At 43.6% G+C, this 57671-nt stretch carries 45 protein-coding genes and 3 pseudogenes (1 of these 48 cut by a window edge); 25 read left to right on the top strand and 23 right to left on the bottom strand.

The window, feature by feature from the left end; genetic code table 11:
- The 3 genes in view from parE to QWV57_RS08740 are tightly spaced (at most 59 nt apart) and all read left to right on the top strand, a layout consistent with a single transcriptional unit that may run on beyond the window.
- Nucleotides 1-655: the final stretch of a DNA topoisomerase IV subunit B gene (gene parE, locus QWV57_RS08750; RefSeq protein WP_060788519.1), read on the top strand. The gene continues 1283 nt to the left of window position 1, outside the view; only the last 655 of its 1938 coding nucleotides appear in the window; the start codon falls outside the window, past its left edge; its stop codon occupies nt 653-655.
- A 59-nt stretch (nt 656-714) separates the two neighbouring features.
- Nucleotides 715-3159, top strand: coding sequence for a DNA topoisomerase IV subunit A (parC, locus tag QWV57_RS08745; RefSeq protein WP_301101930.1), 2445 nt, complete (start codon nt 715-717; stop codon nt 3157-3159).
- On the top strand, nt 3156-3500 hold the full coding sequence (locus QWV57_RS08740) for a PilZ domain-containing protein (RefSeq protein ID WP_013145319.1): 345 nt from the start codon (nt 3156-3158) through the stop codon (nt 3498-3500). Before parC ends, QWV57_RS08740 begins: the two co-directional genes overlap by 4 nt.
- Before the next feature lie 104 nt (nt 3501-3604).
- On the opposite strand, the gene QWV57_RS08735 is transcribed toward QWV57_RS08740, so the two are convergent.
- Nucleotides 3605-4336 (bottom strand): MerR family transcriptional regulator, encoded by a 732-nt coding sequence (locus tag QWV57_RS08735; protein WP_301101928.1) that lies wholly within the window; start codon nt 4334-4336, stop codon nt 3605-3607.
- Nucleotides 4337-4632: 296 nt separating this feature from the next.
- On the opposite strand from QWV57_RS08735, the gene treP reads away from it, so the two are divergent.
- The 7 genes from treP to QWV57_RS08700 all read left to right on the top strand — a co-directional run bounded on the left by treP (nt 4633) and on the right by QWV57_RS08700 (nt 13997).
- Nucleotides 4633-6051 carry a PTS system trehalose-specific EIIBC component gene (gene treP, locus QWV57_RS08730; protein WP_060788520.1) on the top strand — a complete coding sequence of 473 codons (1419 nt, stop codon included), beginning with the start codon at nt 4633-4635 and terminating at the stop codon, nt 6049-6051.
- Nucleotides 6052-6163: 112 nt separating this feature from the next.
- Nucleotides 6164-7855: an alpha,alpha-phosphotrehalase gene (treC, locus tag QWV57_RS08725; protein WP_301101917.1), complete on the top strand. Its 1692-nt coding sequence runs from the start codon at nt 6164-6166 to the stop codon at nt 7853-7855.
- A 22-nt stretch (nt 7856-7877) separates the two neighbouring features.
- Nucleotides 7878-8591, top strand: coding sequence for a trehalose operon repressor (treR, locus tag QWV57_RS08720; RefSeq protein ID WP_013523771.1), 714 nt, complete (start codon nt 7878-7880; stop codon nt 8589-8591).
- A 214-nt stretch (nt 8592-8805) separates the two neighbouring features.
- Nucleotides 8806-10218: a Na+/H+ antiporter NhaC family protein gene (locus QWV57_RS08715; protein WP_013523770.1), complete on the top strand. Its 1413-nt coding sequence runs from the start codon at nt 8806-8808 to the stop codon at nt 10216-10218.
- Nucleotides 10219-10647: 429 nt separating this feature from the next.
- The gene (locus QWV57_RS08710) at nt 10648-11097 is read left to right on the top strand and encodes an acyl-CoA thioesterase (RefSeq protein WP_015374873.1); all 450 of its coding nucleotides are present in this window, start codon (nt 10648-10650) and stop codon (nt 11095-11097) included.
- A 117-nt stretch (nt 11098-11214) separates the two neighbouring features.
- Nucleotides 11215-12714, top strand: a complete 1500-nt coding sequence (locus tag QWV57_RS08705) for an aminotransferase class V-fold PLP-dependent enzyme (RefSeq protein ID WP_015374872.1) — start codon at nt 11215-11217, stop codon at nt 12712-12714.
- A 104-nt stretch (nt 12715-12818) separates the two neighbouring features.
- Complete coding sequence (locus QWV57_RS08700; protein WP_015374871.1) at nt 12819-13997, top strand: acyl-CoA dehydrogenase family protein; 1179 nt, start codon at nt 12819-12821, stop codon at nt 13995-13997.
- A gap of 73 nt (nt 13998-14070) precedes the next feature.
- On the opposite strand, the gene speE is transcribed toward QWV57_RS08700, so the two are convergent.
- Nucleotides 14071-14946, bottom strand: a complete 876-nt coding sequence (gene speE, locus QWV57_RS08695) for a polyamine aminopropyltransferase (RefSeq protein WP_015374870.1) — start codon at nt 14944-14946, stop codon at nt 14071-14073.
- A gap of 327 nt (nt 14947-15273) precedes the next feature.
- A complete protein-coding gene (nsrR, locus tag QWV57_RS08690; RefSeq protein WP_011231230.1) occupies nt 15274-15717 on the bottom strand; it encodes a nitric oxide-sensing transcriptional repressor NsrR in 444 nt (147 codons plus the stop codon).
- A 172-nt stretch (nt 15718-15889) separates the two neighbouring features.
- Here nsrR and hmpA point away from each other — a divergent pair, with 172 nt between their 5' ends.
- The 8 genes from hmpA (at nt 15890) to QWV57_RS08650 (ending at nt 24987) form a co-directional block, all read left to right on the top strand.
- Nucleotides 15890-17125, top strand: a complete 1236-nt coding sequence (gene hmpA / locus QWV57_RS08685) for an NO-inducible flavohemoprotein (protein WP_301101911.1) — start codon at nt 15890-15892, stop codon at nt 17123-17125.
- A gap of 225 nt (nt 17126-17350) precedes the next feature.
- Entirely contained in the window at nt 17351-18253 is a 903-nt protein-coding gene (gene purU / locus QWV57_RS08680) for a formyltetrahydrofolate deformylase (RefSeq protein ID WP_013523764.1), read from the top strand.
- Between the two features lie 113 nt (nt 18254-18366).
- The gene (locus QWV57_RS08675; RefSeq protein WP_011231227.1) at nt 18367-18741 is read left to right on the top strand and encodes a replication termination protein; all 375 of its coding nucleotides are present in this window, start codon (nt 18367-18369) and stop codon (nt 18739-18741) included.
- Nucleotides 18742-18867: 126 nt separating this feature from the next.
- Nucleotides 18868-19743 carry an ATP-binding protein gene (locus tag QWV57_RS08670; protein WP_063192619.1) on the top strand — a complete coding sequence of 292 codons (876 nt, stop codon included), beginning with the start codon at nt 18868-18870 and terminating at the stop codon, nt 19741-19743.
- 10 nt (nt 19744-19753) lie between these two features.
- A complete protein-coding gene (locus QWV57_RS08665; protein ID WP_063192618.1) occupies nt 19754-21658 on the top strand; it encodes a nitric oxide reductase activation protein NorD in 1905 nt (634 codons plus the stop codon).
- A 17-nt stretch (nt 21659-21675) separates the two neighbouring features.
- Nucleotides 21676-22914, top strand: a complete 1239-nt coding sequence (locus QWV57_RS08660) for a DHH family phosphoesterase (RefSeq protein ID WP_063192617.1) — start codon at nt 21676-21678, stop codon at nt 22912-22914.
- A 258-nt stretch (nt 22915-23172) separates the two neighbouring features.
- Nucleotides 23173-23367 carry a hypothetical protein gene (locus tag QWV57_RS08655; RefSeq protein WP_063192616.1) on the top strand — a complete coding sequence of 65 codons (195 nt, stop codon included), beginning with the start codon at nt 23173-23175 and terminating at the stop codon, nt 23365-23367.
- A gap of 714 nt (nt 23368-24081) precedes the next feature.
- Entirely contained in the window at nt 24082-24987 is a 906-nt protein-coding gene (locus tag QWV57_RS08650) for a tyrosine-type recombinase/integrase (RefSeq protein ID WP_033005840.1), read from the top strand.
- Between the two features lie 39 nt (nt 24988-25026).
- On the opposite strand, the gene QWV57_RS08645 is transcribed toward QWV57_RS08650, so the two are convergent.
- The 5 genes from QWV57_RS08645 to QWV57_RS08625 all read right to left on the bottom strand — a co-directional run bounded on the left by QWV57_RS08645 (nt 25027) and on the right by QWV57_RS08625 (nt 33189).
- Nucleotides 25027-26481 (bottom strand): tyrosine-type recombinase/integrase, encoded by a 1455-nt coding sequence (locus QWV57_RS08645; RefSeq protein ID WP_020755399.1) that lies wholly within the window; start codon nt 26479-26481, stop codon nt 25027-25029.
- A gap of 411 nt (nt 26482-26892) precedes the next feature.
- Nucleotides 26893-28395 carry an SIR2 family NAD-dependent protein deacylase gene (locus QWV57_RS08640; RefSeq protein ID WP_301101904.1) on the bottom strand — a complete coding sequence of 501 codons (1503 nt, stop codon included), beginning with the start codon at nt 28393-28395 and terminating at the stop codon, nt 26893-26895.
- 91 nt (nt 28396-28486) lie between these two features.
- Complete coding sequence (locus tag QWV57_RS08635; RefSeq protein WP_301101902.1) at nt 28487-29134, bottom strand: hypothetical protein; 648 nt, start codon at nt 29132-29134, stop codon at nt 28487-28489.
- Between the two features lie 358 nt (nt 29135-29492).
- Nucleotides 29493-31340 carry a UvrD-helicase domain-containing protein gene (locus QWV57_RS08630; protein WP_128570089.1) on the bottom strand — a complete coding sequence of 616 codons (1848 nt, stop codon included), beginning with the start codon at nt 31338-31340 and terminating at the stop codon, nt 29493-29495.
- Entirely contained in the window at nt 31315-33189 is a 1875-nt protein-coding gene (locus QWV57_RS08625; RefSeq protein ID WP_033006506.1) for an ATP-dependent nuclease, read from the bottom strand. The genes QWV57_RS08630 and QWV57_RS08625 overlap by 26 nt, the downstream gene beginning before the upstream one ends.
- 1077 nt (nt 33190-34266) lie before the next feature.
- On the opposite strand from QWV57_RS08625, the gene QWV57_RS08620 reads away from it, so the two are divergent.
- From QWV57_RS08620 to QWV57_RS08615, 3 genes are all read left to right on the top strand, one after another.
- Nucleotides 34267-34410, top strand: coding sequence for a hypothetical protein (locus QWV57_RS08620; RefSeq protein WP_164832336.1), 144 nt, complete (start codon nt 34267-34269; stop codon nt 34408-34410).
- Between the two features lie 124 nt (nt 34411-34534).
- Nucleotides 34535-34642 carry a Fic family protein gene (locus tag QWV57_RS17960; protein ID WP_090949102.1) on the top strand — a complete coding sequence of 36 codons (108 nt, stop codon included), beginning with the start codon at nt 34535-34537 and terminating at the stop codon, nt 34640-34642.
- Nucleotides 34643-34670: 28 nt separating this feature from the next.
- Nucleotides 34671-34961, top strand: coding sequence for a hypothetical protein (locus tag QWV57_RS08615; protein WP_033006152.1), 291 nt, complete (start codon nt 34671-34673; stop codon nt 34959-34961).
- A 114-nt stretch (nt 34962-35075) separates the two neighbouring features.
- Here QWV57_RS08615 and QWV57_RS08610 read toward each other — a convergent pair whose 3' ends face one another.
- The 3 genes from QWV57_RS08610 to QWV57_RS08600 form a co-directional block, all read right to left on the bottom strand.
- A complete protein-coding gene (locus QWV57_RS08610) occupies nt 35076-35564 on the bottom strand; it encodes a hypothetical protein (protein WP_020755868.1) in 489 nt (162 codons plus the stop codon).
- Between the two features lie 1268 nt (nt 35565-36832).
- Complete coding sequence (locus QWV57_RS08605) at nt 36833-37162, bottom strand: hypothetical protein (protein WP_020755867.1); 330 nt, start codon at nt 37160-37162, stop codon at nt 36833-36835.
- 87 nt (nt 37163-37249) lie between these two features.
- The gene (locus tag QWV57_RS08600; RefSeq protein WP_223810910.1) at nt 37250-37555 is read right to left on the bottom strand and encodes a hypothetical protein; all 306 of its coding nucleotides are present in this window, start codon (nt 37553-37555) and stop codon (nt 37250-37252) included.
- A gap of 375 nt (nt 37556-37930) precedes the next feature.
- Between QWV57_RS08600 and QWV57_RS08595 the strand changes: the two genes are divergently transcribed.
- Entirely contained in the window at nt 37931-38125 is a 195-nt protein-coding gene (locus QWV57_RS08595; protein ID WP_020755865.1) for a hypothetical protein, read from the top strand.
- Nucleotides 38126-39438: 1313 nt separating this feature from the next.
- Here QWV57_RS08595 and QWV57_RS08590 read toward each other — a convergent pair.
- The 6 genes and pseudogenes from QWV57_RS08590 to QWV57_RS08565 all read right to left on the bottom strand — a co-directional run.
- Nucleotides 39439-42288 (bottom strand): annotated as a pseudogene (locus QWV57_RS08590) (type I restriction endonuclease subunit R); the annotation flags it as partial.
- Between the two features lie 728 nt (nt 42289-43016).
- Nucleotides 43017-45155 (bottom strand): heavy metal translocating P-type ATPase, encoded by a 2139-nt coding sequence (locus QWV57_RS08585; RefSeq protein ID WP_190300104.1) that lies wholly within the window; start codon nt 45153-45155, stop codon nt 43017-43019.
- The gene (locus QWV57_RS08580) at nt 45148-45516 is read right to left on the bottom strand and encodes an ArsR/SmtB family transcription factor (protein ID WP_011230088.1); all 369 of its coding nucleotides are present in this window, start codon (nt 45514-45516) and stop codon (nt 45148-45150) included. Before QWV57_RS08580 ends, QWV57_RS08585 begins: the two co-directional genes overlap by 8 nt.
- Nucleotides 45517-45807: 291 nt before the next feature.
- Nucleotides 45808-46755, bottom strand: coding sequence for a cation diffusion facilitator family transporter (locus QWV57_RS08575; RefSeq protein ID WP_020754456.1), 948 nt, complete (start codon nt 46753-46755; stop codon nt 45808-45810).
- A 14-nt stretch (nt 46756-46769) separates the two neighbouring features.
- On the bottom strand, nt 46770-47078 hold the full coding sequence (locus tag QWV57_RS08570) for an ArsR/SmtB family transcription factor (RefSeq protein WP_011230084.1): 309 nt from the start codon (nt 47076-47078) through the stop codon (nt 46770-46772).
- A gap of 116 nt (nt 47079-47194) precedes the next feature.
- On the bottom strand, nt 47195-47413 hold the full coding sequence (locus QWV57_RS08565) for a hypothetical protein (RefSeq protein ID WP_190300103.1): 219 nt from the start codon (nt 47411-47413) through the stop codon (nt 47195-47197).
- Nucleotides 47414-47898: 485 nt separating this feature from the next.
- Between QWV57_RS08565 and QWV57_RS17955 the strand changes: the two are divergent.
- Nucleotides 47899-48551: pseudogene (locus QWV57_RS17955) on the top strand (insertion element protein); the annotation flags it as partial.
- Nucleotides 48552-48734: 183 nt separating this feature from the next.
- Complete coding sequence (locus QWV57_RS08550; protein WP_079936108.1) at nt 48735-49184, top strand: hypothetical protein; 450 nt, start codon at nt 48735-48737, stop codon at nt 49182-49184.
- Nucleotides 49185-49606: 422 nt separating this feature from the next.
- On the opposite strand, the gene QWV57_RS08545 is transcribed toward QWV57_RS08550, so the two are convergent.
- Nucleotides 49607-49984 (bottom strand): hotdog domain-containing protein, encoded by a 378-nt coding sequence (locus QWV57_RS08545; RefSeq protein ID WP_020756557.1) that lies wholly within the window; start codon nt 49982-49984, stop codon nt 49607-49609.
- Nucleotides 49985-50393: 409 nt separating this feature from the next.
- Between QWV57_RS08545 and QWV57_RS08540 the strand changes: the two genes are divergently transcribed.
- The gene (locus QWV57_RS08540; RefSeq protein WP_033006966.1) at nt 50394-50858 is read left to right on the top strand and encodes a transposase; all 465 of its coding nucleotides are present in this window, start codon (nt 50394-50396) and stop codon (nt 50856-50858) included.
- Nucleotides 50859-52066: 1208 nt separating this feature from the next.
- Here QWV57_RS08540 and QWV57_RS08535 read toward each other — a convergent pair.
- The 5 genes and pseudogenes from QWV57_RS08535 to QWV57_RS08515 form a co-directional block, all read right to left on the bottom strand.
- Nucleotides 52067-52867 carry an aminoglycoside 6-adenylyltransferase gene (locus QWV57_RS08535; RefSeq protein ID WP_020756812.1) on the bottom strand — a complete coding sequence of 267 codons (801 nt, stop codon included), beginning with the start codon at nt 52865-52867 and terminating at the stop codon, nt 52067-52069.
- The gene (locus tag QWV57_RS08530; RefSeq protein WP_081212922.1) at nt 52857-53735 is read right to left on the bottom strand and encodes an IS982 family transposase; all 879 of its coding nucleotides are present in this window, start codon (nt 53733-53735) and stop codon (nt 52857-52859) included. Before QWV57_RS08530 ends, QWV57_RS08535 begins: the two co-directional genes overlap by 11 nt.
- A 769-nt stretch (nt 53736-54504) precedes the next feature.
- Nucleotides 54505-55581, bottom strand: a pseudogene (locus QWV57_RS08525) (IS4 family transposase).
- 148 nt (nt 55582-55729) lie between these two features.
- Complete coding sequence (locus tag QWV57_RS08520; protein WP_301101862.1) at nt 55730-56410, bottom strand: helix-turn-helix domain-containing protein; 681 nt, start codon at nt 56408-56410, stop codon at nt 55730-55732.
- A gap of 41 nt (nt 56411-56451) precedes the next feature.
- Nucleotides 56452-57639 (bottom strand): IS701 family transposase, encoded by a 1188-nt coding sequence (locus QWV57_RS08515; protein ID WP_301101860.1) that lies wholly within the window; start codon nt 57637-57639, stop codon nt 56452-56454.
- Between the last annotated feature and the right edge of the window lie 32 nt (nt 57640-57671).

The raw sequence follows: 57671 nt of genomic DNA, 5'->3' as shown, positions 1-57671 counted from the left end.
TGAAGGCGATTCGGCGGGCGGTTCGGCGAAACAAGGGCGCGACCGTCGATTCCAGGCGGTGCTTCCGCTGCGCGGAAAAGTCATCAACACGGAAAAGGCGAAACTTGGCGATATTTTGAAAAACGAGGAAATCAATACGATCATCCACGCCATCGGCGGCGGCGTCGGGGCTGACTTTTCGCTCGATGATGTCAACTACGACAAAGTGATCATTATGACCGATGCCGACACGGACGGCGCCCATATTCAAGTGCTGCTTTTGACGTTTTTTTACCGCTACATGCGTCCGCTGATTGAAGCGGGAAAAGTGTACATCGCCTTGCCGCCGCTTTACAAAATCAGCAAAAAAAGCGGCAAAAACGAAATCGTCGAATATGCGTGGACGGACGAGCAGCTGAAAGAAATTACGAAAAAAATGGGCCGCGGCTATACGATTCAGCGCTATAAAGGGCTCGGCGAAATGAACGCCGATCAATTATGGGAAACGACGATGAACCCACAGACGCGTACGCTCATCCGCGTGCGCATTGAAGATGCGGCCCGCGCCGAACGGAGGGTGACGACGCTCATGGGCGACAAAGTCGAGCCGCGCCGCAAATGGATCGAAACGCACGTCGCCTTCGGGCTCGAAGAGGAACCGGGATGGATCGGCTGATGGCGGCGTGAAAAGGCGCCGCCTTTTTGGCGCTGATGTGTTAGGAAAGGAGAATGACGATGGCAGAACGATTGCTGGAAATGCCGTTAGAGGACGTGCTTGGCGACCGCTTTGGCCGCTACAGCAAATACATTATCCAAGACCGGGCGCTCCCGGATGCGCGCGACGGGCTGAAGCCCGTGCAGCGCCGCATTTTGTATGCGATGTACATGGATGGCAACACGGCTGATAAACCGTTTCGCAAGGCGGCGAAAACGGTTGGGAACGTGATCGGCAACTTTCATCCGCACGGCGACTCATCGGTGTATGAAGCGATGGTGCGGATGAGCCAAGAGTGGAAGCTGCGCAACGTGCTGGTGGAGATGCACGGCAACAACGGCAGCATCGACGGCGACCCGCCGGCGGCGATGCGCTACACGGAAGCGCGCCTGTCGGCGATTGCCGCCGAGTTGCTTCGCGATATTGACAAAGAAACGGTTCCGTTTGTGCCGAACTTTGACGATACGACCGATGAGCCGACCGTCTTGCCGGCGATGTTTCCGAATTTGTTGGTGAACGGCTCGACCGGGATTTCGGCCGGCTATGCGACCGATATTCCGCCGCATGCGCTTGGCGAGGTGATCGACGCCGTCTTGATGCGGATCGACCGGCCGGATTGCACTGTTGACGAGCTGATGACGGTTCTTCCTGGCCCCGATTTTCCGACCGGCGGCATCATCCAAGGGAAAGACGGCATCCGCAAGGCGTATGAGACCGGCCGCGGGAAAATCATCATCCGCGCCAAAGCCGCCATCGAGCAGGGAAAAGGTGGGAAAAAGCAGATTGTCATCACGGAACTGCCGTATGAAGTGAACAAAGCGAATTTAGTGAAAAAAATTGACGAGCTTCGCCTCGACAAAAAGCTCGACGGCATCGCCGATGTGCGCGATGAAACGGACCGGAACGGGCTGTCGATCGTCATCGAATTGAAAAAAGACGCCGATGCGGAAGCGATTCTCAACTACTTGTACAAAAATACGGATTTGCAAGTGCCGTACAGCTTCAACATGGTGGCGATCCATGAGCGCCGGCCGAAGCTGATGAGTTTGCCGGAGCTGTTGGATGCCTACATCGCCCACCGGAAAGAGGTCGTCACCAACCGCTCGCATTTTGAGCTGAAAAAAGCGAATGAGCGGAAGCACATCGTCGACGGCTTGATTCGGGCGCTTTCCATTTTGGATGAGGTGATTGCGACGATTCGGGCGTCGAGTGACAAGCGCGACGCCAAAGAACGGCTGATGGCTCATTACGGATTCACCGAAGCGCAGGCCGAGGCGATCGTGACGCTCCAGCTGTATCGGTTGACGAACACCGACATCACGGCGCTGCGTCAAGAAGCGGAAGAACTGGATCAAGCGATTGCGGAACTTACGGGGATTCTCGCAGATGAAAAGAAGCTGCTTGGCGTCATCAAAAAAGAGCTGAAGGCGATGAAAAAGCAATATGCCGATGAGCGGCGGACGGTGATTGAAGAGGAGATTGAAGAGCTGAAAGTGAAGGTGGAGGCGCTCATTCCGGCGGAAGACGTGATCGTCACCGTGACAAAAGAAGGATATGTGAAGAGGACGAGCTATCGTTCATACAGCGCCTCAAACGGTCAAGACATGGGCATGAAGGAAACGGATCGGCTGCTCGCCCAGCTCGAGATGAATACGACCGATGTGCTCTTGCTTTTCACCCGCCGCGGTTATTATTTATACTGCCCGGTGCATACGCTCCCTGATATCCGTTGGAAAGAGGTCGGCCAGCACATTTCCCATCTCATTCCGCTTGAACGCGACGATGAACTCGTCGCCGCTGTTCCAGTCTCTTCCTTTGACACCGGGGAGCAGCTCATCTTTGTGACGAAACAAGGGCTCGTAAAGCGAACGGAGCTCGCTCAATACCAAGTGCAGCGCTACACCCGCCCGCTTGTGGCCGTCAATGTGAAAGAGGATGATGACGTCATCGCCGTCTACGCGACGGATGGATGCGGCCATCTTTGGCTTGCGACGCATGATGGACATGCGCTCTTGTTTGCCGAGGAGGAGATCAGCCTTGTTGGCGTGCGCGCGGCTGGCGTGAAAGGGATTCAATTGAAGGAAGGGGACTTTGTCGCCGCTGCGTGCCCCGTTCGCCTAGAAAAGGGGGGCTCGTTCGTCGTCGTGACGCAGCGCGGAGCGGTGAAAAAAGTGGCGATGAGCGAGTTTGAGCCGTCCTCACGAGCGAAGCGCGGCGTTGTGATCGTACGTGAAGTGAAATCCAACCCGCACCGAGTTGTCGGCGCCGTCTTTGTCAGCAACGATGAGGAAATGGTCGGATTGCGGACGGAAAAAGGGGTGGTCGAGACGATCGAAGCCGCTTCCCTTCGTCTCTCCGACCGCTACAGCACGGGTTCGTTTGTCGTTGACACTGACGAAGCCGGGATGGTGGTGGATGTCTGGAAAGAACCGACGAAGCTGCTTGGAAAAGGGGAGGAAGGATGAGGTTTAAGCGTCAAGAACCGTTCCGGTATCAGTTTGGCCGGCCGCTCCCGGCTGAACTGCGCACAGCCGATGGTGAGCGCAGCGTCTACATTCACGATCTAAGTCCGCACGGGATGAAAATCGAAACGGAAGGCCGCCTTCCCTTTTCAACAGGGGGAACGCTGGTTGACATCTCGTTTTGGCTAAACGCTGCCCCCTTTACGCTGCGGGGGCAGCTTGTCTGGGAAAGACCGTTTGTCCACGCCTACTATTATGGCGTCCGCCTCCATGTCACCAAACAAGAAGAAGCGCACTTGATCGAAGCCATCAAACGACATGCGGCCGAGAGCCGCCGAATATGACGCAAAAAGGGGCCCGAGTTTTGGCGGGGCCCTTTTTTGATTTTTGACGGAGGTATGGCGCATCCAAAACGGGTGCCCTTGTCACATGGATGCCAAAATCGTCTTCACCAAAACTTCCACCATTTATTTGCCCGTGTTCGAGCAGCGCTGGTGCTGGCAGCGGTTTGCCGAAACGACAACACGAGCTCGCGAAACGCTTTTTCCCGTTCTAAAATGCGCAGTTCGAGCTGTTTTCGCTCCTCTTCCTGCCTTGCCTTTTCCTCGTGACAGAACGCGACGACCGTTTCCAAATGTTCATGCAGCTGTTCCGTTTTTTGCTGCCATGCGTCCTCGTAATCGCGGAGTGAACGGTGCACCGTTTCGGCAGCTGCCGTCGTTTGCTCCTCGATGTAGTCAAGGCGGCCTTTCACCTCATCCATCGCTTGCCGGACCGTGGCTGTCGTTTCCTGTTTCAAGGCGTCGACGATATCGTCTTTTAAGCGGGCCGCTAACTGCTCGGCTATGTATGGCATCCCTTGATGCAGCAGGCGGGGCACATCGATGATTTCCCCTTCCATGACGGCTGTTTCCACTTGAGCGGCTGTCTCGTTGGCTCGCTCTGCCGGTTGTCCGTCCATTTGCCTGATCATTTCAGCCACTTCGCGCGGATGGCGGCCGTCCTCAAGCCAAGTGCGGATATGGCGAAACCGGTCGATCAGCTCGTCGGTGTACATGCGTGCCCCCTCGGTTGTGCGTGGGACGGCAATCGATCCGGCGAACTGCTTTTCCCATTGTTTCAAATCGCGGGCGGTGACCCCGATTTTTTTCGCTGCTTCGCGGAGTGTATAGGTTTTCATCGCATTCCCTCATCCTTTCTCGTCTTTTGGCATTGATTTGCGTTATGTTTTATTTTCCTACTTGGTCGTTGATTTTCCTGCCGCTTGACAAAACATAACAAAAGAAGTGGAAGTTAGCAAAAAAAAAACAACAACTATTGTCGAAAAATGAAGGCGGTCATCGAAAGATGTTGACAAACTTGTATATACAAGATAAAATGAATTCAGGTTGTATATACAAGTTTGTTTGCAACCGGTTGCTGAAAGCGATTTAACGCTATAGCGGTCGTTAAGGAAAGAAAAGGGAGGCGTTCATCATGGGGGCATACCAACAAGCAGCCGCGCAAATCGTTGAAGCCATCGGCGGCAAAGAAAACATCGTCGCCGCCACGCATTGTGTGACCCGGCTTCGGTTTGCGCTCAAAGAGGAAGGAAAAGTCAATAAGGAAGCGCTTGAGCGCATCGATGTCGTCAAAGGGTCGTTTTCCGCAAACGGCCAGTTTCAAGTCGTCATCGGCCAAGGGCTTGTCGATAAAGTGTATGACGACCTCATCGAGCTGACGGGCATCGGCCGGGCGACAAAGCAGGAGATGAAAGACGCTGCGGAAGCGAAGCTCAATCCGCTGCAACGCGCGATTAAGACGCTGGCTGATATTTTCATTCCCATCTTGCCGGCGATCGTGACGGCCGGTTTGTTAATGGGTATTAACAACGTCTTGACAGGCCCAGGCATTTTTTACGAAGGGAAATCGTTTGTCGAGGTGCACAAAGAATGGGCCGATTTGGCGAACATGATCAACTTGATCGCCAATACGGCGTTCGTCTTCCTGCCCGGTTTGATCGGCTGGTCAGCAGTGACGAAATTCGGCGGCAGCCCGCTCTTAGGGATTGTCCTTGGTTTGATGCTCGTCCACCCAGATTTGCTCAACGCTTGGGGCTGGGGAGCGGCGAAAGAAAAAGGAGAGATTCCGGTTTGGAACTTGTTCGGCTTTGAAGTGCAAAAAGTCGGCTACCAAGGGCAAGTGCTGCCGGTGTTGGTGGCTTCCTACGTGCTGGCGAAGCTTGAGCTGTTTTTGCGCAAGCGCATTCCGGATGCGTTTCAGCTGTTGCTTGTCGCGCCGCTTGCGTTGCTCATTACGGGCTTTTTGGCGTTCATCGCTATTGGGCCGGTCACATTTGCGATCGGCAATGCCATTACCCACTTGTTTGTCACGATTTTTGACACGGTTCCGGCTCTTGGAGGATTGTTGTATGGAGCGCTGTATGCGCCGCTTGTCGTCACCGGGATGCACCATACGTTCTTGCCGGTTGACTTGCAGCTGATTGCCAATACCGGCGGCACATTCTTATGGCCGATTTTGGTCATGTCCAACATCGCCCAAGGTTCGGCAGCGTTGGCGATGATGTTTGTCGCGAAGGAGGAAAAGCTGCGCGGTTTGTCGTTTACGTCGGCTGTTTCCGCGTATTTAGGCATCACGGAACCGGCGATGTTCGGGGTCAACTTGCGCTTTCGTTTCCCGTTTATCGCAGCGATGACCGGAGCGGCGATCGCCGGCATGTTTATTACGCTCAATAAAGTCATCGCTCCGTCGATCGGTGTCGGCGGCCTGCCGGGTTTCTTGTCGATCGTGCCGCAAAAGTGGACGCCGTTCTTTATCGGCATGGCGATCGCGATTGTGGTGCCGTTTGCGCTGACGTTTGTCTTTGGGAAAGTGCGTAAAGCCGCCCGCTCATGATTGCCGTGTGTTGACGCAAGAGAACGATGTGCGAAATCATCCATTTACCACCATACCATTGGCCGCCGATGCCAATGGTATGTTTTTATCCTGACGAACGAGGTGAAGAGAGATGCGAGCAACCCCTTGGTGGAAAAAAGCGGTCGTTTATCAAATTTATCCGAAAAGCTTCTACGACACGAATGGAGACGGCATCGGCGATTTGCCGGGCGTGATCGAGAAGCTCGATTATCTACAAGAACTGGGCGTCGATGTCATTTGGCTGACGCCGATCTACGCGTCGCCGCAGCGCGACAACGGTTATGACATCAGCGATTATTTCCGCATCCATCACGAATACGGAACGATGGACGATTTTGACCGTCTGCTTCACGAAGTGCATGCGCGCGGCATGAAGCTGGTGATGGACATGGTCGTCAACCATACCTCAACCGACCATGAATGGTTTAAGCAGGCGCGCTCCTCGAAAACGAACCCATGCCGCTCGTTTTACATTTGGCGCGACCCGAAGCCGGACGGCGGAGCGCCGAACAACTGGCAATCGAAATTCGGCGGCTCGGCGTGGGAATACGACGAACAAACCGGCCAATATTACTTGCATTTGTTCGATGTGACACAAGCGGACTTGAACTGGGAAAACGAAGAGCTGCGCCGCCGCATTTATGACATGATGCATTTTTGGCTCCAAAAAGGAGTGGACGGCTTTCGGCTTGACGTCATCAACTTGTTGTCAAAAGATCAGCGCTTCCCGGATGACGACGGTTCGGTGCCGCCGGGGGACGGGCGCCGCTTTTATACGGACGGACCGCGCATTCATGAGTTTTTGCAGGAAATGAATCGAGAGGTGTTTTCAAAATACGACATCATGACAGTGGGGGAAATGTCGTCGACGACGATCGATCATTGCATCCGCTACACGAACCCGGAAAACCACGAGCTCAATATGACGTTTAACTTCCATCACTTGAAGGTCGATTACCCGAATGGGGAAAAATGGGCGGTCGCCCCATTTGATTTCCTTGCCTTAAAACGCATTTTGTCCGAATGGCAAGTCCGGATGTATGAAGGCGGGGGCTGGAATGCGCTCTTTTGGTGCAACCACGATCAGCCGCGCATCGTGTCGCGCTATGGCGATGACGGGACGTATTGGAAAGAATCAGCCAAAATGTTGGCGACGACGATCCATTTAATGCAAGGGACACCATACATTTACCAAGGCGAAGAAATCGGCATGACCGACCCGAAATTCACCGATATTCGCGACTACCGCGACGTTGAGTCGCTCAACATGTACCGGATTTTGCGAGAACAAGGCAAAAGCGAGCAAGAAGTGATGGAAATTTTGCAGCGAAAATCGCGCGACAATTCCCGCACGCCGATGCAATGGGACGACAGCCCGCATGCCGGTTTCACGTCTGGGACGCCGTGGATTCGCGTCGCCGACAACTACCGGCGCATTAACGTGAAACAGGCGCTCGCCGACCGCGACTCGATTTTCTACCATTATAAGCGGCTGATTGAGCTGCGCAAACAGTATGATCTCATTACGACCGGGCGCTATGAGCTGTTGCTTGCGGACGATCCGCATATTTTCGCCTATATGCGTCATGGCGATGGAGAAAAGCTGCTTGTTGTCAACAATTTTTATCCAGTCGAAACGACGTTCACGCTGCCGAAAGAAGCGGGAGCCGATGGCTATACGGGAGAACTGCTGCTTGCCAATTATTCGGACGCGCCGGCCGATTTTCGCCGCATGCAACTGCGCCCATACGAATCGGTTGTTTATCTTTTGCGCCGGCCGTGATACAATACAAGCGGTGATTCTTATGCATGAAAACAAATATTTAACCATTTACCATGACCTCATTTCCCGCATCCGCCGCGGAGAATGGAAGGCGTACGACAAGCTGCCATCGGAACACGAGCTGGCCGCCCGATATGAGACATCGCGCGAGACGATTCGCAAAGCGCTCCATTTGTTGTCCGAGCACGGCTATATCCAAAAAATGAAAGGAAAAGGATCTATCGTCCTTGACGTCGGCAAATATGACTTTCCCGTATCCGGATTGGTCAGCTTTAAAGAACTGGCGCAGACGATGAAGCAGCCGGTGCGGACGATCGTGCATGAACTGGCGATCATCAAGCCGGATCGCGAGCTCAGGCAGCATCTGCGCGCCTCAAGCAAAGACGAAGTCTGGAAAGTCGTGCGCGTCCGTGAAATCGGCGGAGAGCGGATTATTTTGGATAAAGACTTTTTTCTGAAAAAGCATGTGCCGCTATTGACGAAAGAGATTTGTGAAGACTCGATCTATGAATACTTGGAAACGAAGCTGCATTTGCCGATCAGCTTTGCGAAAAAAGAAATATCGGTCGACGAAGCGACGGACGAAGACCGGCGCTATTTGGATTTGCATGGCGATGACCGCGTCGTTGTCGTCAAAAACTACGTGTATTTAAGCGATGCTGCATTGTTTCAATACACGGAATCGCGTCACCGGCTCGACAAGTTCCGATTTGTCGATTTTGCGCGCCGGAAATGACAACGCCTTCTGTGCCCCAGGTTGTTTGGGAGCCAGCCCGGGGCGGATGGAAGTGTGGGCCACGCTGCAAACTGCAGCGCGGCTTTTTTTGTTTGCGCGGGCAACATAAATTTTATAAATAAAACTATGTTCTAAATCTTCAATGAAAATCATAAAAAAACTGCATTATGGCTATCCTTCTTGGTAACAACATCATCGCAAAGGAGGCGCCGACGTGGAAGGAACATGGTGGTCGCTGTTGCCTTTTCTGCTCATCATTCCGTTGGCGGTATGGCTGAAAGAAATTTTGCCCGGCCTCGTGGCCGGATTGCTCGTCGGAGCGTTTTGCCTTGAGTGGTCGGCTGTCGGCGCGATTGAGCGCGCTGTTTCCGCTGTTCTTCACGCCCTGACCGATCCGGAGCATATGAAGGTGGCCGCGTTTTTGTATTTGTTCGGTTCGCTTGTCGGCATGATGCAAATTACCGGCGGGATCAAAGGGTTTGTCGAGAGACTCTCCGGCCGCATCCGCTCGAAGCGGGGGATTTTGTTGTTCGTTTGGCTGACGGTGCCGGTGACGTTTTTTATGCCGATGTTTCGCATTATGCTCCTTGGACCAGTGATGAAAGCGGTCCTTCGCCAGTTTCGCATCGACCGCCGCCGCATGGCGTACATGATCGACGTCTCGACCGAGCCGATCATCGTGCTTTTGCCAGCGGCGACAGCGTTCGTCGGCTTTATGACTTCTGTTGTCGCCGCGGCGCTTGAGCAAAACGACATTCACGAATCGCCGTATGACGTGTTTTTGCGCAGCCTGCCGTACAACTTGTTTGCGATTGTCGCTCTGGCCGTCGGGGTGTTGACGACGATGTTGAACATCCGGATCGGCAAACCGCGGGCGAAAAAAGGAGAAGGGGAAACGAATACACTGCACGGGCTCGGATTGCGCAAGGAGCTGGCGCTGATCAACGGGGAGCCGTTGCACTTGTTTGTCCCGCTGGCGCTGTTAATCGCGCTGACGTTTGCCTTTTTCGTGTACGACGGGAGGAAACGCGGGGCAGAGAATTGGTGGGAGGCGTTTTCCGCGGCCGATGCGACATGGGCGATGCTGTTGGCGTTGTTTGTGACCATCCTTTTGTCGATGGCGTTTTATTTATGGCGCCGACAATCACTTTCAGAGCTGACGTACCATTTTTTTGCTGGGGGTAACGAAATGATGGCGCCGATCGGCATGCTCGTTCTCGTATGGGCGGTCTCGGCGGTGGCAGGGGAACTCGGATTTGCGGAGTACGTGTCGTCGACGTTCGGCACATGGCTGCCGGGGGCATTCGTGCCAGCGGCCGTGTTTTTGGTCGGATCGTTTTTATCATACTTTATCGGTTCTTCATGGGGAACGTGGGGCATTTTGATGCCGCTTGGCGTCACGCTTTCCCATGCGACCGGGGCGCCGCTCGAGGTGACAGTCGGCGCCGTGTTTGCGAGCGGGACGTTTGGCGCCTTTGCTTCGCCGCTTGGCGATACGACGATTACAACCGCAGCCATTATGGATATGGACTTGATGAGCTATGCGAAATATAAACTGCGCATCTCTCTCCTTTGCGCCGGCGTGTCGCTCGTTGGATACGTTCTTTTGCCGCTTTGGGCCGGTTGACCGCAGACGCCCCGTCTGCCCTCGCCGGGCTTTTTTTATCTACCCTGAAAATGTCAAAACTATATAGGTTCCAATAAAGAATTTCCAATTTGTTCGTTACCATTTGCACTTCGATACATGCGGATGCAATCTAATGTGTTAGGCAATCGGCGAAGTGTAAACCAAAAATTCAACTTAATTGAAGGAGATTTTCATCCTTTCGCGGCGACGTACTGGATTCGTCACAACATTTTATATCACAAACAATGTTCTAAATAATCAATAATCCAAAACAAAACAATTGCATATCTAAATCAACCGGAGTATGATAAAAACAACATACTGACTAGTTGGTAGCTACAAATCGAACTCAGTCACGCCCCATGCTCACCCAAACGAATATTGTGGGCGAAAGGGGCAAAAAAAAAGGCAAGAAAGGAAGAGGGAGAAATGAAGACGCACATCATTACCGTCAACCCACGCTTTTGTGAAACTGATGCGCTCGGACATTTAAGCAACATTAGCTATTTTATTTATTTAGAAGAAGCGCGCACCCGCCTGTTTGATGAATTGCGTTACGTCGGGCGAACGGAGGACTGGCATTTTATTTTAGCTTCCACCAAGTGCGATTTTATCAACCAAGGATTCTTCGGACGACGATTGCGCGTGGAAACCAATGTCTCCCGGATCGGCAATAAAAGCTTTCAATGCATTCATCGCATCATGGAAGAGGAAACAGGAAGACTGATCGCCATCGGAGAGGCAGCGGTCGTCCATTTCAATTTCCAAACCCAAACGAGCGAACCGTTGCCTGATGACTTGCGGACCATGCTTGCCGAATACCTTGTGCCGTCCGTGGGGGAAACGATTTCGCCGTTATCGTGCAAAAAAAGGGAGTGAATACCATCCGCCTGTACGGCGGATTTTTCATTTTCAACTTTCCCACGTTTTTTGGACCGAACCACCGAAGGCGACATACTTTGTAAATAGACGAAATGGCGGAAAGGGGGAATCAACATGGCCATTCACGCTGTGATCGGCAATGCGGTGTATACATGCCGCGGGGAGCTTGAGACGTATTTTCAGCCGTTTCGCGATGGAACGATCGGCCGCTTTCATCCGTTTTCTACGCCGTTTGGCAAACAGCGGCTTATTTACGCCGACTGGACAGCAAGCGGGCGGCTGTACCGGCCGATTGAAGAGAAGCTGACGCATGAGCTCGGTCCATTTGTCGGCAACACGCATACGGAATCGAATGTGACCGGAACGAAAACGACGCTTGCCTATCGCTATGCAAAAGAAATCATCAAACAGCACGTTCATGCCGGGAAAAACGATGTCTTGATTATGCAAGGCGCCGGGACCACAAGCGCCGTCAACAAGCTGCAGCGTCTGCTTGGCTTGCGCGTACCGGAACGGTGGAAGCGCCGCTTGTCCCTTCATGATGAGGAGCGGCCAGTCGTTTTTGTCACCCATATGGAGCACCATTCAAATTTATTGCCATGGGTGGAAACCATCGCGGAAGTCGTGGCGGTCCGTCCGACAGAAAACGGGGATGTCGATCTTGACCATTTGCGCGAGCTGCTGGAGCGCTACCGAGATCGACCGCAAAAAATCGGTGCCTTTACTGCTTGCTCGAACGTCACGGGGTTGGAAACCCCATATCATAAGCTGGCGAAAATCATGCACGAGCATGGCGGCCTTTGCTTTGTTGATTTTGCTGCTTCCGCTCCGTACGTCCGCATCGATATGCATCCGGACGACCCAATGGAGCAGCTTGATGCCATTTATTTCTCCCCCCATAAGTTTCTCGGGGGGCCGGGAAGCGCCGGCGTGCTCATCTTTGACAGCCGGCTTTATCATCAGCACGCTCCGGATCACCCCGGCGGCGGGACGGTGTACTGGACTGACCCGTGGGGGAACTATGAATACATCCAAGCCATTGAGGAACGCGAAGATGGCGGAACACCGCCGTTTTGGCAAACCATCAAGGCAGCGTTGGCCATCCAGCTGAAAGAGCAAATGAACGTAAAACAGATGCGCGCCCGCGAAAAGGAACTTGTTTCCCTTCTTTTGCCGGCGCTAAAAAGCACTCCCGGCGTTCGCGTGCTTGAAGGACATCGGGACGACCGTCTTGGCATCATCTCATTTGTCATAGATGGATTGCATTACAACCTTGTTGTCAAACTGCTGAATGATCGCTTCGGCATTCAAGCGCGCGGCGGCTGTTCCTGCGCCGGACCATACGGCCACTATTTGCTTGGCATCGACAAGGAACAATCCGCTATGTTGCTTCAAGAAGTCAAAAACGGCAATCCTCTCGCCAAACCAGGATGGGTGCGTCTGTCGCTCCATCCTACGATGACGAACGAAGAAGTGTATGCGATCATCCGCGCCGTCCGTCAAATCGCCCGCTATGGCCGCCGCTGGCAGGAGGAATACGAGTACGATGCTGGGAAAAATGAGTTCGTCCACCGTGACGATGATCGGTACATTCGGCATTTCTTTCTCTTTTAAGCTTCCGAGAGCAAGGACGGTCATTTTCCCGTGCGTTTTTGTTTTCAGTCCTAGCCAGAACTCGGTACAATAAAGGCATCTTGACCAAAAGAAGGGGAGAACCGATGAACGAATTGTACCATTTGCTTGTGCGGACCGATCGGGAGCAACAATTGTACAACCAAGCGCGTCGCCTTGCGGAACGGTTTGCGGAAAGGGCGGCGCATGATGACGAACAGGCAACGTTTCCATTTGCCGATTTTGCCGATTTAAAAGAGGCTGGATTCCTTTCCTTGACCGTCCCGACTGAATACGGCGGCCAAGGGGCGTCGCTTTATGAGCTCGTGCTCGTGCAAGAGACGATTGCCCAAGGTTCTGGGGCAACGGCATTGTCGTTTGGTTGGCACGCCAGCATTCTCATGCGGCTGTTTTTGCTTCGCCGCTGGCCGGAGCCCGTTCTCACCCGTTTGGCGAATGAAGTCGTTTGCCGCCACGTGCTCATCAACAGCGCCCACTCTGAACGGACAACTGGCAGCCCGGCGCGCGGCGGTAAACCGGAAACGACGGCCGTCTTTCGCCATGGCCGCTTTGTGCTTCGGGGGCGAAAGACATTTGCATCGTTAGCCCCTGCGCTCGATTACGTCTTAATTTCCGCCACGATGGAAGACGGTCGGGTCGGTGAATTTCTCGTGCCGATGTCTGCTTCAGGCATTCGCATCGAACCGACGTGGAACACGCTTGGCATGCGGGCGACGCGCAGCGATGATCTTGTTCTTGAAGAAGTCGAAGTCGACCAAGAGGCGCTCGTAGAGACGCTTGGAGAAGCGAACGAAGCTGCTCCGGCGCAAGGATGGCTGTTGCACGTGCCGGCTTGTTACTTAGGCATCGCCATTGCGGCGCGCAATGAGGCGCTTCGCTTTGCCAAGACGTACCAGCCTAATACCCTGCCTCACCCAATCGCCTCGACGCCCGAAGTACAGCGGAAAATCGCTGAAATGGAATGGCGCCTCACCCATGCGCGCCATTTCCTGTACGCGGTCGCCGATTTATGGGATCGCTATCCGGAAAAACGGATGGAAATGAAAGAGGAGTTGGCAACAGCCAAATTGGTCGCCACCAATACCGCGCTTGAAGTCGTCGATTGGGCGATGCGCATTGTCGGCGGACAAAGCTTGTTTGCTGACAATCCGCTTCAGCGGCATTACCGTGACGTCCGCGCTGGGCTCTACAACCCGCCTGCTGACGACTTGACGCTTCAATGGCTTGCTAAGCGGGCATTGTCTCACAACCCACCTGCTCCATAAAACAGAACGGATTCAAGCAACACGAAAAAGCTGTCCCTGCTTTGTGGGGGACAGCTTTTTTGATGCCAAGCGGTTATTCCACCTCAAGCGCCGAACGCAAAAATGCCGGCAACGCGAAACATTGGCGAAAGATCCCATCGTTCACATATTTCGTGTCATTTGGAATGGTAGTCTGCACCGGAAAATCGAGCGGCCGTTTCGAGCCGATCGTAAAGCTCCACAACCCTCCTGGATACGTCGGCACCACGGCGGTGTACACAAGCACATGCGGGAACAGTTCGCGAATATTGCGGTACGTCCGCTTCAAAATATCCAGATGGAAAATCGGCGACTGGCTTTGGCAGACCATCAGCCCATCCGCTTTCAACGCGCGATGGACGTTGGCGTAAAACTCCGGTGAAAACAAGGCTTCCGCCGGGCCGACTGGGTCGGACGAGTCGATCATAATGACGTCGTAGACGCTTTCCTTCCCTTGCACAAACTTGACGCCATCATCATAAACAAACCGCACGCGCGGATCCGATAAGTTGCCGGAGACGGCTGGCAAATGCTCTTTGCACGCCCGGACGACTTTTTCGTCGATTTCCACCATGTCGATGGCTTCAAGATGAGCGTATTTCGCCGTCTCACGAGCTGCGCCGCAGTCGCCGCCGCCGATGATGAGCACCCGCTTCGCTTCCGGATGAAACTGCAGCGGCACGTGCGAAATCATTTCGTTATAAATATGGCCGTCAATCGAGGTCGTTTGCACGACGCCATCGAGTACGAGCATGCGGCCAAAATCGTACGAATCCAAAATCATCACATGCTGGTACTCGGACGGCTCGGCAAAAATCACCTCTTTGATTCGATAGCTGATTTTTAAGTTGTCGCGATCATCTTCGGTGAGCCAAAGCTCTCCATTGTCCATATGCAAGTAAGGTGGCAAAGCGTTTCCTTCGTGTTTCATTGTGACCTCCTTTAGTCATGCAGATGTTTTCACACCTTTCTAATCTTAATATATTCTTCGTCTTGTGGCAAACAAAGGGGATGTGATCGGCCGGTGCCGGACGTATTCATCCCGCCGCCCATGTTTGACGACTGGTTTCGTTTTTCCAACTGATGATCGTTCTTGCCGCCACATCCCGCGCAAAGGCCGAGCGCCAAGGTGCCAATCGCCGCAAAGGCCGCCATCGGTTTCGCATCATCCCGCGTCTTCCTTCCGTAGAGCGATGCTTAGTGATCGTGTGCCTGCCAAACGCCAAAAAACTCTCCAGCTTATAGCCAGAAAGTTTCCTCAACCGCGCCGCTCTTTCAATAAAGAACGAAGCGACGCTCGGTCTTCAAGCAAGTCGGCGAGCGTATACGCATCCAGCACACGCAAAAACGCCTCTAACGCCTCGTGAAGTGCGAAGCGAAGCCGACATACCGGCGTTAAGACGCACTCATTGCCGTGGGCGGCAAAACACTCGACAAGCGACAAGTTTTCCTCCGTTTCGCGAACAACCGCGCCGATGACAATCTCCGCGGGGCGTTTCGCAAGGCGGATTCCACCGTTGCGCCCACGGATCGTTTCAATGTAGCCGAGTTTGCCAAGCTCATAGACGATTTTGCTTAAATGATGCTCTGAAATGGAAAAGGCAGCGGCAATGTCTTTGATGTTTGTTTTTTCTTCTTCATCAAGCGCGCCTAAAAACAAGAGGACGCGCAAGGCGTATTCCGTATAGTTCGTCAACTGCATCGTGATTCACAACCTTTAAGCGACATTCTTGATCCCATTGTACCACACCTGATTCGAACGGAGAATTGTGAACAATTTATTAAAGATGTATTTGAAATATTGCTTTTTTCGCAGTGCTCATGGTTGAATAAAAGATGTATTAAAAATACATGTTTTACAAGGGGATGAAATCATGACAACGACAACGAAATTGCATCCAAAAACGATTGAAATTGTGAAATCAACGGTGCCTGTCTTGGAAACACATGGCGAACAAATTACGAAGCGGTTTTATGAACTCATGTTTTCCAATCATCCGGAACTGCTCCATATTTTCAACCACGCCAACCAAAAGCAAGGGCGGCAGCAACGCGCCTTGGCCGCAGCCGTGTATGCGGCAGCGCGCTATATCGACCAGCTTGATGCGATTTTGCCGGTTGTGCGGCAAATCGGCCATAAACACCGCAGCTTAGGAATCAAACCAGAACAATACCCGATCGTCGGAAAGCATTTGTTGCTGGCGATCAAAGACGTGCTCGGCGACGCCGCCACCGACGAAGTGATCACGGCTTGGGCGGAAGCATATGAAGCCATTGCGTCCGTTTTCATTCAAGTGGAAAAAGAGCTCTACGATGAGGCAGCGGCCAAACACGGAGGCTGGCGTGACTTTCGCCGATTTGTCGTCGTGAAAAAGGTGAAAGAAAGCGGCGTCATTACTTCGTTTTATTTGGAGCCGGAAGACGGCAAGGCCATCAGTGATTATTTGCCGGGTCAATACGTGAGCGTCAAACTGTCGATTCCGGGCGAGACGTATACGCATATTCGCCAATACAGCTTATCGGATGCACCTGGAAAAGGGTATTACCGCATCAGCGTCAAACGGGAAGCAGCTACAGCGGACAAGCCGGCCGGCATTGTTTCCAACTATTTGCATGATCATGTCCAAGAGGGCGACGTGCTCGAGCTTAGCGCTCCAGCCGGCGATTTTACGCTTGATTTGTCCAAAACGACGCCGGTTGTGTTCATCAGCGGCGGCGTCGGCATCACTCCGCTTTTGAGCATGGCGCATACGTTGGCCATCCGCCAACCGACCCGCCCAGCGGCGTTTTTGCATGCTGCTTTGAATGGCCGCGTGCACGCGTTTGACGAGGAGCTTCGGATGTTGGCGGAACGCCCGTCATTTTCTTATCATATTTGTTATGAGTCGCCATCCGACGAGGACCGCCGCCATCCATATTTTGGAAAAGAAGGGCGGATTGACCTTGCATGGATGCAATCCGTGATCCCGACGAAAGACGCAGACTTTTATTTCTGCGGCCCGGTGCCGTTTATAAAAACCGTCTATCGCGCTCTAAAACAATGGGGTGTGCCAGAGGAGCACATCCATTACGAATTTTTCGGCCCGGCCGGCGATTTGACGAAAGACTGAGAGAGGTTTTTCGCTTGCCAGGGGGCTGACCCAAAAGGGTCATTTTCCTTAACAAAACACAACATATTGTTCCTTAATAATTGTTTTATACCTATATACGGTAATAAGAAAGGGTGTCCCGATCCTTTTGGGACACCCTCCTTTTGTTATCTTCCCTGTTGGCAAGTTCATGAATTTTTTGTATGATGAATGGCAAGGAAAAGCAAGAAAAGGGAGAGACAACGCATGACGACATTTCGCCAACATCGCTGGCAATCATTTTTGCAAGGTTACGAGCAACGCGCTCGAATCCTTATTTCCTGCCCAGATCGCCCGGGCATCGTCGCGGCGGTGACGTCGTTTCTGTACGAACAAGGGGCGAATATCGTTGAATCGAGCCAATACTCGACTGACCCTGAGGGAGGGACGTTTTTTCTCCGCTTGGAGTTCGACTGTCCGAACATCGCCGAGCGAAAAGAAGAGATCGAAGCGGCGTTCGCCCCGATCGCTGCTGAATTTCAGATGCGTTGGCAGCTTCGGCTGCACAACGATATTCGGCGAATCGCGATTTTTGTCTCCAAAGCCGAGCATTGTCTGCTTGAACTTCTTTGGCAATGGCAGGCGGGAGAGCTGATCGCCGACATCGCCCTTGTCATCAGCAACCACCCCGACTTGCGCGAGACGGTCGAGTCGTTTGGCATCCCGTATGTGCATATTCCGGTGACGAAAGAAACGAAAGCGGACGCCGAAGCCGAACAAATCCGTCTGCTTCGTGACTATCAGATCGACACCATCGTGCTTGCCCGCTACATGCAAATTTTGTCGCCGGCGTTTGTCGCTGAATTCCCGGGACGGATCATCAACATCCACCACTCATTTTTGCCCGCCTTTATCGGCGCGCGTCCGTATGAGCGGGCGTATGAGCGCGGCGTCAAATTGATCGGCGCCACATCGCACTACGTCACCGACGATTTGGATGAAGGGCCGATCATTGAGCAGGACGTCGCCCGCGTGGATCACCGCCACCATCCGGACGACTTAAAGCGGATCGGCCGACTGATTGAAAAAACGGTGCTCGCCCGGGCGCTTCGGTGGCATTTGGAAGACCGGGTCATCATCCACGGAAACAAAACGATCGTGTTTTATTGAAACCAAGCGGGAGAGGATTTTTCCTTTCCCGCATGGTATAATGAAGACAAGCAGGATTTCGCCGCCCAAAGAGCGAAATTTCATCCGTAGGGAAGGAGGGAAAAAGCCTGCCTATGGGAGAAAAACGGACGCCCAGCGGTTTTCTGTTAAAACAACGTGCGTTTTTAAAATTGTATTTGATTACGCTCACCGAACAGGAGCGGCTCTACGGGCTGAAGCTGCTTGATGTATTGCGCCAAGAGTTCAAGCCGTTCGGCTACCGGCCGAACCACTCCGAAGTGTATAAGGCGCTGCACGATTTGATCGAAGACGGCATTTTAAAACAAGTGAAACAGAAAAAAGAGGGAATGAAGTACCAAGAAGTCGTCTACTATCGGTTCGCCGAGGGCGGACAGGAAAAGGCGAAGCTGTACAAACGCCAGCTCAAGGCGGAGCTTGATCGGTGCGCGGCGCTCATTCGCAAGGCGATTGAGGACAACTTCGGTTGAGAGCGCCTCGTTTTTTCTTTGTTATATTTACATAATATATTTATGGTCTAGTTCTTTTGTTTTGCGTCCCGCCGGGCGATCTAGTAGAATGAGAGGGGAAGATCGACACAGAGAGGAAGTCAGAAGATGGGAACATGGCCGTTGACGGTCACGAAAGAAATGGAAAAGCGAAAAGAACTGTTCCGCCGCGATCCGGATCGCGCGTTGATTGGAGCGGGCGGGTACAAGGCGGCAGATGAGGCGATCGTGCACGATGCCGCCATTGCGCTCGCGCTTGGGAAAAACGTGCTCTTAAAAGGCCCGACCGGATCGGGAAAAACGCGGCTTGCTGAAACGTTGTCCGCTTTGTTTGGTCAACCGATGCACAGCATCAACTGTTCCGTGGACTTAGACGCCGAAGCATTGCTCGGTTTTAAGACGATCGTGCACCAAAACAGCCAGGCGGTGATCGAGTACGTGCCCGGACCCGTCATCCAGGCGATGACAAAAGGGCATTTGCTATACATTGACGAAATTAATATGGCGAAACCGGAAACGCTGCCGATTTTAAACAGCGTCCTTGACTACCGGCGGCGGCTCACCAATCCGCTGACTGGCGATGTCGTACAGGCGAAACCGACATTTGGCGTCATCGCCGCGATCAATGAAGGCTATATTGGCACCGTACCGCTCAATGAGGCGCTCAAAAACCGGTTTGTCGTCATCAATGTCCCGTATGTGCAAGGAGAAACATTAAAATCGGTATTGTTGGCGCAAACTACATTAACGGATGAAACGTTGATCGATCGTTTCGTCGCCCTGTCGGCGGATCTGCTTGCGCAGGTGCGAAACGGACAAATCGCCGAGGAAGCGGCTTCGGTGCGCGCTTTGTTGGATGCGTGCGATTTGGCGGCATACATGCCGCCATTGCGGGCCATTGAGCGAAGCATCGTCGATAAGCTTGACGATGAACGGGAACGGGCGGCGGTGCGCAACATCGCCGAAACGTGGTTTGACGAATAGGAGGCTCGGCATGGAGCGGTTTATGATGTTCAATGACCGAACGGTCGACTCGAGTTTGGTCATGCAGCTTTCTGACCTCGCCCAAACGCTCATGCGCCGCCGCGACGTTGCCATCCAGTTCGCCGCCCATTCCGGCGTGCATTGTGTCAAGCCGGTCGTTTACGTCAGCCATTTTTGGGATGGGTATCCACCATTGGAGCGGGAAACGGCAATGAAAAGCGACGTCGGCTTGCGCATCATCGGCACGTATCGGCACACCGACCGATTGGCGGTTCGCGCCTTCCGACATGCGGTGGAATCCCGACCGCTCCCCAAGCTTTCCAAACAGCTGTTTACATTCGCTGAAGATCTTCGCTTGGAAGCCGTCTGCGAGCGGGAACGTCCCGGGATGAAGCGATGGTTCCGCACGCGCCGCCGCATGTACCGCCGCTACTTCACTCAGCAATGGCAAGCAAACAGGACGCGCGGCGCTTGGGCTGATCAGTTTTTGGCGGGGATGTATTTGCGGCTCACGGCTGATTCGCCGCTTGATGATGCGCCGCTGGCTCCGATGGCGGATGAAGCGGTGCAGGCGCGCCTTGAAACGTTATGGCCGCAATTTTTTGATGCTTCCTCGACAGCCGAGGTGGCGGACTGGGCGTTCGCCGTTGTGGAACTGATGGAGGACGTGCTGCCTCATGATATGGTCAATGCCTATACATCGCTGCCAATCGTTGAGGATGGTGCGGACGAGAAAACGATGACGCTTCAAGATCTCAAACGGACCAACCCATTGGAAAACCGCGATGCCCTTCAAGAGGCGGATGGAGAGGCCAAGCGGCAAGTGCTGCCAACATGGCATCGGGAAACGAGCCGGGCGGGTGGAAGCTTTCTCCGCTTTGAGCTCGAACGAGGCAGCCGCACCGAGATCATCAGCGATGAGGCGAGGCCGGGTGAAGACGGCGATCAGGCTCTGGCCGTCGTGAAAGGAACGTCTCGGCCGACGGCGCGAAACGAGTATGGCCTGGAAGCGCAAGCATCCTTCAGCGAACAGCCGCCGATTGGAAACCGTGCGCCGTATGGCGAGGCCAACCGCCAAGCCGATCTTGTGCTTCTTCCTTCGTCACCCAACCTCGCGCATCTTGAGCAATACCGCGCCAAACAGGCGGCGGTGGCGCCGTACCGAAAACGGCTTGTGCGCATCATGGAACAATGGCTTGAACACAAGCGCTCCGCTTGGCGCACGAACTTGCCCGTCGGTCGGCTGCGCAAACAATTGGTGTCGTTTTTCACGGATGAGCGGCCGCGCTTGTTTTACAAAAAAGGCGAGCCGACGCGGCGGTTTGATGCGGTCTTCGGCCTGCTTGTCGATTGCTCAGCTTCCATGCATGACAAAATGGAAGAGACGAAAACCGGGCTCGTTCTTTGCCATGAGGTGTTGAAAACGTTGCGCGTGCCGCACCAAATTGTCGGATTTTGGGAAGATGCGAACGAAGCAACCGCTTCGCGTCAGCCGAACTATTTGCAGATGGCGGTCTCATTCCATCGCTCGCTTGAGCCGTCGAGCGGCCCGGCGATCCTGCAGCTCGAGCCGCATGAAGATAATCGCGATGGATTGGCGATTCGCTGGATGACCGAACAGCTCCTCAAGCGCCCGGAAGCACAAAAAGTGCTGCTCGTCTTCTCTGACGGCGAACCCGCCGCGTACGGATATGAACAAAACGGCATCATCGATACGCACGAAGCAGTCGCCGAAGCGCGCCGCCGCGGCATTGAGGTCGTCAATCTCTTTTTAGGCCACGGGGCCGACGATGAGTCAACGCGGCGGACGATTGAAAACATCTATGGTCGCTTCCGCGTCTTTGTTCCGCATGTGAGCGAGTTGCCGGATCGGCTGTTGCCGCTCTTGAAAACGTGGTTGCAAAAAAGTTTGTGACAAAAAGGTGGGACCCCATGATCAAATTATTCACTGACAGCGATCTAGACGGCATCGGCTGCGGATTGCTCGCGAAGCTGGCGTTTGCCGAGGTGAACATTTCGTTTTGTTCCTATCGCAATTTGGATGAACGGGTCGTCCAATTCTTGCAAAGCGACGAGGCCAACGGCGCCATGTTGTTTATCACCGACTTGGCCGTCGGCAAGGAAGTGGAACAGCAACTCGCTGAACGGGCGGCGCGCGGCGGCCATGTGCAAGTGATCGACCACCACGTGACGGCGCTTCATTTCAATGACTACCCGTGGGGACAGGTGGTACCGGTGAGGGATGATGGCAAAAAGACGTGCGCCACCTCGCTCTTTTACGACTATCTCGTCCGCGAGGGAAAACTCGCACCTAATGAAACGCTAGATGGGTTCGTCGAGCTCGTCCGCCAATACGACACGTGGGAATGGGAAGAGAATGGGAATTTGCAAGCGAAGCGGCTGAATGATTTGTTGACGATTTTCGGGCTTGACGGCTTTTGGGAGACGATGAGCGAGCGGCTCGCCTCCAGAGAACCGTTCTCCTTGACCGAGACGGAAGAGCTGCTTCTGGATATGGAAGAAAAGAAAATTCAACGCTACATCCGACAGAAGCAAAAGCAGCTCGTTCAGCGCTGGATCGGCGATTACTGCATCGGCGTCGTGTTCGCTGAACGCCATCTGTCGGAGCTTGGCAACGCCTTATCCAAACGGCATCCGCACCTAGATTTGATCGCCCTAGTCAATCTCGGGACAAAACATATCGGGTTTCGCACCATCCATGACAATGTCAACGTCGCCGAATTCGCGAAGCAGTTTGGCGGCGGCGGCCACCCGAAGGCATCGGGTTGTTTTGTGGATGACACGACCTTTCCGCTGTTTGTCATCGAGACGTTCCCGCTTGCGCCTGTTTATGGCGATGCGGAACAAAACCAACTGAACAAGCGGGAAGAGGCAGAAGGCGTGTTTTGGACGAATCATCAGGGCCAGTGGTGGTTAAGCCGCCAGACGGAACAGGGATGGACATGGTATGCCGACGGGGGAGAGGCTCGCACCTTTCCCGATGAAGCCGCGGGCGAGCGATGGTTAAAGCGGCAGTTTGCGGCAGGGCTCGCCTACGACGCCGCTGTGCTAGAGTTTTTAAGCGTGCGGCTCGGGCGGGACAAAGACGCCATCCAAGCCGACTATCCGTCGGCTGTCAAACAATACAAACATCAAACCGGCATCGAATAAGGTGCCGGTTTTCTTTGCGGCGACAAGAGAGAGACCGCTGGCTTTGCAGCATGGCGGCAGGCTGATTCCGGTGGTGACAACGAACATACTGAAAGGAGCTCCATAGATCAAAAAAAAAAGAACGTGACACGGCGGCCCATTCCGCCAGCCATTTTTTCATAGTGCCGCGGCACAGAAAATGTTAACATAATTGTAACAGTTTTTGTATTTAGGAAAAACAGTCTCTGATTATAATAAGTACATAGGGAGGTGAAGAGGGTGAAACAGTACGTCTTTTCCTTTTACACAGACCAAGGAAGAACGTCTGTCTGGGATGAGGCGATTCCGGCATCTGGGATGATGGAAGCCTTTTCAAAAGCTCGACGGATGCTCATCAGGTACAAACAAGAGAAAGGCATGCCGGTTCGCGTTCGGTATAAAGGCGTCCGCTATCGCCACACCGACATTGCATAACGTTGAAAGTTAAAAAGAAAGGATGGGAGCATGCCTTTCCTGCGACAATCGACACGCAGCGGGTAACGTGCAGTGTTTCATGAACCACTCGGGAACACTGCACGTTTTTATTTTATTTGCATCCGCACGCCTTTCAACTCGGCAGGAGAAAGGGACAAGCCCAGCCACTGTCAAACGATCAGGAAGGCGAGACGGATGCGGAAAATGATTGCGGTGAAACACATACTGCTCGGGCACAAGCTAGGAACGGCGCAAAAACCAAATCGGCGACGACTCTTGATTTTTTTGGTATGACACAACAAATATGGACGAGCCCGCATCTCATCATCGCGCACTCCTTTATACCTATAACGGATTTCCAGGTGGCAAGGAGCTTAGCAGCCAAATATGTCCGCTGCATGCGTATGCTGCAAAAGCGCTCATTCATGACGGATGTCGTTGTTTCTTTGCTTTTCGTCTCACTATCAAAAGATTACTTTTTATTGAGACAAAACCGAATATAACTTCCTATAATTTATATTATGTAAACTTATCAATTTCCCCGAAATTTGAGGGTTTCTTCCCTCAAGTACCCATAAAATCAATTATCCGGAACTTGTTAACCTAAGTTCCTCATAATTTTTTGTGTCTACGAATTATCATTTTTTAAACGAGTTATCATTATTTTTTTATCGATTATCATCGGTCGTTGATTATCAACTGGAGGTGTTTTTTATGTTGTTTCGACAAGCCATTGATGAATTTGTGTTGTACTTGCAAATTGAAAAAAACTATTCACTTAACACCGTTGATGGTTATGCTTATGATTTGAGATGTTTCGAGAACTTCTTAATTCAACACGGTTATTCTGTACAACTTCATGACATTACAAAAACGCATGTTCGTCGCTTCATCCAGCATCAGATTACAAAAGAAAACGTCAAACCTAGAACGGTCTATCGGAGAATTTCTTGCTTGAAATCGTTCAGTAAATACTGTGTCAAAGAAAATCTAATCGACAGCGATTTTATGATCGGAATTGATACTCCTAAAACGGATAGCAAATTACCGACTTATATGTCTTTGTCTGAACTACGAAAGCTGTTCCATTTTTTGGAGCAAGACAATAGCCGAATGGCGATGCGAAACCATCTTCTATTTAAACTGTTAGCCACTACGGGTATGCGAAGATCTGAAATTGTTGAACTAACTTGGGAACAAATTGATTTATCGAACAACACGATACGCATATATGGGAAAGGAAAAAAAGAGCGCTTACTCCCCCTTCATCCCATGGTTGTCCCTTTAATTAAGAGCTATATGGGAAGTTTAGAAGAATATCAGCTCCATCCTTCCCAACCGGTATTTTTAAATAAAAACGGTAAAAAACTGAATCCGCGTGGTTTACATAAGATATTTAAAGAAATCTTACAAAAAGCTGGTCTGCCACCTCAACGGTTCTCACTCCATCATTTGCGGCATACGTTTGCTACCTTGTTGATACAAGAAAATAAAGAAAATGTTGATTTGCGTACCGTACAAGAACTACTCGGCCATGAAAGTTTAGTCACGACGCAAGTATACACTCATGTTGACTTTGAGCAAAAGAAAAAAGCGATTGAAACATTTAACATATTTTAAAACCTGCTTAGTACGGAAATAACTACCCTAGCCGGGTAGTTATTTCATGTGAATATGAGTTGGCGGATACAAAGGCACTGGATGCGTGAGATCGTATGACATTGAGTGCATTCCATGAGTTTGCTGATAAGGCATTGGAGCATGTGGAAAATACCCTTGCTGCGCCATAGCAATCTGATTATAAAGTTCTGGTGCTTTAAATGTAAAATAATCAGAATGATTATTCCCTGATTCTTTAAGTATTTTTTGATGTAATGCCGCAAATGCATACTTTACGAGATGTTCTTTAAACAGATTGATGTAATTTTTGTTTTTCAATTGATTCGAATAAACTTTAGGAATTTCATCAAAAATTTCTTCTAAATCTAGCGTGATATTATAATTAGATTCAAGTTCCATAGCAGTTTCAAAAAGAGTTTCGATTATTACTTGGGCCGCTCGAATTTCTTTAATATACTTTGCATCACTTAAAATATAATGCTGCAGAGCGCCAAGCTCATATTTAGAGTGTCCAAGCAAAAAGCGTATAGCATCATCTGAGACCCCCATTTCATGAAACAAGGTAGAAAGAGTGTATCGTAGTCCGTGCGGTGTGAAATACTTCTCTGTTTTACGGATTATTTTGTTTCTTCTTCCCTTCTCTTTTGCATTGTTATGATTTTCATTATTCTCTGGTTGTTCATATTCTACTTTCACCCATCCCAAATGTTCACATACTTTATCGATTATATAATTCATTTGCTTGTTAATGAGCGGTTTCCCTCTCAAACCGTATAACAATGCATCATTTGGTTCCATGTGTTCTGTATATTGGGTGAGTAATTTCATGAGCTTAGGTGGTAATGGAATAAAGAAATCTTTGTTTTTGCTGTTTGGTGAATTATCAGTGTGTTTATCCCCTTCCTCTAGATATTGGTCAAGAAGTTTGTCTTCTTTTACTCGATCTTTTTTTGGATCAAACTCATAAACTAGCCCGTTCATAGTAGTAGAAACTGAACGAACTGTTAGTTTTTCGAGCGATGTGACTCTGAGAGCAGTAAACATATCTATTAGGGTTGGAACTAATACATTAACACCACTTTCTTGCAACTCAAACGCAGCTTTATAAACTTGGTATAATTCGGTGATATTTAATGCTCTCGAATGATGTTTTTGTTTATTAGAATCTGTGATTTTTAATGCTGCGAATGGATTTCCGTTAATAACTCCGAGTCGGTTATAATGCGTAAACATAGATTGCATCGTTGCCTGATGTTGTTTTATCGTTTTCGGACTATAGCCTTGTTTTCGTTGATCATTTTCCCATATCTTCACGAATTCATAATCGATATTCTCAAGCACTGGATTTAATCCTTGGTTTAACATATATTCTGACATGTAAATTACATTTTTTCGATAGGTACGTCTAGTATTTTTTGACCAAAACTGGCTTTTTTCGTATTCATTAAAAGCCTCAATTAAAGTAGATTTAGCTGAAATATTTGTTTTGCCCATGCTCTGTTACCTCCGTATAAAAATAATTTAGCTTAAAATACAAAAAACCCCAAGCCAAACACCGCTACTTCTTATGCGTGTATATACGCATAGGTAGCGCTGTAAAGCTTGGGGTTTTCCCTTGTCGTATATTAAGTTATTCATTTGTTTTGTATTTTATCAGATTATGATGAAAAGTCAACAACTATTTTGCAAAATTTTATAGATTTGTTTCTTTTTCAGCTAAATATTTTTATAAATCATCTGTAACGGATAGCGTATTTAACGCTCGTTTAGTTAAAGCTGGACGGTGTTTTAAATAGCTGTTTAAAAGGTGTGATTGTGTTCCACAATTGCGCCTTATTTTATTATTGAACAATACTATTTCTGTGGCCGTAATGACCCTTCTTCTATATTCTATAAAGACAAACGTTAAAGTTCTTGGTTAATTAACTCGCTCAGTAATTTAGTTTCATCTTCTGTAAGACTAACTGAGGGGTCAATTAAAGAATAATCTCGAAGTCTTTGTTGCCTTTTAATCGGATGTTCTGCGACTGTTTTGCAATCTCTTCTCATTTTATCTACCCAGTACATTACGTATTGTTGTATTTGTTTTGGTAAAGCCTTAAAATCTGCTCCTTTTTCAATCCAGTGATTAACATTCCAAGAAAGAGGAGGTGTTGGTTTCCATCCCCAACTATAGACGTATTCAATTGCTTTTGCTGCAACAACAATGTAAGTACTTTTACTAACACCTTGCATCCCAACAAAGAAATGGTCACCACCGTACTTACTTTTTGGGCTTCTTACATTAGCAGTTGCCATAAGTGCAGCCAAAATCTTAAGTTTATTCAATGGATTCTTTAATTTTAAGTTAAAGATTGCTGCATTCAAAGAATCGGTATCTTCATCGGTCTTCACTTTCTTAGCTAGTTCAGTAAAAGCTTCGACAATTCGCTTTTCATAATCTAAAGGAATATCTGATAAATCGCAAATTTCCCGAAATAATTTAATGCCTATAGAAAAAGGTTTCTTTTTTATAGTTTGTTCTAAAAGATCTATTTCTTGCTTACTTACCACTTTTACAGGTGTTGAAGATATTGGTGTAAAAAACTCTTCCATTCCATCTTCAAATTTTTTGCTCCTTGTTTCTTCTAACATACATTTTAAAAAGGTTTCGAAGGCTTCTATATGATTTTTAGCTTCAGGGCATTCCTTCATGGGATCTATCAATGTAATTCCGTATTGATCACACAATGATTGGAGTTCATTACTATATCTATATGCAATCATATAGGATGTTGGTAATTCTCCATAAAATGCTTTCTGTAGTTCAGCAAACATTTGTTGAGTATTGATATCACGAAAACTATAGCCTACAAATAACAAATTTTTTGCTAATAGATCCGCTCGTAAACGGATGTTAAATGCATTTTCCGGATCACTCATTCTTTTTTGATAATCCTCTTGTGTGAATACGATAGATTCAGGATAGTTAAGATCCCCATGAAACTTAATATAAAGCTGTTCTGACAATTTCGCTTCAGCAAAATCCTTTAAATGAATGATAGTCCTGTATTTCCTTCCATACTTCTCAAACGCTTTTTCCATCACATTATCTTGGTTTGTAGTGTAAATAACGGGAACACCCATATTCATTATTGTTAAATGGACATATCCTTTTTCATCATCAAATTCCGAAATTTCTAATTTACTCTTCAAAAACTCACAAAATTTATCCCTTCCGAACGTATCCACATATTTTTGAGCAATTTCAAAATGATTCGTAATAGACGTTAGTCCTAACTGCTCGGCCATCTCGCTGACTAGAGAATCCCAATCTGGTAGCATAGAAGCAGAACAGCCAGCACCCATAAATGGGACCAATTTTTGCTTAGCAGCTAATTCGCCTAAAGTATCAATAATTTGACTCATTTTCTTTCCCCTTCTTCTTGCAACTCTAAAATATTGACTAGTTGTTGAAAACAATTCAAGACTTCTCTAATTTATAAGCTTATTAAACTCATCAGTAAAATTTTTTCAATTCCTTTTTTATTAAAATACATTTTTCCTTTAATCTACTATCTTTTTCAAATTCACCAATATAACTATTTACTATCGTTTCTGCAAAGTCTACAAAATCATATGGCTTGTCGGGTTCATGTTTTGTAATCGAAGATAACTGTTTAATTATTAATTCCCATAATTTTTCATCGTATATAACTCGCGTAAGTCTGCAACACTCTTCATATAGATTGGTGCTTACAAATTCTGAGATAGGTATTGAGTAAAACTCTAATACTTCCTTTTTTTCTTCTCTTCGTTTTAATATATCAAAAATTTCTTTTCCAAGATTTCTTCCTTGGTTTCCACTAAATAGCGAAAATAAAACTGTTGAATAATCCTCGTATGATAATTCAAGTTTCTTAATCTCTTGACGCAAAGATAAAATAACTCCAAGCTGATTATAAGGTAATTTTGGTGTAAACTTTATTGCACTAATTATTGCAAATAAATCATAAATCAATTCATTAGCAAAGTTTTTAATATCGTCTGGATCCCAAAGACCATTATGGGTAATTTTGTTTCTAAAGATTGGAGCTTCAAATGCAAAATAAGGATACATAGATAACCACAATGCACGATTTGTTGAAAATACTTTTTCGGCTTTCACACTAAATAAGTGTTCCAAGATTATCGAATTCGATTTCATCATTAAGAATTAAACAGAAATCGTAAAATAAACCTTCGACTTGAATAACAGACAAGTTTATAAACGATTGATATTTTTCATCTCTATACAGACTAGAAAGTATCTCAAATATTCCTTCGCGCTTTTTTAATAGATGATGGCTTTTAATAACAGTTTGGTGAACCATCCTTAGGTTATTTTTCACTTTTTGAATTAAACTTACTTCCAATAACTCTTGCTTTTTTAGGTGGTGGAATTTTGCTAGACATCCTAAACATTAATCGGTTATATTTGGAAATTTATTCGAGATAGTTATAATAGTTGAAAATTGCTTATCATTTTACACAGAGATATATTCCTTCATGTCATCTAAATAAAATCCTAAGTTTAATATCTCTTCGCTGTACTCTGGAATAGCTAAAACTAATAAATCTTGTGGTCTTGAACATGCTACATAAGCAAAGCGGCTTGCTTCTGTACCTTTCTGTAACCATTGTGTGAAATGTCCACCATCAGATTTTTTAGTTGGTGAAGAAACTACAAGAGCGGCCCTGTAAGTTTCTCCTTTTACTTTATGTATCGTATCTACTTTTACTTTAATTTCGATCTTTTTTTCACCCATTAAAAATTTTTTAGACATAGGAATATCTGACAATCCTTCAGGAGATCTTAATCTTCTGACAATTTTCTCAAATGAGTATTCAACATCTTTAAGTTCATCCCAAATATTCTTAAATTCACTTTTAAGAATATCTTTAACCCAATTTTTCCATATTTGTTTAGAAGTTTCTTTAACTATAAAATCACTTTTACTAGCAATCTTCTCGAGATAAGTTCCAAGTTTTATACGCCAATCTATTGGGTTGTAAGAAAAAGGGGTTGTAATAATTCCTGATTTACCTTTTCCGGCATACGCTAAGTCGATAATGGCTTGACTAAATAATTCTAATGCGACATTTTTGTCTTTAAAATTAGCTGAACTCCAGTGAGTAATAGCGGATGCAATTTTGTATACAATATGATTTTTAGCTTTGTCTAGTTTTGTATCCTTTGGGTAACCTTTAATTTGCCTAATTGTCGAGGATCCTCTAGCAATAATAATCGCATCTTTGACATTTAAATTCCTTTTGTCTAATAAGTTGATAAATGCTTCTTGAAGTTGATATAGATCATTTTTTTTATCATAAACCCAAAGTAAACAAGATTGATTAAGACTTGACCGGGTTCCTATAATTTGTTGCTTTCCACCTAGTTTAGCAACAACATTACAAATTTGCTGGACACTTCTGTGATTAATGGTTAATTGTAAACGTTCCATTTTCCATTCATCTATTTTCTCAATCACTTTTTCCGGATAGACCTTTCTAAATCCGTAAATTGCTTGATCTAAATCACCGATTAAATGAATAGTTACCCCTGCCTGTTTTAATAAACTTAAAATACCAAGCTGAATTTCAGATAAATCCTGACACTCATCAATAAAAATATAGGGAAATCTTTTAGCAATTAAATCAAGAATATCCCCTCTTTGTTGCAAAAGCTTGTAACACCAATATTCTATGTCTGCATAGGTTACAAAACCTTTTTCTGCAAACTGTTTCTTTTTGTTTAATAGAGTACTAATAGTTAAGGGATCATTTTCGATTTTTTTCTTTTCATCACAAACTGTAGGATTTTCATTCATATCAATAGTGTAATCTAGTATAGAAATTTTATTGGTACTAAAATTTTTTAACCATGTACCATGATTACCATCCTGTATTAATTTATGTGAAACATCCCCTTCAGCTCCCTTATACCTAGTTACTACAGAACCAAAAGGGTGGAAAATATAGGAATGGAGCCAACTATCAATCGTACCAACGAAATGAGGATGACTTACATTCAAATTTCCCAAAAAGCGATTAGCACGATTTTTGATTTCTTCCGCAGCATTTTTCGTAAATGAGAGAACAGCTATACCACTTATCTTGGAAATCCAATTTTGAATTTCATATGCTATTTTGATGCCAACCGAATGCGTTTTTCCACTGCCCGGGCAAGCGCTTAAAAAACAATCCCGATTAATTGGATGTAAAATAAAAGTAGCTTGCTCTGGGGAAAGACGTTTTATATCTTCGTTATTTAACACCGAATAAATTAAATCTAATTTATTTATGGGTTTAATTTCCAGAATTTGTTGGTACATTACTTTCACTCCTTTCATTTAGATTGCAAGCCCAAAGAATAGCTTTCTCGATATAATTAGGAACTGTAAATTCTATTTCCTCATTGGCAAGTTTATAAGCTAAGTGTTGAGCAAATAAACCCTTACCGCATAATTTAGGGTTATCTATTCTATCTAATAAGCATTTTGCTATTTTAGCTTTTTCACTATCAGTTTTTCTGATAAATTCCTTTTTATATTTTTCAAAGTCTTCTCTGATAGATCCATCTGTTTCTAAAATTTCAAGGAAGGTATCAACCATTACCAAAAAGTTGTTTCCGCATAGAGCCAAGTCATATTCAAAAGTTTTAGAATTACTGTATAAGCGGCAATATTTGTTATCTTTCAGTATCATCTGTAGTTTTAATGCCGGATTATTACATTCGCACTCATTTCCAACATAAGGAGTGTCACTTTCTTTAGGATCACAATCTGTTATACCTGCACATCTAATTGGTATACCTTTTCCTTGTTCTTCTGCATTCATAAATAGTTGAAAGAATGACTCGAAATAAATACCACCCATATTTATTACGGAAACACTATATTCTTCTAAAGAGTAATCGGATATTTTTTTCTTTGAATTCAAATATTTATGTAATACTCTTTTAGCCAACTCTGGAATAACTAGTCCTTCCGCTATCCCTTCAACAAGAATCACACCTCTAGCAAACAATAAAGTTGATTTAGTAATATCCATCCAACGTTGCAAGAAAAATTTCTGTTTTGGAGTTAATCCTACATTCTTTAATGGAACAATCGTAGGACTGTTATTAAAATCTGTTCTTTTAACAACTAAAATATTATTTAAGTCAACAGAAGAAGCTATTATTGGTGAATGGGTAGTGACAATAACTTGAACACCACTTATTCGAGCTTGTTTTTCTATATATTCAAGTAATTTTGTCTGTAGTTGTGGATGTAAATGTGCCTCGGGTTCCTCTATCAGAAGAATGCGAGTAGATAACTCATTTTCTTCTGTTTGCTCTAATTCCGCTAATACAGTTGCTAAATAAATTAAGTTGTTATATCCAAGACTATTTTCTGATAACTCCCGAAACTCTTCTACACTCACTTCATTATCAAGAAGCGGATAGAATAACAGTTTTAAATTTTCAATGATTCTCTCGAATCGAGTTTCCGAAAAAGAAACGCTAATATCTTGAGCCAATTGTTCTCCCAAAGATTCTATTAGTCGATTTTTAATATTATCCTTTGCTTTTACGATCAGCTCATCTTTTAATAATTCTTTGTTATTTTGTTTAACTATATCTTCTAAACGCTCTCTTGCGTTATTTTTTGACTCCATTTTAGTTATTAAGCGAGCTAAACGTGATCCTCTAACAGCTCTAAGGCGTTGTTCTGCGTCACGCAATGGCGGTAAATATGTGCATTGAATTGAATTATATGTATCCCACTCGAATATACTACTTGAGGAATTACCTCCCCATAATTCCCTCTTATATTGATTTCTAGAATTAGTCTTATTTTGCACTTTTAAATGTAAAGATGCCGAACATAAATCGTTCGGGTTTAACCAAGGTAAATAAGCTAATTGTTCCTTTTCGTTGAGACCCGAGAAGATTAGGTCAATCGTAAAATTAGACCTTATCTCATTCTTAGTATTACCAATTGAGTGCCAAAACTCTTTTTCAGTAATTTTAACATTACCAAACTCGTCTTCATTTAAGATTAATCGTATTGCATCAATAATAGCCGACTTGCCGCTTCCGTTTTCACCCAAGATAACTGTAAGTCCTTCATTTAAAGGTATTTCGGTTTTTTCATTAAAACAACGATATCCTTCTATTACTAATTTAGATATATACATCAAATCTCCCCTTCCCCAATTAAGCTAAAAAGAAGAAGATCAAATGACCTTATTCTTGAATTTTATCATTTTTTGGCGAAAAATGTTACATTTTGTATATTTTTATTATTATCCGTATGAATTGTAAGTTTGAATTGTAAGTTTGAATTGTAAGTTTACTCAGAAATCATTATGTAAATTATAGAATGTGATTATGTGGGTACAATTCTGGGTATAATCCTGTCAAAATAGAAAGGGGAAAAACAAGTAAGTTAAATACGTAAAATGGTTAAATCAATTAAAATGCGTCTTGAAAATACGCGATATTTCAAGGTTTTTCTATTTAAGAAAGTTAATAAAATGAAATAAATTAATTGTGTTAAAGTGCCTCTTGTGCAGATTTTTCTTCGGTGTGTAGTATGTGGGTTCCTAAGTTAAGTCCGTATAATTGTGTAAAAAAGGAATAGAAAAAAGAGCCACGTTGCTTCCCCTTTGGTCAAATAAACAGTGAACCCCAAACATAAGGAGGAATGCAACGCTGGCTCAATATCATATTCCTGTAAATGATGAACTTTTGCACGGGCTATTGCTGAAAGATAAAGGATTGACTAAGCTGCTCGAACAAGTTCTGAATCAAATCCCCGAAGAAGGGTTTAGATTGTCTGACTATTGGCAGTGACAGAAAACAAAAGAACAAGAAGCCCGCTCGATGAATCAAGAGACTCCGGCGATGAAAAGAGTGGGATAACGGCTCACCCCTTTGACGTGTCAAGGAGAACGTGGAATACCAGAGCGAAACGAGGATATGCCTGAAAGCTCCTTGACGCATTGATTCCTTGACAACATGATCGTTTGTCCGGGAAGACGACCGTCAGGGACGTTTACCGGACTCACCTATACTATACGTCAAGTTATCAGGTCCATGTTTTCTATCAAAGGGGAATTTACACAATAATTAGGACTTGACCATTGAAATTGAGAAAGATCACGTTGAAAATGCATCGGAGCTAAATTAGTATGTAGCTCCTTCTTTTTTTCTGTTAAATGAGATAAATATATGCTATGATAAGCAATAATAACGAGAAAGAGGGCATATATATGTTGCAACAAGTCGCAATCATTCAGGAGGATGAAATGAAAAAAGCTACTGGAAAAAATGACAAAGATGTAAGGCTTCAAAAAGTTGCTGCCAAAGTCATTCGCAGAAACCTCAAAGGTTTAAAGAGGTTGAGTAAAAATTGAGCATTGAACCTTTAGAGCCGAAACATATCCGAATGTTCCATGATATGGCCTTAAAAACATTCGGAGGTTTGTCGGGAGAACATGAGCCAAATCTCATCGACAGCCTTGGGTACAAACCGGGTTTATTAAAAAAAGCTGCTGTATATATGCATACTTTAACCACAATCAGTATTTTGTGGATGGGAACAAGCGGACAGCATATATTACTGCGGCATCTTTTTTGGAGTTTTAAATGGATATGTTTGCGTTGCGGATAGGATATGTATTTTGCCACGAAGCTGGTTGCTAACAAAAAGTGGAACTTGAATCGGATAGCCGAGTGGTTAGAGGTCAATAGCATACCAGAATCCAAATATGTCGAAGGCATGGAAGCCGAGAAAGAAACATTAATCGAACTATACGAAGAATACATAGCTATGGCCAAAGAACTGGAATTACAAGAAATCCTGACGGAAGAAGAAATAGAAGAACGAAAAAAATTGAAAGACGATGTTGTTCAACTATACCTAATTGTTGTCTATCGATTTCTTATCGCCTATATTCAAAATTAGTAGGCATAAGAAAAATAGAAGATTAAAAAATAAACAGCATGAAACATAAACCAGTTAGTTATGTTCATGCTGTTATTTCAGGCAGTAAATTTAAAACAGAAATATTACCAATAGTCAGCCATCCTTTTCTTTTAAATCAACCTTGTAATATTCCAACCCTCTTTCCAGCAAAACATTTACTAGTGCATTTATTTTAAATGATTTTTCTACACTTAGATTTTTTATTGTGTTATACATTTCTTCTGTTAAGAAAAAGGTTTTCTTCTCTTTTAACAACGAATGATCTACTTTTAAGTAATCTTTGAACATTTTATATTCCAAATCGAAATTCTCTTCAACGTTTATTGGCGTTCGATTTTCTTGTTTCTTTTTTACAAAGGGTTTATCAACTAATAAAACGACGATTCTACTTTTTACATCTCTACTCAATGATTCTTCTGGTGCAATACCTTTATATTTATATTCATTTTCTTCTTGATCAAATTCAATTGCTGCATTTGCCAGTTTTCTTTCTAAGTTTTTTTCATTTATTCCTGCCATGGCTGCAACCTCTGCAAACGATTTTCCGTTGTTTAATTGTTCTAATGCTTCTATTAATTTCATTTAAATCACCTCCGATTTTTTTAAACATTATAACTTCACTTGTGCTAAATTCTAATAACTTTTGCAGAATATTTGTGGCAATTTATAACCATATAATTTCAGATGTGCTACGGATTCTGAAAAGAATGTATTCGGAATTTATCATGATGCTTTGATCAATCTATACTTAACCGATGGCCTTACAAATAAATGCAATTTTTCAATAGGAAACCGATCGATGATTTTACAATGCCCTATCGAAACGAATATACGTATCTATCAATCGTTACGAATACATTTTCAAGTTCATTATCAAATCCTTTTATCCCCATTTTCTGTTTTTAGAAACGAATATGGGTTACCTGTTTTACCGCTTAGTATCGCAATGATATTGCATCATTGCCATTCGTTTATTTCCATTCGATACAAATAAAAGATACGAATATTCGTTACGAATGAAAGTAACGACGTGCCGATTTAAAGTGCATCCAACCCAGCACTTATCGAAATAGTATTGGCCGTCATGCAACCTTTCTTTTATTGAGCGATTTAAAAGTGCATTTTTTCCATTCGGCTCAAACGAAAAGCTAAAATATTTAACATTGAGCCACAGATTCATAGGGTTAACTGGGTATATTAAAACCTACCCAGTTAACTGTATGAACAACTTCATATACCTAATAGTTTAAAAATGTCTTCAGATCAAGTGTTCTAAAATTTAGAAGAATGACCTATCCAGACGACTATTACTATATCCCGACTCCTAATTTGACCCAAATTTTTTAATAAAATAAATTACATTTTCTGGATGGATATAACATTATTTGATAATAAAAAAACCAGTATCAAATTGATACCGGTCAATCATTCATCATAGTAATTTTTATTTTTTTACATATTTCCCGTACTAAATCAAATCTTTTTACATAAATCCCGTACCGAGGAACGTTTTACAAAAATTCCGCACTGAGACCACAGTTTTTACTTAAATCCCGTACTGAGCTTTTACAAAATTCCCGTACCAAAATAATAGTTTTTACATAAATCCCATACCAAGCTAATGAAAACTATAGATTTCCGCAAATAAATACACTTTTTGTTCAAGCATTCATCATGTTTTAACTGTACACCCTACAGGATTTTTCATGCGTGTATGATCGTTTCACGTTTAAACGAAGGGTCTTCTATACCTGTACTTATATATTCAAAATCCCCATTAAATAAAAGATAGAGGTCTATTTCTATCCAATCATCAGATTCTCGCTTACCTAAAAGAATAAGTGACTGTTCTAATTCTCGCCTGTTCCATCTACAACATTAATTTGGTCTAATTCTATTTGGATACGTTCCAGAACATTTGCTTTTACTATTGCCACCGGTATAGTGGCTTTTTGCGTTTCTGTACCCCCAAGTTCCAAAGCTAATTTATATAACGGATGATCATTTTGTAATAGTTGAATATCTTCTGTTTCAACTTTCGGTTTTAATGCAAATCGGACTGATTGATCCGTTTTTGATAAAATCTGTTCTAAACATCGATAAGATGAGTCGTTACGTCTAACAGTGGCAAATGCGATGCAATCATGATGAAGAAGATGTAAATTTGATTCGATGGCCATGGGGATCTATTGTTCGGTACCATGAAAGGAAACGAAAAAAATGACTCCCGTTGAACTGCACTTCAACGGGAGTCATCTTTGTTTTCTTTAGAACTTCATCATAATTTTCATATTCCCTCCGCTGTTGCTAACAAATCGATTATTCTCATCAAATGCAAGAGGTCCTATCGCTGGAAAAACAAACAGACTATCTCCCTCACGCATTCTTTCTTCATAACGTATTCTGGCAATTGCCCATGCTTCCTCTAATGACAAAGCCCCCACGACATCCATTAATTCATCTTTCTCTTTTGTTCTAAGAACGACATAATACTGATTCATAAATAATCCCTCCATCAAAAATGTTGATAAATAAAAAACATCGGCAAGAATGCCAACGACTGTTTTCGTCATACATCCTTGCCGATGATTTTTCACCATTTCTCTGGACCAAAAAGGCCTTCTGTTATATTAATTTATAATAAGGAAAAGAAAATAAAATCGATTATCTATTATTATTCTATCTTACACTTTGCCCCTTTTTAACCCATTTCATCGAATTTCTCCCTGTAAAATAACAAATCTACTCAACAAAAAGTGAAGACTGGGTAGATAAAATAATGGCCGCCCAGATAGAGAATTCAAATACAGGCAAGCAAAAGAAACTTATTATTCCGCTCATCCGTATATTTGGTAATGAAATGAAAAGGAAACGGGAAGAAGTACGAATACACCCAAGAGAAAAATATAATCGAATAAATAGACCAGATAAGAAAGGAGAAGAGGAAAATGGAGAATAGCAAAGAATTCTGCCCCTACTGCGGCGCTAATTTGCAAGGAGATCCGATTCCAAAAGAACTGCAAAAGCATTATGGCAATGCCACCCACTTTAGCAGAAAAATTGGCATTTCCAGTTTGGAAAAAGATCGTGTAATCAAATGGCAATGTCCGGATTGCAAACAGGAATGGGAGCGGGAGGAATAGGTGGAAAGTGGTTTTTTACACATTTTCCGTACCAGACCCCTCTTTTTTTACAAAAATCCCGTACCAGAAAGGAGTTTTTTACAAAATTTCCGTACCGAAAGGGGTTTTTTACATATTTTCCGTACCAGGCCCCTTCTTTTTTTACAAAAATTCCGTACCGAAAGGGGTTTTTTACATATTTTCCGTACCAGGCCCCTTCTTTTTTTACAAAAATTCCGTACCGAAAGGGGTTTTTTACATATTTTCCGTACCAGGCCCCTTCTTTTTTTACAAAAATTCCGTACCGAAAGGGGCTTTTTACATATTTTCCGTACCAGGCCCTTCTTTTTTTACAAAAATTCCGTACCGAAAAGCGATTTTTACATATTTTCTGTACTCCGAGTTCGACAGTTTGAAGTCCAATTTTAGGCAAGCACAATTTAGAAAAAGCCTTTTATATCAAAGGATTTAAGGTCTATACACTAGAAAATACGTTGATTTTCGTAGGCACACGCTTCGTAAATTAGTCCTTTTAATATCGGGGTTTATGAGTTATAACGTAAGAACATATAAATCAGCATGCGAAACTCACTTTAAAGCATCGCCAAAACTTTGTGGCTGTAGGCGTTGGATCTGCTTCTAAGAATCCTACATATCCAGCATCACTCATAGATACACGCGTGAAGTATGCCTAATCGCTCATCAACCCTTATGTATCAAGGGCTGGTGAGCAATTTGTTTGCCTAGTAAGTGTCGAACTCGGGCCAACCTTTGGAAAATTTATTTTTTGCAATTCTTTAAATTGAACCTGCCATTGTTCTAATGCTTTTATCGTCGGTGACAGGTTAACTTTATATAATTCTAATGTTTAATTAATTGTTCTTTGGAGTTCTGCAATCGGACTATCGATACTAGTGTAGATTTTGCTTAATGATAAACTTAATTGTTTAACACTATCTAAAACAGTTTGCATAGAATCAGTTGCACCAGCAAAACTGTTCCTTAACGTACTAATTGATTCTAAGAATGGAGCAATGGATTGTATATGTAATTGTGTTTCCCTCAATCTCGAGGCTAATGTATTAAAGGCAATCGATAGTTCAGGTTGATAAAATACCGAATTGAAATGTCGGCTTATGTTTGAGCCAAGATTTATTCTCGTTATTAATTCTGTCTACTCCCGAAGCATTTCACTCAATGGTGAAAACGACTCTACTGTCCTTGTAAGACTTTTAATAATTTCTCTGTCTAATCCTACTCGCATGCATTTCTTCTCCCTTTATAACGATTTATACAAAAACAGATGCCCCTATAAGAGACATCTGTTCTCGTTGTCACGCATTCATCGGCCAGTCTTTATATTGCTGTTCGGCTTGTTCCATGAATTTGTTTGTTAAGAATTGCAATTGTTGGCCGGTAATTTTTTCTCTGATGAGTACTTGCTTGACAGCTAATTTGACCTTGGCGTAGACATCTCGGCGGTAAGGACTTGTCCAGTCTACGGCTAATTGTTTCTTTAAAGCTTTGACCACCTTATGGATTAGACTAGCAAGAAACTCGTTTGAGAACGCTTCCTGCCCCATAGCAGTGATCGCCTTGTAAAACTCAATTTCTTCCTCTGACAATCCCAAGTCGTGCCGCTTGCGCATTTCTTCTTCCATTTCTTTGCGCATGTTAATCATAACCCGGATCACATCAGCAGCCTGAATGACACGATTATGATAATCCCTTAACGTTTTCTCTAGAAGTTCGCTTAACGCCTTTGACTGTGGGCTTCCTTGGCTAAATGTCACTTTAATTTGGTCCTCTAAAAGTTTTTTCAGCAACTTTAAGCGCAAGTCTACATGCTCTTTTTTCGTTAAATCTGCTAAGAACGCTTCGTCCAATATGCTGATATCTGGGCGTTCAATTCCTGCTATTTGGAAAATGTCAACAGTTTCTTTCGCTAATAGACTATTGTCAATAAGTTCTGATAATCGCTCTTCTAATGTTTTATTTTCACTCGGTTTTTCAATTGGTGGCCGCAAATGTTTGCGAAGTTGTGCTTTCATCATTAAATAAAGCATAACCTCATCTGCAAGTTCAAGCACTTCCGGCTGATGTTTCACCAACTGATACGATTTTTCTAGTTTGGTAGCTGCTTGGATATATTCCTCGGGATCTCGATTTAAAAGCATGTTAACAAGATCTGCAATGAAGTCTTCGCGCTCTATCTTTGGTTTTGCCCGCCAGTTTTGAACATCAATCTCACTTGGAATAAATCCCCTTACTGTCTCCAGATGATTCATAAAGATGTTAACGGCCTCTGAAATATCATAAGTAGGACTTCCCGTTCCGCCGCTTTGCGTATATTTATGAGTTGCTTCTTTCAGAGAAGTGGCAATGCCAATATAATCAACGACTACACCGCCTTCTTTTCCTGGAAACACTCGGTTTACACGGGCAATGGCTTGCATAAGATTGTGTCCCCTCATTGGCTTATCGACATAAAGATAGGAAAGCGGTTTAGCGTCCATTCCTGTTAACCACATATCGACGACAATGACAAATTTCAAAGGGTCTTCTGGGTCACGAAGTTTGGCTTTCACTTCTTCTTGCTCTTTTTTCGACTTAATATGCGCATATTTGCTTCCCGGCTGAACCTCTCGCCACTCTTTAGGATCCTTTGATACATCTCCTGTCATAATCACTTCAACAGGAGGGCATTCTGGAATCTCTCTTAGATAATTATACAAATCAACCGCAATTCGCCGGCTCATGCAGACAATCATGGCTTTTTGAAATGGATTGGCGACTTGGTTAAAATGTGATACGATATCTTTGGCTAAACGACGGAGCCGTTTTGGAGTACCGACGACTTTTTCCAGAGCGGCCCATTTTCTTTTATAGCTCTCTGACTCTTTATCGTCTCCCCCTGCTTCTTCGATAATTTCTCTGTATTTTTCATCAATGTCCTCAGTAGATAAATCAAGCGGAATTAGACGGCTCTCATAGTAAATTGGCAATGTCGCTTTGTCTTCGACCGCCTGAGCCATATCGTAGCGGTGGATAATATGTCCGAAAATTTCTTCTGTATTGTTATCAACAAAATCGACCGGGGTTCCTGTAAACCCAATATAGGAAGCGTTCGGCAAAGCATAACGCAACTGAGCGGCAAATCCGCCCGTAAAACCGGCTTGGGTACGGTGTGCTTCATCGGCAATCACAACAATGTTTCGTCTTTCCGATAAAACAGGGTGTCGGGTTTCTCCTTCTTTTTTACGGAATTTTTCAATAGTGGAGAAAATAATTTGTCCCGCTTCCCCTCTCAGTAATGTTCGCAACTGTTCGGTACTTTCCGCGTGATGCACATGACCGATGTATGATTTCCCTTGCACAAACGTATCATGCAACTGTTCGTCTAGGTCATTACGATCCACTTGAATGACAATAGATGGGTTTTCCATTTCCGGATGGCGAGACAAAATTCCTGCGAAAAATAACATGCTTAGCGATTTGCCCGAACCCGTTGTATGATACATTACCCCGATTTTCCGGTCTCCGTCAGGCCGCGTCGCACGGATCGCTTCATTGACAGCGAAGTTTACGCCAAAAAATTGGTGATATTTCGCGCCGATTTTTGTAATTTTGCTTCCTTCCTCCAAAAAGACAATAAAATTACGAATATAATTTAGCAGACGGTCTTTTGGAAATAATCCTTCAATCAGCGTGCGCATCGTATTAGCACGGTTGTTATCGACATTTCGCCCATCAATCGATTTCCATGAGGCAAAGAAATCGTAATCGGCAAACGGCATCCCATGCTTCGTTTCCACGTTATCGGAAATAACAACAAAAGCGTTGTAGTTAAATAATTGCGAAATATCATATGTATAGTTTTGAATTTGGGTATATGCATCATAAACAGTCGCTTGCTCGTTGTTCGGATTTTTTAACTCAAATACAATCAGCGGTAAACCGTTAATATATATAACGATATCTGGCCGGCGGGACATGCGCCCTTCAATCGGCAATTGATTGACCACTAAAAAGTCATTGTTCTCCGGATGTTCCCAATCGATCGGGAAGACATGAGGCGTGTACGTTTCATCGTTTACCTCATAAGAAAATTCAAGTCCTTTCGTCAACATTTGGTGAAAATGCATATTTCGGTTGATCAGTTTTACCCTATCCGGCGCCGTTAAGGAGATTTTATTCCATTACCTATCAAATTACGTAAAGGCATGGATCAAAAATTCGTCAACCCCCTTCCGCCAAAGAACTGACCCTTCTGGAACGAGAAGTAGGACTCATTCAACGGCAGCATTCCTTAACTGCTAAAGCCTTCCTGACGCTATGTGCATAGGGAGATGGTTCGCTTGGGGGTCAGTCGCTTCAGCGGCTATGCGCCGATTTGGCGCTCTGGTATGGTTGCTCCCTCCCTGTTCCAAGCTCGAATGTATTGGCATCAACAGGAGGGAATCGAGATCAGTGAACGGAAAGCGCCCGATCTCCTCCAATCGTATTAGCATCGGTTTCTTTTGCATTCTCAAACGATGAAAACCGATCTTCCCTCTCTCTCTGATGTTAGTCTAGATTATACAACGAATAGAGAAATGAATTGAGCGTTTTTCACAAAAAATGGTGATGAACCTATTTTTATCAAAGTAAAAGATGATAATAAGATTATCTCAGACTGGAAAGCTCGGCAAATAGCCGAGCTTTTTGTCATTGTCATTTTTATTGTCAAAATAACAAAAATTCTTATCTTATTATGTTACTATTGACTCCCGTTAGCCACCCATGCATCGCTTCGCGACATCACAGATGATGGAAGTTCATTCGTTCTTCCATGGGAGTTGATTAAAGAAATATCTTTATCATGAAAAAAGGATAACCAAATGGCATCCCTTACATTTTTTGAACACAAAGTTTATTCTTTAACTTTTAGCAATCGCATGCTGTTTAATGTTACGATTAATGTTGCTCCCATATCGGCAAATATCGCTAACCATAGCGTTAACCAACCAGGCACAATTAACAGTAATGCCAATGCCTTAATCCCTAAAGAGAAAGTAATGTTTTGCTTAATAATCGCTAAAGCTTTGCGGCTCAATTTAATCGTATATGGCAATTTGCTTAAATCATCAGACATTAAGACAATATCGGCTGTTTCTAGGGCTGTATCGGTTCCAGCACCGCCCATCGCCACACCAACGGTTGAAGCTGCAAGAGCTGGTGCATCGTTCACACCATCTCCAACCATCGCCACGCTTTGATGCTTGTCACGAAGCTCTTTGATGAAATTCAGTTTATCTTCTGGAAGTAAATCGGCTTTAATATCGGAAACGCCGACTTGTTTTCCGATGGCTTCGGCTGTTCTTTGGTTATCCCCTGTCAACATTACCGTTTTTTCAATACCGACTTGATGAAGTTTTCGAATAACCTCTTTGGATGATTCTCTTATTTCGTCTGCCACGGCAATTAACGCCAGAATTTCTTTTTCCGTTCCTAATGCCATGACCGTTTTCCCTTGTATTTGAAGGGTTGTAATTTGTTCTTTTATTTCTGATTGGATGCCATTTGGAAGAAGTTCTTCAAAAAGACCTGGACTTCCGACATAATACATTGCGTTATTTACTTTGGCTTTGACCCCTTTACCTGTAATGGATTGGAATTCTTCAACCGATACATCATTAAAATTCAATCCATCTTCTTCTGCTTTTCTTATAATGGCGGAAGCAAGTGGATGTTGTGAGCCTTTTTCAATGGCTGCTGTAATGGTCATTAGTTCATTTTCATTGCCATTATAAGTGACTACATCGGTGACGGAAGGAATACCTTTTGTTAATGTTCCTGTTTTATCAAAAGCAATCACTTTTAAGTTTCCTGCTTCCTCTAAATAAATACCACCTTTAATTAACACACCGTTTTTCGCTGCATTTCCAATGGCAGTTACAATCGAAACAGGCGTGGAAATAACCAACGCACACGGACAACCAACCACTAATACAGCTAGACCTCGATAAATCCATTCGCTCCAATCAGCACCCATAAATAATGGAGGAATAACGGCTAGTAAAAGAGCAAAAATGATAATGGCTGGTGTATAGTATTTGGCAAAACGATCTACAAACGCTTGAGAAGGTGCTCGTTCTGCTTGAGCTTCTTCCACTAAATGGATGATTTTCGAAAGAGTTGTATCTTCCACTCGTTTTGTAACTTTTACTTCCAATAACCCTTCTTCATTCAATGTTCCTGCAAAGACTTCATCACCGACTGTTTTGGTTACTGGAACACTTTCTCCCGTAATGGCAGCCTGATTTAGCGTAGATGTACCCTTGATGACGATTCCATCCATCGCTAATTTCTGACCAGGCTTTACGATCATAATATCTCCGACTTGAATATCGTCAACAGGGACCATCATTTCTTCATTTCCGCGACGAATTAATGCTTCTTTTGGAGCAATATCCATCAACGATTCAATGGATTGACGAGCTTTATCCATGGAATAACGCTCTAAGGCTTCGCTAATGGCGAATAGAATAACAACCGTTGCACCTTCTCCCCATTCACCAATCGCTGCAGCTCCTAAAATCGCCACTGTCATCAGCGTATTCATATCAAAATTCAATCGAACTAGGTTTTTGAAACCTTTTATAAATAACGAATATCCACCGATTAAAATTGCTGCAGCATATCCAATTGTCGCAAAGATATGCTCTTCTCCGTATTGCTTCCCTAAAAACCAACTGATCACAAGCAAAACGGCGGAAATATACACTTTAATGTTCTCTTTTTGCTTCCAAAAAGGTTCACGCTTGACTGATTTTTCTTTATCTTCCCGAACCTTTAAGTTTTCAAAAGCTCCTGCTTTTTCTAATTCTTCGATGGTTGTTGTACCCCAAACGGTAATTTTAGATGCTCCAAAGTTTACTTTAGCATCTTGAACACCTGGCAATGATTTTACATTATTTTCAAACTTTGCCGCACAGTTTGCACAAGTAAATCCTTGAACACGGTAGGTTTTCGCTTCTGATTTAGATAATTTTGCTTGTTGTTCAGACACGGACTTTCACCTCTTTATCATGTGCTAACGCAATCATGATTAACTGCTTAATATGGTCATCATCCAGCGAATAAAATGCTAGCTTTCCTTCTTTTCGATACTTTACAATCCCTTGTTTATAAAGAGTCCGTAAATGATGGGAAGTGGTTGCAACAGAAGCCCCAATGATATTGGCAATATCACATACACATAACTCTTCATCTTGGCAAAGTGAATAGGCAATTTTTGCCCTATTTTCATCTGCCAGTGCTTTAAACAACAGGACAACACTGGATATATCTTCTTTTTGCAATTCCCCTTGTATTCGATTGACTTTTTCTTCGTCATAACAATAAATTTCACATGTATCTTTCTTACTCATTCATTATCCCTCTTTCATATTCAAATTTCCGTTTGAATATATTATACCCCATTTCTTTTATTATTCAAATGTTTATTTGAATTAAAAACAAAAAAAGAATGGAATTTAAAAAAATCAACCCAATATTTACCGTGTGATTCATTTAATTAGCTACATCAAAAAATTCTATTAGATAAAAACAATAAACCTCATTATCCGCAAAAAGATAATGAGGTTTACTATTTCTTAAACAATAAATATGCGTTTAAGCCGATAATCACAATAGCTGACATCACTCTATATTGTTTTTCGCTAGACTTTCATTTCCCCATGATGGATTTGAGAGGTTTCAATTTGAATGGTTGTATGCAGGATCTTAAATTTTTCTTCAATCATGTGAATGGCATCTTGTAAAACCTTTTGGCTGTCTTGATGATCTTCAATCAAAATATGGCAACTTAATGAGTCCAATCCTGAAGTAATGGTCCAAATATGAAGGTCGTGAACGCCAACCACTCCTTCAATACTTTCTAAGGCTTTTTTCACTTCATTTTGGTCAATGGTAATGGGCGTTCCTTCCATCAAAATGTGAACCGTATGTTTAATAACTCCCCAAGCACCTTTCAAGATTAATAAGGCAACCAAAATGGAAATAATGGGGTCTGCGACATACCAATCAAAGAGCCACATGACAATCCCAGCGATGATAGCACCTACGGAACCCAAGGCGTCACCGATCACATGAAGATAAGCGCTACGAAGATTGACATTATTTTTCACATCCCCTTTTCTCATTAACGCCCAAGCACTTAAAAGATTGGCAAACAGACCAATGGACGCAATGATCATCATAGAGCCGCTAGCTACCGTTGGTGGGTTGTAAAAACGTTCAATTGCTTCCCAAATAATAAATCCAGCGATAACAAACAAGGTAACTCCATTAAATAAAGCGGCTAAAATTTCAAAACGATAAAAGCCATACGTTTTATTGGGGGAAGCTGGTTTGGTGGCAAACCAAATAGCAACTAGACTAAGAACAAGTGAACTGGCATCACTAAGCATATGACCAGAGTCAGAAAGAAGAGCTAGACTGTTTGTGATTAAACCTCCGAAAAACTCTAACAACATAATTCCAGCGGTAATGAGAAGGGCAATTGTAAGCCCTTTTTTATTTCCTTCTCTACTGTGATCATGGTGATGTCCGTGGTGATGGTGATGACCATGGTGGTCGTGAGAATGATGGTGGTGATGATGATGCATGATAAAATACCTCCTTAATGATGTTCAGAATGGTCAATGGCTTGTTTTAATAATGAAATAACATGTTCGTCATCGCAGGAGTAAAACAGTGTTTTTCCTTCACGGCGATACTTAACCAGTCTCAGATTTCGTAACATACTAAGTTGATGGGAAACGGCTGATTGAGACATTTCCAACACTTCTGCAATGTGATTGACATTGCACTCTTCTTGCGATAACAAATAAAGAATTTTGATTCGTGTTGGATCGGCTAATACCTTAAATATTCGCGATACATTTTCAATGGTTTCAGATTTTAAGAAAGAATGGTCTTCCATCTTCATGATGATTCCCCTCACTTTATTTATTATATATGAGCATATGTTCATATGTATGTATCATATTTTATATTCATTTTTTTGTCAAGTTTAGGAAATGTTTTTTCATGAAAATGGGTGATTTAGATAATAATGAATGAGGGGGAGACTGAGGACAAACGTTCAGGTGGAAAAATCAGACTTGCAACATGCCGATTTAAGGGTATAAAAAGGACAGCAGCAAACTGTCCTTTCCGAATATCAGCATTAAATTCTTCTTCAAGTTCCCGTATGACGTTATCCTCATTACTTGTTTGTTCCTCTTTTTTCTTAGTTTCTTTCTTGTCTTTATCCCTGTTCATTAGAAACCTCCGTATGAATGCAGTTTATCGATCGATTCAAAATGACCACTTTTTATTGTTCGTTTTCGATTTCATTTTTAGCATCCTTCTTGTTACGTTCTGTATACCATATCATCTTCACATTTTAATTGTGTCACATCCGCTTTCATACTTTTAGCGATGTCTTGAGTTCTGATGAAATAACAAAAACTCCCGAAAGAACCATTTTTGGATTATTTTCTCTACACATCCGCTAGATTATTCTTTGGGATAACATACAAAAAGGCACAATTTAACATAACGGGTTTGGTTGTTGAGTATAAAATTGAAAAAAGTAATACAAAAAGGAGTTCAATTCGCATATGAATTGGACTCCTTTTATTTGTTGATATATCAATGTTTTATTGAATTTATCACCATTAATCGCATTATAATTAGCAAGTGACTGCTGACCAACAGACAGTATTCCAAATATGTGTTAAAATTGATGCTAATTGGACATAAATTCATTGATGACTTCCCTTTATCGTGTATTTGCCAAAGAAATTCGCTTATCTAATGCCCACCATTTTCTTTGTCAAACGGATAAAACAAAATCTCGGAAACAAGCTCGTGAGGAATTTATTCAAGCAGGAGTGGATTTAATCAACTGGGGAATTAACTTTGGTTATGATTACAAGTTCTTTGCAGAAATTGGCTTTTCTGAAACTGGAAGAATTATTTCATACACACCAATTTCATAAGAAAGTCATTTCAGGTGGCAGCAGTCATTATGAATACGCTGATAATTCGATTGAACATCCACTTGCGACAATTGACAGAGGATTTCGATGAATTGATTGTACAACCAATCTTTCATCATTCGAACCAAAGGACATTGCTAATCGTGAATGACAACGCCACGAATACCTTTATCCAGCACATTCGAAGACGGCTATCTATTTTAGAAAGACCATTGATAACAGCTCGTGGTGACGGAAAAAGCTATATCTATTCAAACTTTAACTCAAAGTATGCTCAAATGGCTCTTACCATACTTCGGACTTACTACAATTTTTGTTTAGCATACAAAACAAAGGAGACAGTAGGAACACCTGCTCAACGATTAGGCATTGCAAAAAAACAATTTGATTTAAAAGAAATAATCTATATGCAATAACCTTAAGGGATTTGATATTTTATAGGACCAAATCAGTATACGATTTGTTTTTTATTTTTTGCTGAAATATCAATATTTTTTGACTAAATCCTTTTTAATGATTTTGGTATTTTATGTTAAACTGAATATATAGATTACTCAGAAAGTTAGCAAAGGGAAAATTAACCCATGAGGGGGAAGTGTATGAAAAAGTTTTTAATTACATTATTAGTATTAATTGCGTTAGGCATTGGGGGGGATTTTGTTACTGAACTATTTAGTGCTAAACCACCTTTACCAACCATAACTGTTGGAGAAAAAAAGGTAGAAGTGGCACAAGGTTCGTATTGTTGGAATGGATTACTTAATTCTGTTTGTGCCGATACAAGTTCTCCGCCAGAACTCATTAAAAATCAAGAACTAAAACCTGTGGTTGTACCACCAGATTCCCAATTGAAAATAGAATTCAAAGATGAGCCTAAAGAAAATACATTAGTAGTAAATAGATGGCTTACAAATGAAAAAACAGAAAATGTTCCAATAAATGATAATGTGATACTATTACCAAAAGAAAAAGGTGTATATGTGTATGATGTTTCAGCGAGATGGGAAAAGGGAGATTCAAGTTATGCCTTTGTAATTGAAGTACGGTAGTAACCTTTTAGTAACAGTCTTAATTGAACAAGTCAATATAATTTTAGTTTAAAACGCTTGGAATAAACCCAAGCGTTTTAATGTGCTTTTTACTTTGTTAAATTTGGTTCGAATTTTGTGCTAATTACGCTGTTATTTGTACTGTTTTTCTTGATTTTGTACTTCTGAACCGAACCCGTTAACTTAACATGCACCTTTTTAGTAAAGTCTTTTATAGAAAAACAAGTAAAATGAAACCAATACGATTATAGCCATGATAACGCAATATATTTTTGTAAACGTGCGTAAAGCTGTTCCAAAAATTTCTTTTTCCGTCACTGAAAGCATTACCCCCATCGCCAATCAGATAAAAATTAGGGAAACCCAATATCTAAGGGGTTCCCCTTCTAGCGCTCCAGTTAATTGAAGAAAGCATAAAGAATTTAAAGTATTACACCTGAAAAATCGCCTTTTAATACTACTTTTTCATTCTGATTTTTACATAAAAAGGATGCACTAATAGCTGTTCTATTATTTTCTTGCCTTTCGTATTTTTCAATTTTAACTTCACAAATTATTGTATCCCCTGTAAATACAGGTCTTAGAAACTCAAAATTCATCGTACGAGCCAGTACGTTATAATCTCCGCCAACTTTTGTCGGCAGAGTCGCCGTTAGTAACCCTTGAACTACAAGCCTTCCTTGTTCATCTGGGGTTATATGATGAATCCCTTTATCGCCTGAAATCTCTGTAAATAATTCAACATCCTTCACTGTAAAAGTCCGTTCAAACGTAATGATATCTCCTACTTTTAAAGACATATAAATCTCCCCCCCTGAAGTTTAAATACTGTTATGGTTACTTATAATCTGAATATTACAGCAATAATAAATAATGTTCAACTATTCAGAATATTATTTCGATGATGGTTACACATTAAATTTTGATAAGATAAGAATCATATTCGTTGCGATTTGTTCGATTTTTGGAGGCAATGCTAAACATCCCTTCTCTGTATTTCAAAATCCCGTTGACAATAAAGTAAACAATAATTTATTATTAGGTTGGTTATAATTGTAAATATATATATTTACTTTTTTTAATTAATGTAAATATATGAACGTGTTGCAAAACGCATAACGAATGCATAAATGCACATAAAAAATCCACCACCTTGGAAATCATATACAGTGATCAAAAAAAACAACTCTCCAAGGGGTGGACACTATTATGATTTCCAATTGGAACAGCGAACATGCATGGACTTATGAAATTGACCCAATTTTAGAAGCATTATTTCGGTATATCGACTCGCTATCATTGCCGGAAACACCGTATGTGACAGGAAGACGGCCGGTGTCGAAAAAATCGTTGTTGAAATGTTTCTTTTTGAAAACCTATTTTTCCATTGATTCCTTGCGAAAATTAGTGCGCATCCTGCAGCGTTTTCGCTGTTTTCAACGGGCCTGTGGGCTTGGTGAAGTCCCTCACCTTTCTACGTTTTCCCGTGCGGCGAAGTGGTTCCGGGAACAAGGATTTCCTGTTTTTCATGCACAGCTGCTCAAAGAGATTGAACGAGTATTTAATGAGTTAAAGAGTGACGGGTTGGAACAGCCAAGATGGTATGGATTTCATCGATATGTACTGCATGTGTTATGTTGCATCCTTATACATAACTTCGAGTTTTTACTCTAGTTTTGCAACACCATCTTGTTAGAGAAAAGAATAAAAATTAAAATATTTTAATAACTTTTGTATTAATCTATACTTAACAAGTAAAAGGGAGTTCTTTAAATGGAATATATATACTTACTTGTTTTACCAATAATAGGTGTTTTGTGGTTTTTAAATTTAGCAAGCTTTTTAAAAAATTTACACAGTAATGGAAACACACTTAATCAAACAATACTAGGTGCCGTATTAACCTTTATCTTTACTTTTCTATTTATGTACGGGTTTTTAGGAACGCATTAATTATTCAAACACCTCCTGTACAAAAAGGATCGAACTACCCCCACTTACCGGCTAATGGACGATGGAAGTGGGGGATTCTTGTTTGTTTCCTTTGGCCGTTGTTGCTCAAAGGAAACAAGCCGCCCTCCTCTGTTCAACAAGGGAAGTAGCCATATAGGGATGTCCAAAGTGTCCCTTACGGAGGACACTATATGCCTGCTAATACAGCACATATAGAAGGTACACCATCTTCCCTCGTAGGCATCCAAAGAATTCATTGCAATACACCATGTTAAAGCTGGCGATATCATCTGCTTTTTAATTGCTTGCTGCGACTGGAATGCACAGACAGGAAGTTGTTGATTTGAAGCGGGAGAAGGTTGATTTTAACAATAAAACAATCCAAATATATGAAAAAGTTAATAATAAGGAACGGCTTTTTCCTCACTTTTTACTGCCAATAAATACTAATACTCAAAGAGTTGAATCACCTTGGATCTTTATCACTAGTCATCAAATCGGCGTGTTAGAAAGGAACAGAAATTAAAGAATTTCTGGATTTTCTAAATATGAAAACATTAAACTCTCATCAAAAGAGATGTTTTCTGCGGGATAAGGAGCACAATTTAGCAATTAAGCATATGCATCTATTTCTGTTATAAATTTATAACTTTATAGGCGGTCATGATAGACTATCTTGCCTGTGAAACCATATATAATTTATTTCCCCTTTTACGTAGAATCATGACCGCAGATGCTCCATATCAAGTAATGTGGCGTATGAGTTAATATTCAATGAAACGGATACTCTTATTTGTCATTTGATACATTCATTTTTTAACTGCTAAAAACAATTATCTGTATAAATTGCAAAGCTGCGGAATATCTTCTTGATTCGCTGTTCTTATCGCTACATCTCCCATCTCTTTTCCCCTCCATCGTATCTTTATTTAAAAGATTGATTTTGCATCTTGCGGCAAGTCTTTTACGTGTTTTAGAAACTCTAATGCTCTTTTGCATTCTTCTTCAGGAAACGGAAAACCATATACTTGCCCAACATGTTTAGCTGTTTTTTTGAATAAGTCATGAAATAAAAATAACGAATCCCAAATATTATCATAATTCGCATTTGTATACGTCTTCTCAAAGTCATTCCAAATTTCAGGCTCTAAGAACTTTTTTAAATGTCTTCCCCCTTTTCCAATTGAGTATTTATAATCTGTTTTAATTCCTATATGCCACTCAAGCATTTGAATTAATGGCTCACGTAAAACAACATCTATTAAACGCATTAACAATGGTAATTCTTGTCTCCAAATAGTTTTTGGAATATGAGATCCTAATCCCCATATAAAACTATTACAACAATCGTTATATAATTTTTCCGTTGGTTTTTTTATAAGATAACTTTGTTCACTTGGAGGTGGGATATCTGGAATATTGTGGTCTTTGTCTAGTAGAACCTTTGTCAAACTATCCTTAATTAGTTCATCCACTTTACTAGTGTGCATAAAATGCATATCAATTCGGTTTCCATCCATAAATTGCATTAAATATGTATAACGGCCATCGCCAATGGGAGGTGGAAAAATTTTATCTTCAGGTTTTTCCATAAGCATTACTTCCCCAAAGCGAGACAAAATATAGTTTTCATCTTTAAATGGTTCAACATCTGTAACTAAATATACAATATCATAATCTTGAAATATATCTTTATTTACCCGTGGTGCTAGTTGAGTCTTAACGCTCAACTAGCCCAAGAACAACAAGCGAGTAAGCCAGTAAAATACCATCCAGTGCCGTTTCAAATCCAGAAACCGAGTTCGCTCGAATCTCGGTGATCCGATACGAATCGACTAAAATCGAAAACACGGTTTCCACCACTTTACGTTTTCGCTTCATCCACTGTTTCCATGCGTCCGATTGGCGAATTCGCTGATTTTTTCGAACGGGCGTCCAAAAAGCGACTCGGTGCTCTTCGTACAGCTTCTTTTGCAGCTTTTGGCTGATATACCCTTTGCCACCTAGGTTATACGGATGTGGAATTTGCGTCATGACGGTTTCAGCGGCCACCCGGTCGTGACAAGACGCTTCGGTGACAACATATCCCATCGGAAGCCCTTGGTCGGTGACCTGCAGGTGAAGTTTCCACCCATAGAAAGTGACCCTTTTGGAAGCACAATAGCCAATATCGGCAATTCCACGGAATCGTTTGACGCGATGCATTCGAGCTGAATGACACAGCTCGATCGGCAAGCTGTCCACGACCGCATACGCATGGTGTTGCCCACGCTTGGCTAGCTGGTGCCGAATCCACTTGATCGCAAAGCTAAGCGCTCGGCAGCGACGGTTGTACCGAGAACGCTCAGGGAATAAGTCCTTGGGAAACAAATTCCCAATCACAAACCGATGCCAAGCCCGTTCGGAAGTGAAGCCCAACAACTTTCCAAGGACATGGATGGTGATGATGACTTCGTCTTTCTGTTTCAACAAATGACGATTTCGACGTTGAAGAGGAATCTGGATACTCGATAGTTGAGCCGATACAAAAAGCAAAATCGATGCATATTGTTTTTGAAGTTTGGCTCGATCTGTTGTAAAATGAAAGTGCTCTTGCATGGGAACCTCTCCTTTTGATGTTTGGTTGCACTTTCATTTTAAGGAGTTCCTCATGCAAGGGCTATTTTTATGCTTGTCTGATTTTATCTAGCACCACGGGTATCTTTTGTACTTTAAATAAATAACGCTCATATAAAAAGAAAATGCAGGACAATTCGCAATAGGAAATTCACCCTGCTACGTTTTAGTTCAAATTAAGAAATTATTTATTGCTTAAATTTTGGTGGATATTCAAACAAAGAAAGCAATAGGTTTTGTGTATCGTGAATAATAGTGTCGAGGGATTGAATAGTTAGAACATTTTATTCTACTTCTCTCTTACATATTTTGCTATCTTTTTCTAGACAAATAAGAACGCGCGTGCTAATATGTATTATAAATTAACTCAATTTATTTTTTGTCTGCAATTATCATTCTTTTGTACGAATTATCAAAGTTTATTCGCGATTATTAAGTTAACTTACTGTTTTATCATTTTTTTATCGTTTCACTTTATATTATGTCAACCGAAATTAGTTACTTAACTTCCCTTTCTTTAATTTTATAAAATTCTTCGCTAAATGATTTGTCACGCTTCAACCATGTATAATACGTTCCTAATGTAATTCCAACTGTTTCACATGCTTGATGAACGCAATAACTTTTTCGATATTCATCGATAAAAGCTTTTTTTCTTGCTGCAACAGATACCCTATCTATCTTACATTACACAAAATTCTTGACGGTACCTTTTTCTGCCGCTCATATATAAACGAATCACGAGTGTTGATTATCCAAAATTAGACATACGCCTTCCATAAATTTGGGCATACTCAAACAAAGCAGCGGCCATCCCGGATTTCCAATCGAGAGGAAGCTGCCCAGAGAAAAAACGGCGAACGAACGAAATGAAGGAAAGAGAGGCGTTCGTCTGTTTTTTGGTTTGATCATACAGCCATCGCAACAGCACATACGCGATGAATGCCGCAAACAGTTGGTTGTATACCGCATTTTCCGTCGTGCCAAACAAGGTCGGGACATTCAGATATTGCTTCACCCAACGGAAAAAGATCTCAACAGTCCAACGTTGTTGGTACATGTCGGCAATGGTTTCCGCAGACGCATGAAAGAGGTTCGTCACGACCCGAATGTCGCGGCCATTCGCATCTCGAAAGATCACCACCCGGTGACGCTTGGTCGATCGGCATTGTTTCGTCCCCAACTGGCACGTGAAGTCGGCTTGAACCGATGAAGATGCGCTCGGAAGGCGGTTCAAGCTTTTTTTCTGATGAAGTTCGATGTTGTCCTTCATCCGAATGACAAACAGCTGATGCTGCTCCACAAATCGATCGAGGCGTTCGATTTTGAAATACGCCCGGTCTTCCACCAGCACTTGTTGAGCGTTCGTCAACTATTCTCCCACCGGGCCATCGTGACGCAGCCCGGTCGTTTCCACCACGTCTGCCGGCAACGAGGATTCCGGCGAATACGCGACGTGCAGCTTCACTCCGGCGCGTTCGCCGTGATACGGCGCCCATGGCAGGCGGTTTTTCCCGACCGTGACGGTCGTCGAATCCACCACCCGAAGCGGTTTGGGAAACCGAAGCGAGCGGCGGGTTTGGCGGTTGCACTTGGAAATGATCAACGCCAACAAGCGTTTCATGATGTCATAGGGAACTTCTTTCGCTTTCTTGGATACAGTTGAATCATGAAATCGCGGCAATCCATACAGAGGCCCCACATCGGCTCCGTGGCGAAAGCTTTTCCATTGATGCATGGCGGCCAGCAGGAAGAAGTGAATCAACTCGCGCAACGTAAAGGTTCGAGACGAATCACGATACCCAACCGCTTCGGCAATCCGTTGAATCTCTTCATCCGAAACAAGTTTTTACATCAAATTCGGGAGTGTGGTATGCTTGTTCATAGAGAGCACCTCCTGGGTTTGTTTGTGTCGTTACTCACATTCTACAGGAAAGGTGCTCTTTTTTCTATACCCTTTGGATTTTATTGGATAATCAACACGCCTGTAAACGAATATGTTTTTCGTTTTTGGTTAAGTACATTTCAAATCCTCGAGCTTTTAAATGATTCTCTAATGCTGTCATAAAATCCAAAGATCCGCCAACAAAACTGACTACATATCCATGAGAATTAATATTTCCATCACCGTCAAAATAGCCTCTTATAAAATGATTTAAATACACTTCTGGAACATACGGAAATTTTATATCCAGTGATTTATTTGGTGTGATACCATGTATCTCCATTAAATCGTTTTTCATAACTTTGCTATTGAGATATAACATATAAACACCGGTTTGCTTATTTTGATAAAGTGGTTGATTAGACCCTAATTCGTCTCTGATTTGTTCTAAAATATATTTTTCTTTTTGCGCGAATCCGATCGTCTGAAAATCATTGGAGACAAAACCGTCCGCTATAAAAAAACCTAAGATATAAGCCATATTTTTAGACCAAGTCTTGAAATAATCTTCATTTAACTTATACTTACGCTTCCAACTACCAAACGGCCTTTTTTCAATATTATGATCAGACAAAATCATTCTTATATATCTCGGAGACACATTAGAAAGCTTTGCAATTTCAGTAGTACTAGCACCTTCAAGATAAAGTTTTATAATTTCGTCTACCTCCAACGTTCGTTTTATACTGTACTGTAGATGAGCATTTTTCATTACAATAATTTCCATGGTTAGAGAGACAAACAGGGTACCCCTTATGCGATACGGAGCTGTTTTTTGATCACATCAATAGGAATCTCTTGCTTTGCAGCGTCATAAATGAACTCTATGACGCTATGGCCTTTCCGCGACCGAAGAAGCTCCAGCCCGGTGGAGAGGTTTTGTCGGGATTCGGCGATGCTGTACACGCAGGCCAAGAGCACCACCGCCCAATACCGTTTCACCGCCCGAATGTGGCGAACGCGGTATCCATCCAGCTTCAGTTGATCTTTCGCCTGCCGGAAAAAGCATTCGATTGTCCAACGCTGGGCATAGTAACGCAAGATGTCTTCGTCCCCGAGCTCCCGGTCGGTGCTCAAGACGCAATGGAGATGTTCCGGTGTCATCGGCTGATCCGCCTTCCAAGCCAGCAGCACCACCGCGTCATCGAGGCCATGGATGGCCCCCTCATAGCGATACACGCGATAACGCTCCTTCCCCACCGTGACGAGGCGGGTGTCTTTGGACTCGATATAGCGGGCAAACTGCTTGGCTTGGATGGCGATGCCTTTTGGGTAGAGAATCCGGTTCGTCTTGAGCATCGCGATGACATGGAATCCCTGTTTCAAGCAGGCTTCAATGAGCTTTTTGGACGGATACCACGAATCCATGAGCACATACACCGGCTGAGCCCGCTTCACCTTGAGCGAGGAAAGCATCTCGATCGCCAGGTCGATTTTGCTTCTTCCCTCCTTCTTGTCATACAGGCGGAACGCAAATGGGAACGCCTGCGTGAAGGTGTGCACCATCAGCCAAACGAGCGAATGCCCCCAGATCGATTGATGATCTTTATGCGAGTAGTGCCAGTCGCACCCTTGAATGGCGTGCGCAGCCCGTGACGAAGGCTTTGTTTTTTGGCAAATCGTATCATCAATCGAAACAAAAAGGGGTTGATTCTTCCGTTTGGCCAGTCGTTCGACCTGGGAAAGGATCCACTCTTGAAGCTTCCCAAGCAGCCTTTCCTCGTTCCAAGGGCTTTTCGTGAAAAAGTGACGGAGCGTCGTTCGATGATTCGGATGAAAGCTCCAGTAATGAATATCAGTCAATGTTCCCGAGAATCCCTTGGTGGTCAAGGCATCGACAATATGAATGAGATGCTTGATGACCGGTTTGGAAAGCTGCAGCGTCAACCCCAGCGTGAAGAAAAACTTGTGGATTCCTTGGTGATGTGCTAATCTATTCATGAGACATGAACCTCCTTGTGGATAGTTGGTGG

It is taken from the genome of Geobacillus zalihae (assembly GCF_030414215.1).
GTDB classification, from domain to species: domain Bacteria; phylum Bacillota; class Bacilli; order Bacillales; family Anoxybacillaceae; genus Geobacillus; species Geobacillus zalihae.
Note: the sequence above shows the minus strand (reverse complement) of the source record. Positions and strands in the feature narration are given on the sequence as shown.

Bases quoted from the DNA above. Each gene is read 5' to 3' on its own strand.
- QWV57_RS08530 (WP_081212922.1), bottom strand. From the start codon at position 53,735: ATGCAAGAGCACTTTCATTTTACAACAGATCGAGCCAAACTTCAAAAA.
- QWV57_RS08630 (WP_128570089.1), bottom strand. From the start codon at position 31,340: ATGTACCAACAAATTCTGGAAATTAAACCCATAAATAAATTAGATTTA.
- QWV57_RS08610 (WP_020755868.1), bottom strand. From the start codon at position 35,564: ATGAAATTAATAGAAGCATTAGAACAATTAAACAACGGAAAATCGTTT.
- QWV57_RS08545 (WP_020756557.1), bottom strand. From the start codon at position 49,984: ATGTCTTTAAAAGTAGGAGATATCATTACGTTTGAACGGACTTTTACA.
- treR (WP_013523771.1), top strand. From the start codon at position 7,878: ATGCATGAAAACAAATATTTAACCATTTACCATGACCTCATTTCCCGC.
- QWV57_RS08615 (WP_033006152.1), top strand. From the start codon at position 34,671: ATGTATTTTGCCACGAAGCTGGTTGCTAACAAAAAGTGGAACTTGAAT.
- QWV57_RS08735 (WP_301101928.1), bottom strand. From the start codon at position 4,336: ATGAAAACCTATACACTCCGCGAAGCAGCGAAAAAAATCGGGGTCACC.
- QWV57_RS08595 (WP_020755865.1), top strand. From the start codon at position 37,931: ATGGAGAATAGCAAAGAATTCTGCCCCTACTGCGGCGCTAATTTGCAA.
- QWV57_RS08675 (WP_011231227.1), top strand. From the start codon at position 18,367: ATGGGAGAAAAACGGACGCCCAGCGGTTTTCTGTTAAAACAACGTGCG.
- QWV57_RS08540 (WP_033006966.1), top strand. From the start codon at position 50,394: ATGATTTCCAATTGGAACAGCGAACATGCATGGACTTATGAAATTGAC.
- QWV57_RS08640 (WP_301101904.1), bottom strand. From the start codon at position 28,395: ATGAGTCAAATTATTGATACTTTAGGCGAATTAGCTGCTAAGCAAAAA.
- hmpA (WP_301101911.1), top strand. From the start codon at position 15,890: ATGACAACGACAACGAAATTGCATCCAAAAACGATTGAAATTGTGAAA.
- QWV57_RS08650 (WP_033005840.1), top strand. From the start codon at position 24,082: ATGTTGTTTCGACAAGCCATTGATGAATTTGTGTTGTACTTGCAAATT.
- QWV57_RS08620 (WP_164832336.1), top strand. From the start codon at position 34,267: ATGTTGCAACAAGTCGCAATCATTCAGGAGGATGAAATGAAAAAAGCT.
- QWV57_RS08570 (WP_011230084.1), bottom strand. From the start codon at position 47,078: ATGAAGATGGAAGACCATTCTTTCTTAAAATCTGAAACCATTGAAAAT.
- QWV57_RS08740 (WP_013145319.1), top strand. From the start codon at position 3,156: ATGAGGTTTAAGCGTCAAGAACCGTTCCGGTATCAGTTTGGCCGGCCG.
- purU (WP_013523764.1), top strand. From the start codon at position 17,351: ATGACGACATTTCGCCAACATCGCTGGCAATCATTTTTGCAAGGTTAC.
- nsrR (WP_011231230.1), bottom strand. From the start codon at position 15,717: ATGCAGTTGACGAACTATACGGAATACGCCTTGCGCGTCCTCTTGTTT.
- QWV57_RS08625 (WP_033006506.1), bottom strand. From the start codon at position 33,189: ATGTATATATCTAAATTAGTAATAGAAGGATATCGTTGTTTTAATGAA.
- QWV57_RS08565 (WP_190300103.1), bottom strand. From the start codon at position 47,413: ATGAACAGGGATAAAGACAAGAAAGAAACTAAGAAAAAAGAGGAACAA.
- QWV57_RS08550 (WP_079936108.1), top strand. From the start codon at position 48,735: ATGAAAAAGTTTTTAATTACATTATTAGTATTAATTGCGTTAGGCATT.
- QWV57_RS08520 (WP_301101862.1), bottom strand. From the start codon at position 56,410: ATGAAAAATGCTCATCTACAGTACAGTATAAAACGAACGTTGGAGGTA.
- QWV57_RS08670 (WP_063192619.1), top strand. From the start codon at position 18,868: ATGGGAACATGGCCGTTGACGGTCACGAAAGAAATGGAAAAGCGAAAA.
- QWV57_RS08515 (WP_301101860.1), bottom strand. From the start codon at position 57,639: ATGAATAGATTAGCACATCACCAAGGAATCCACAAGTTTTTCTTCACG.
- QWV57_RS08605 (WP_020755867.1), bottom strand. From the start codon at position 37,162: ATGGCCATCGAATCAAATTTACATCTTCTTCATCATGATTGCATCGCA.
- QWV57_RS08700 (WP_015374871.1), top strand. From the start codon at position 12,819: ATGAACGAATTGTACCATTTGCTTGTGCGGACCGATCGGGAGCAACAA.
- QWV57_RS08710 (WP_015374873.1), top strand. From the start codon at position 10,648: ATGAAGACGCACATCATTACCGTCAACCCACGCTTTTGTGAAACTGAT.
- treC (WP_301101917.1), top strand. From the start codon at position 6,164: ATGCGAGCAACCCCTTGGTGGAAAAAAGCGGTCGTTTATCAAATTTAT.
- QWV57_RS08665 (WP_063192618.1), top strand. From the start codon at position 19,754: ATGGAGCGGTTTATGATGTTCAATGACCGAACGGTCGACTCGAGTTTG.
- QWV57_RS08575 (WP_020754456.1), bottom strand. From the start codon at position 46,755: ATGCATCATCATCACCACCATCATTCTCACGACCACCATGGTCATCAC.
- treP (WP_060788520.1), top strand. From the start codon at position 4,633: ATGGGGGCATACCAACAAGCAGCCGCGCAAATCGTTGAAGCCATCGGC.
- QWV57_RS08580 (WP_011230088.1), bottom strand. From the start codon at position 45,516: ATGAGTAAGAAAGATACATGTGAAATTTATTGTTATGACGAAGAAAAA.
- QWV57_RS08645 (WP_020755399.1), bottom strand. From the start codon at position 26,481: ATGGGCAAAACAAATATTTCAGCTAAATCTACTTTAATTGAGGCTTTT.
- parC (WP_301101930.1), top strand. From the start codon at position 715: ATGGCAGAACGATTGCTGGAAATGCCGTTAGAGGACGTGCTTGGCGAC.
- QWV57_RS08600 (WP_223810910.1), bottom strand. From the start codon at position 37,555: ATGACGAAAACAGTCGTTGGCATTCTTGCCGATGTTTTTTATTTATCA.
- QWV57_RS08660 (WP_063192617.1), top strand. From the start codon at position 21,676: ATGATCAAATTATTCACTGACAGCGATCTAGACGGCATCGGCTGCGGA.
- QWV57_RS08705 (WP_015374872.1), top strand. From the start codon at position 11,215: ATGGCCATTCACGCTGTGATCGGCAATGCGGTGTATACATGCCGCGGG.
- speE (WP_015374870.1), bottom strand. From the start codon at position 14,946: ATGAAACACGAAGGAAACGCTTTGCCACCTTACTTGCATATGGACAAT.